This window comes from Simkaniaceae bacterium (assembly GCA_021734805.1).
Classification (GTDB): domain Bacteria; phylum Chlamydiota; class Chlamydiia; order Chlamydiales; family JACRBE01; genus Amphritriteisimkania.
The window spans coordinates 1-45,011 of the sequence record JAIPIG010000017.1; the positions used below are offsets into that span (position 1 = coordinate 1).

Here is a 45,011-nt window from a genome sequence, read left to right on the forward strand (position 1 = left end):
TCCATCACTTTTAGTTCCTGCAATGAGGGCCTCAATTTTTCGAATTTTATCAGCAATATCCATAGATAAACCTAGATTTAAAGAGGACAAGTCTACGTAATTGCAAAATTAAATTCACGCACTCTCACCGCAAGGACACGATGATGTTTATATTGCAACTTTTGGAAGCAATTCTGAGCAAGAATCAAAAACAACGACAGATGCAATTTTCACGCTGATGATTCAGCATTCTGCTTATTATATATGCGGTTTTCACCTAGGTAGTAAAGAACTTCTAAACTATCTTTTTTTAATTAGATACAAGCCTAAGGCTTGCCAGTATGAAAACGAGATATGGATTGAGGAAATGGATAAATTGGTTGCTGAATATGGCTATTAAGAATACGTCAACCGTCAAAAAAATACCTTCTATAATTATGGAGAGTTTTTTTAAAAGATTACATTAACTTTACATAAAGACAAGCCAAGTATTAGACTGTCGCATAGCTATAATGATATATCGGTGATCTATGACTCAGACCTTATTCAATGAAGAACAAAGTCGCATTTTGGCGCTCTCTTTTATGCAAAAGCTTGCTGAAGAATACTCTAGTGCTTTTACTGAGGAAGGCCTTAGCAATCTTCTGAAGGGCATCGATTGTTGTTTGAGTGATCCTCTTTATCCGGAGGCTTGGAGAGAAACCTATGAGGTAGCCTTTGGTCAAAGCTTTACCCCGGAAACGCGCCTTACACAAGAAGAAATCTATACGAACCTCATTGAGTTTTGTGTACGTTTTATCTACGACTGGGGGATCGATTTAAGTGAAACCGTCAGGCAGCTTTTTACAATTAGATTCGAATTTCATCGAGAAAATGGATATATAGAGCTACGTCACTATAAAAAATTTCTGGAAAATATCCCTGCTCAGCAAGAAAGAGTACCATCTCATTCGATATCCGTTTTTAAAATGCGCGATTTAGAGCCCGGCTTTAGCATGCATCAAAATAACAAAAATACTTTTCTGGGGTATGCGAAATTAGTAATTCCCGAATATTTGGGTAGACTACGACAGGATGTGAGGGCATATTTTTCAAAGGATGGATTTGAAGAGTTTAGCATTTATATGGGGATTATCGATGGAGATGCGGCCTTTGAGGATGAACTATTAGATAATGTTCACATTGCAATTTTTGGAAAAAGTTGCGATGCAGAACCCGACACATCGACAGATATCATTTTCACGCTGATGATCCAGCATTGTGCTTATTATGTGTTTGGTTTTCAATTTCAGGTTAGAGAACTTCTAAACTACCTTTTTTTAATTAGATATAAACCACAGGCTTGTCAGTATGAAAATGCAATCTGGATTGAGGAAGTAGATAAATTGGTCGCTAAATATGGCTATTAAAAATACATCTAGGGAAGAAGCACACGCAAGAGTCAGTGATTCATTAGTCTTACGTCGTCGTCAGTCGATTCAAAGACAGTTAATTCCCATTACCGATATGAGTCGAGACTCAAAAGGCCATTCTATTCAGATATGGAAATATTTGAATGTATTTTTAGGCGCCATTTGGCACGAGGATGGGCGATTAGAAATTGTTCCTGAAAAAAGAATCCTGAATGGCATTAATCCAAGTGATTCCAGCTCAATGTTTTTGGATCGCATAGGCAGAGCATCCTCCTCGTAGGTGGAATTTAATTACTTCTCATGCGAATACCATTATTGTTTTGCCTCACATGAGAGCAGCCGGTAGGCCGGGTCCGGATTGGAAACCGTTAGAAATTACGAAAAATCCTTCAAAGCGCGGCCACATATTTGATCCCGAAAAAGTGGAGAAAGGCCATCTTGCTCATGATACTCTTGCTAATATTGAGCTTATCGAAAGAGCTGGGGCTCATAGGGAGAATTGGCAAGGAACTGATGTTAATGGAAATGATATTTATCTTTTTAACAATCCTGATGGAACCCAAGCTTGGGCAGAAGCTAGAGTAGTTGAAGGAGAAGGATATAGAATAGTAGCAGGTGGTATTAGTCTTCCCGGCAAGCATGCGAGATTCAATCATCATTTAGGAAGAAATGAAACCCTTTTTCAAGGACGGGTTGCTCGACTAGCCAATAATGCAGCTTCTAGAGTTTTTGGGCCATGGAGGGATGGTGGCGGTGCAAGCAGATCCAATAATCCGCCTTCTAAAGGAAATCAGCCTAAAGGCTGGGATGTTCATTCATTTAAGGGCCACCTAGCGCTTAGTTCTTTTAGGCAGCTTTTACAACAAACGAATCTTGTCGGTTCTTATAATTCCTCTCATCCTCATAACATGATGCCGCATAAAGGTGTTGTTTCAGGTGAAATAGGCGGTGTTGCTTGCAGCTCAACTTATATCACGGGACTATTTGACGGGGTAGAATCATTGGTTGAGGATCATTTTTTTGCCGTTCCTATGCTTTCAGATGGAGGAATGCCTTTTAGCAATAGCGAGCTGAAACAAATAATGCGCGAGCTGGCAATCGGTATTTATGTTCACAGTGCAGTTCCCTTTTTCAGTTTGCATTTTAGGGAAGAGGGCTCCGATCTTTTCCCCGTAATTCATCCGGCCTATCAAAACACTTTGGTGGGGCGCATTATCGGCATGCTCGATTATTTCATGAAAGGCTACTTAAATGGCGGCGTCTATACGGAAGAATTTATCGATCGTTGGCACGAGCATGCAGATTGGAGTGGGGGCGAAGCCTCTGTTTTACCGAGCTTGATTGACTTTACTTCCTATTGCAAAACGCATATGGAAGGCAGTGATAAACAATATATTTCATTGGCAACGTTACATGGCCTTGTAGATGATGACCCCACTATTCAGGAGGATTTGAAATCTTTCCGAGGGTTTAAAAACTCTTTTAGGATTATTGCAAAGCAAAATAGTGTTCAGAAAGGGGGGAATCTTTTTGTGCTCGATGGCGATTTTGATGTTCTATATGATATCGTCCCGTCTCCTAAATATAAGCTCGCTTTAGAGGCGTATACCCGCAAGTTTGGCCATCCTCCTAAGTCCTATGCCAAATTACAAGAACTATATGGAGTGATCGCAAGAAGGATTCACGATCATATGGCAAAGATGCCATTATGTCGGCAATATTTTGCCCTTCTCAATGTGATTAGTTTTTTCTCGGGCTATTTTTCCACATTAAAGAAGCATCGCAAAGTGCCATCGTTAACGAGAATGGAAGTGCCGCCGGCGCCCGGTTGTCCTCCTCTTTTTCCCCATTTACCCGTTTCAGTAAAAAAAACTGAAAGTTTGAAAATCAATACATATAAAGTCTTGAATGGGGCGCTGCTTTCTCATCGCGATGAATTTGTCGATTATTTTAAAAGCTTTTATTTGCACTTAGTTGGTAACAATAGCGACGAATTTATTTCTCCGGGTAGAGAACGGTTGATTCAAATTCTAAAGAATCAGTTTTTTGAAAATATGTTCGCTTCCAGTTCGCCTCCGGTTAGGCGCTATTTTCAGATTAATATGGATCAATTGTCAATTGGAGCATTAGCCAATGGACTACATCAAGCATTATGTCATTCTTTTAAACAGCGTTACAGACAATCTATAGAGAATCCGCTTCTTAATATATTTCTATTTCAGCCGATATCGCAAGGGTTTGCATCTGAATTTCTTAATGAAATAAGATCCAGGTCACCGGATGTAGATCGAGACTTTTTTATAGTTTCGGTGCCTTTCACCTATTTACCCAAAGAAATCGATGCATCCACGCGATCAAAGGTTGAGAAAGTTGTAGGTGGGTGCGGATTAAGCTTAGAAAAGCATCGAGTTGTTCCCTCCTTAACCGCAGAGGGGATATTACACAGACACTCTGAAAAGCTTTTTTCAACTCCTTCAGAAACAATCCAAGTTGTGTCTGATGCGGGTGGAAATGAACATGCCGTCTTTCGTCTTTTTATGGAGGATTTACCTCCCCATATTATCGAAGATTTTTCATGGATGGAAGATAGCCTACTTGTCAGACCTCATGAGTCTTATGAAATGCTTGAGTCAAGGCTTGACATTCAAGAAGCCATGTTATCCGATGAAAAAGAGTCTTTTGTAAGACTAATGGATTCAACTCCATATGTAAGAGAATTAGTCGATAGGGACGGAAGAAATCTTTTGCATATGGCAGCGCTCCTTTCAGATCCTTTTTTTATAGAAGCTTTCCTTTCAAGGGGCTGTTCTCCTGAAGACAAAGATTTAGGAGGATACACCCCGCTCCATTATGCCGTGATGACAGGCAGCATAGTCGTAGCTGAGCGCCTTTTAACTATGGCAAATATCAATGCAGCTGCAAAAAATGGAGCAACACCTCTGATTGTTGCCATTCAACACAAGCAGGAAAAGGCCGTAGAGCTGCTTTTGAGTCGTGGAGCGCGATTTACATTAATGGCGGAAGGGTATTCTACACTCCACTGCGCTCTTCATGAAGGACATCTTGGTATTATTTTTGCCGTCCTTAGCTCACCGTTTGCTAGGGACTTTATCAATACGATTTGCATTGAGGGTGGAGGGCCGCTGGTTCTTGCTGCAGAATTGGATAATAGGGAGGTTGTCGCACATTTATTGGACCTTGGAGCAGATCCTAGATATGCAAGAGCAGACGGGGTTACTCCAATGGAAATTGCGATACGCAGAAATTGTATGCCTGTTGTCGATATCCTTCTTACAAAAACCGTTTTGTCACCTCTTGCAATCCACGCTGCTGCAGAGACCGGTGATGAGCATATGATTGAAAAGCTTTTGCCACATTTATATTCATATAAAAATTCCTCTAAAGACAACGCGCTTCATATCATGCTGCGAAGCGGGAATACTTTCTCTGCTATTAAAATGATTGAAAAGTGCACGGATTTAAGCGTGTTAACAGCGAGAAATATTGAAGGGGAATCACCTGCAGACACTGCGATTATCTTAAACCTTTGGGGTGTCATTGCAGCCTTAATCGAAAAATCCATTCCTATCGATCCAAGACAGCTTTTAGTCATGGAGTATAATCCGCTTTTAAAAGAGTTATTTGAAAAAGCCGCTCTACCTTTAGCTGAATTGGAAAGAGCGGCATTAGTTGCTGCTCAGGTGGGTAACTACCAAGCGTTAACCTATATTTTTGATCGGTCGGGTGTCAATCTTCTAGAAATAAGGGGGCCAAAGGGATGGGGTATTCTCCATTATTTAGCAAAGAGTGATGGGGTGTTCTTATTTAGAAGATATCTGGCTAGGACCGATGACTTAAGACAAGCTCTTCCTGAAGATGGTCACCGTACTTTAGCTGCAATTGCTGCAGAATTTGGAAGTAGACGCGTTTTGACGGCTTTGCTTTCAGCTATGAAATCAAAGGGCGTCCCTCTTGATGGTGCATTTGGGCCCAAACATCTAATGCTCATTGCAATAGAAAACAATGTTGATGACATTCTTTTTGAAGAATTTGAGCCTGAGGCTCTGGTTTCAACTTTACTTGATGAAAACGGGTCGATGGCAGCGCATGTTGCAGCAAAATGGGGTAACTCTAAAGCTCTCATTAGAATTTCACTTGCCGGTGGGAACTTAGAGGCAGTCGATGCTCATGGCCTAACACCACTCACTTATGCTTCGCGTCTTGGTGATAGCGAGTCGATTGCATTTCTTCTTAGCAAGCATGTTCCCGTCACGCCCAAAGCGCTTTATTTTGCAGCAAGCCATCCCCAAGATGATCATTTAAAACTCATGATTATGAATAATCGTAGCGCTGAAGTGCTTGATGAATCCCTGATGGAAGCGATTAGAAACTATGATTTTGAGGCTGTCTTCCGATTACGGGCTTTTAACGCTTCTCTGAGACATATATCAGCGGATGGAAAGACACCGACTTTTCTTGCGAGCTTAACGGGGCAAGAAGACATTTTACAATTCATCTTGCGTTATGAGCCAAAAGATCAGAGATTAGTGGGCGATAAAAGCCCGCTTATCGCAGCTGTAGAAAGCAAGAGTGCAGCTTGCATTGCTCTGCTGTTATCTTCCGGTCATAGGGATGTTCCTAATAGAGGGGGATTGACGGCAGCTGCTATCGGGGGCACTGATATGGCCTCTGCATTTACTAGCGGACCGGATCCCATCAGCCTGCAGTTTGTGGAGGCTTTGTCCCGAGACGATGTTGAGGGAATGGAAGCTGTGATCGGCTCTAATCCGATCAATGGAGTCATATCCATTGACATGGGAAATGGGAAAAAAAGGGGAACACCTTTACAACTACTGGTGGGAGAGACTCAAGATCATGAAGTTAGAAAGGTTATTTCTAAATTTTTAGGGCATCCGAATCTGGATGCAAATAGGCAAGATAATAAAGGGAATACATTAGCCCATGTACTTCTCGAGAAAAATATTTCTCCGGTTCATTTAAGGGGTGTTGATTTTTCAATCATGAATCATCAAGGGGTGGCACCTGTGCATATTGCCGCACATATGGCAACAGATGAGGTCTTCAGTGAGGTTGTTGTCTTTTTGCGTGAGATGGGCCGTTTAGATTTACTTGAGCTTCCCGATCACAAAGGGAGGACTCCAATTTTTTATGCTATTGGAGGACTGAAGCATCATAATATCGAATGTTTAATTGAACTGGGTGTGGATCTTAATCATTCGGATCATAGCCTCATGTCACCGCTTGCCAAAGCTTGTATGATGCATGAGCTTTTCATTGTGAAAAAACTCCTTGTTTCCGGGGCAAATCCAAATCAACGCATCACTGCAAAACGTATAACTGCTTTGAATCTTTGCCTAGCTACTAAAAATCATATGATGATTTGGCACTTATTGGCTAGCGGAGCCAATCCTAAAATTGCCGATCAGGATGGGGATTATCCTATTCATCAGGCTGCAGAAGCCGGTTTGGATTCGATTATAAGTCTTTTTAATAGTTCGGGTATGCCTCTGACAATAAAAAATCATATGGGGATTGAGCCTAAGTATGCAGCTGCATTGGGGGGTAAAACATCAACTTTATCGAGGATACTTGATTTAACATTTGGTGGGATAAATGATACGGTTGGGAAGTTTTCAACAGTAAAAGATAAGGAAGAAAATCTTCCGAGAGAAGCAACATTGCTTCATTTAGCATGTCTGGCCGGCCATCCTGAGACGGCGCGTTGGCTTCTTGCAAAGGGGGCAAACCCTGAAGCTCAATCTGAAAAGGCTCCAAGTGTTTTAGATTTTGTAGCTGCAAGCGAAGGCTCGAGCGCTCTTTTGCCTCTTTTTGAAAAGTATAGAATTTTAAAAGAGCCTGAACCGCTGCGTAAAGCGATCATCAGTGCAATAATACACGACAATTTGGATGCTGCGAAGTTTCTTTATAGGAAAGGACTGACAATTAATGAAGAACTCATCGACGGTTATACCGGACTGCATTTTGCTTCCCAAACCGGCGCACTGCAGTGCACGGCTTGGTTGTTATTAAATGGCGCAGATGTGGCTTTTGAGTCTAGATCAAGGCAGACCCCAATTGGGCTTTCTGCAGGGAATGCTTCTTTGAGGCAGTTTGGTTTGATGCTGGAGGATGCTAGAGTTGATCTCCATCAAATAAATATCCAAGGAGAAACGCTCGCACATCTAGCGGCAAAAGCGGGGAATATCGGACATCTTGCATTGCTCATCAGGCGGTGTATACGTCTTGATGAACAAGATAATAATGGTAGGACGGCTCTGCACCTGGCTGCAAGGGCAGGCCATGGAAATGTCATTAAATTTCTATTGATCTGTGGAGCAAGTCCGTGTGTTAGAGATATACGAGATAAGCTTTGGGAAGATTATATTGATCCGAAAGATACGGCTACACTTGAAGTTATGGAGCTTTGTAAAAGACTTCTAGCGGCACCTGTTGAGGGGCAGACGAGTTTACATTTGGCAGTAAAAAGCAATTTTCCTGACGCGGTAAAATTGTTAGCTCAGACACCGGATTTAGACCTTATCAATGCAAAAGATGCAAATGGGGATACGGCACTGCATCTCGCCGTTAAACAAGGACAACAAATAGATATAATGAATCTGTTACAAGCGGGGGCCTCTGTTCATATTGTAGATAACGAAGGAAAGGATCCTTTGCAGTCTGCATATTTGCCACATCCAAGAGTAGATATTATAAGGATGCTAGTTGGTGCCGGGGCTTCTTTAGAGCCTAGAACAGCATTTGTTGCTGAACGGGGGCCAAGCGGCTCTTTCCCTGATGACGCGGGGAGCTCCGGGTGCTCAACGATGTGATCGCTAAAAAATCTCCTCTATTTATGGAGGGGATTTTTTAAATTAGGAGTAAAGAGATAACACACAAAGAAGAATTATTAAGGATTATAAAGCAAGTTTTATGGCTGCAAGTAGCTTATGCCAAGAATTGATATCACATTGTTTTGAAAACCCTGAGCTAGAACATTATCCACTTAAATTGAGTCCGGCTCAATTGAGGGCAATGCCTAATAAACATGAAATCGTTGCACTGTTTCAAAAACGATATCGGGCTCCTTCTGAAAAAGCCGGATTATCGGGATCGCTATGCGGGGTTATCGTTCATGTAGATGCTGTCTTTCATGATAGTGTAAAACAATACCAAAACTCAATAGATCAAGCAATGAGGGGCGATATTAGAACGATTACAACTCTAGAAGCAAACCCAAGAGTTGAGGTTTGGAGTACTTTAGATCATTACCTACTTAATCCCGTTGTTGGGACAGCATGCGAGGTTTGGAAACGGTTGACGGGGTATTCAGCTATTGTAAGACGTGAAGGGAGTGCATTTCGTTTGGCTTGCTTAATTGAAATAGGGGTATTAGAAGGAAAAAGGCTTTCAGACATGAAGACGGTTATTATCGAAGGAGCAAAACCTATGATTACTGATCTTAAGTCTCTCAGGGATAGAGGCGAAAGTGATATGGAGTTGTTAAAAAATCTTAGACAGCTTGAAAAAGTTTACCGATCGGAATTCGATGAGGATTTAGTTGTATCACGATGTCATGTTCCGGATTTTTTAGCGGAGATAAAAAGAAGCTATCCTACTTTAGTATTTGAATAATATGACGACTATAGTTAGCGCTCTTTCTATTCATGAACATTTTTTGACAGCACGAGAAAAAACACTGCGAGCAACTCTTGATGGTCGCTTGCAAACACTTGTGAATGATCGGCTTCTTGCAAGTGGGCATACACCAAATATTGATTTAGCTCGACTTATTTTACATGTTATCAGTGAAAATAGAGCCCAAGAAGAAATGATCACGAGTTTTTTTCTTAGAGTATTATCCGGAACGGATAAAGAGCTCTGTTTGGATTGTCTTCATGCGCTCAAGCAAGAAGGAGTGCTTTTAGATTTTTTTCATTATGCGAGTTTAAAATCTTGGAATAGCACCCAAGAGGCCTATGAAGCTTACAGAGCGTTTGTTGAGACAGAAAAAAAAGACATGGGTGCAGATCCGATTTTAAGCTCAACGCTTGGTTCTCATAAATCTAGTGAGGAAGAGAGGGCTGCAATCATTCAATTCAGCGGCCTTAGTTCACGACTTGTGGCTTTGGTGATGCGTTATTTATCAGAGCTTCCTAAAGATCGACGACTATCGCTAGATATTTATCAAAAAGTATTGACTCAACTCCAATCTGAAGCGTCTTTATCGGAATTAGAAAAAATAAACGTTATCAAAATGCTTGTAGTCGTTACTTCAGACACGAATGTACAGGGTTATTTCGAAGTGAGTGTTGAAGAACTTTTTGAGAACATGTTGCTTGTAAATAAATCATTTGGGGATGAGTTCTTTATTGCCTTTTGCACTGTTAATTATACCGGGAGTGATTCAAGAGTTGAAATTTTTAGAAGCCGGCGCGACGATGGTCGATCAGGCCGAAGGCCTTTTGACCCGAGCCGCTGCGCTATTGACAATAGGCAGAGGCGAGGTCAAATCGACCAAGCGGGGATGCCGGCGACAAAAAAAACAACTCTTGAATCACGAGCGGTATATCGTCATAGAATTTCATTAGACGAAGTTATTCGCATATTAAATTTAATAAAACGCATTGGAAATGCAAGTGAATTGCTTTGCTTAGTTGAAGGTTTTATCACAAAGGTTTTAAGTGAAGAATATGTTCTAGCTAGAAATGACTTGATACTAGGATTAGAAGAAAAAGTTCCAAACATCTTATCAGAAGAAATTGCCTCCCAAGGGGAGATAACATTGCTGATATCCCGTTTTGCTACCGCTGCCTTCCCGCTTTCACCCGGTGAATTGGATAAAATTACGGCTCAATATGGGATGATTCAGGAGTATTGCGAGAAAAATAGTTCTTTGAGAATGAGTGAGCTCGTTACACAATCATTGGTTATTGGGAAAAAAAAAGAGATCAAAGAAGAAGATATTTTAGAGCTCATTGCAATCGCTCGTTTATCTTTATGGATCAAATTTAATATTTATTTACACAACACTCAAATTCTCACAGTATTAGGACAGCTTATCTATCCAAAAGGATGTATTGCAGAGGTAAAAACAGGGGAAGGAAAATCCATGATTGTGTGCGTCATGGCTTTTATCATGGCCATGCAAAAGAAGAGTGTGCATGTGATTTCATCATCATCAAGCTTAGCTTCGCGCGATCAGAAAAAATACGAGAACTTTTTTAAAACATTTGGCTTTGTCACTTCAGCCATTTCCGATTCCCCTTTAGCAGACAAATTTCATGCTGATATTTTATATGGTACGGCATCTGATTTTGAGTTTGGTGTGATGCGGGAAATGCTTTATCATACGCCACTTTATTTACAAACAGATCCGATAGATTCTGAAAAAAGATTTGATTGCGTTATTGTCGATGAGGTCGATAATTTGACCATTGATACCGGTTTGAATAGTGCTCGTCTGGGATATCCGGCTGAAAAGACATATGACTGGATCTATGCTCCTATTTTTAAATTTATAAAAACAGGAGGAAGCATAGGCAGCGCTGCAGAGCTGAAGATATTTTTATCAAATGAGATGGGAGGCAGATTTAGGGATTGGGTTGTCGACTTAAAAGATGAAGATTTGCTCGTGTGGCTCTCTTCCGCTCATCATGCCTTATTTGAGCTTGATGAGAATGTCCACTACGTCATCCGAGATGGCAGAGTTGAAATCGTAGATGCTTCAAATACGGGAAGAATTATGACTAGTTCTAGATGGTCAAAAGGCGTTCATGAGTTTGTTGAAATAAAGCACGATCTTCAAATGCAGCAAGAATCAATCACACCTATTTCTCTTTCCCATTCCGTTTATTATTCCATGTATCAATCAGTTTATGGACTAACCGGAACGCTCGGTTCGGTTTTTGAAAGGGAAGAGATGTTGGAAATTTATAATGTGAATTCATTTGATGTTCCAACGTATCATGCTCCTAAAAAAGAAGATCGATTTCCCCGGGTTTTTAAGACAGATCGCGAGCATATGGATGCCATTTTAGATGAGGTTAGATGTTGTATTTCTGACGGTCGCCCCATTTTGGTACTGTGCGAGACAATTAAAGAATCAGAGGCAATCCGAGGAGAATTGAATTCCTTATCAATTCCCCATGAAATTTTAAATGAAGTTCAAGAAAAATCTGAAGATGCCATTTTAGATAAAGCGGGATTTCCTTGTGCGGTCACTGTGGCGACTAATACGGCAGGAAGGGGAACGGATATCCTTTTGAGAGGGGATAGTCGTAAAAATGGCGGCCTTCATGTCCTTTTGACAAATTTCCCGGCTTCTCAAAGAGTGGAAGAGCAAGCTCGAGGCAGGACAGGGCGTCAAGGTGATCCGGGATCTTCGGCTATGTTGGTATTGGCTCCGGATATTGAAGGCGATGAGAAAAAGATTTTAGAGATACTTGAGCAAAAAAGAAAGGCTTCCTTGCAATTAATGAAGGATATTCATATCCATCATGCAAGAATAGAGAGGTTTAAGTTCGAGTTGATCAAATCGTTCTTTAAAAGATTAGCGGAATTCCATGAGCGTCTACCGCAACTAACGGCTCAACTCGCAAGAGATCAAGCATCGCGAAGATTATTAGTTCAGACTCAGCCGAGTTTTGAGAGTTTACCCAAGCAAGATGCGTTAATTGCCCTAGAAATTCATTCCCTTCTTTGCAGTACCGAATTGCCCTCAGCGATTGAAACGAGTTGGAAATCTTGTATTCAAAAAGTAGTCAAGAGAATTCAAAGTCGCATTTTGAATGATTGGTCTGTTAACTTTCATGCAAAGGCCGAAGAATTAGTAGAGCGTTCTGAAATAGCAAAATACTCAAAACTCCAAGAATTATTCAAAGAAGTAAGCCCGGTACTCGCAGAAGCTCACGAGGGTGCGTTCTCTGAATCTGTAAGGGCGATACTATCGAGAGTGGATAGAGAGTTCAAATCAAAGCTGGAAGCTTGGGGCCCTTATCTAGTTCCAACGGGCAGCGGTATTTTGGAGTATATGGAAGTAATTAGAAAAGGCACGTGGGTCCCAATTGGCGATTTCTAAAACACACTGTTCTTGAATCTCCCCGGATCCAAGCGGGGAGCCCGCACAACCAACTATTAATACCCAACAGTCCTTAACCGTGAAAAAAATCTACCCTATTTATGGAGGGAATTTTTTAATCACCCCCGGTATAAAGCCAAATTTTACTGGTCCAGTCGTTCAGCTTACGTGATTTGGAATCAAAGTTGGCACCGATAAAAGTGATCGGTCGTTTATCGAGTTTGAATTGAGTGTGATAGGCACGCGAGAGGATTTGGTCGAGGGCTTCCTGCGCTGTTTTATCAATTTTAAATTCAAAGACAAAAATGTCAGTTTTAGTCTTTAGGAGTAAATCCATGCGACCGTGGCCGGTGGGTATTTCTGCACCCACTTTAAATCCAAGGGTTTTCAGAAATAGGTAGAGAAGGGAGTGATAATATGCTTCAACGTTTTTGTGGATGTTGTAGGGAATAGAGTCGAGGAAAATATTGAAGACATCGAAAAACTTTTGGAAGTTGTGATGTTCTAGGTGACCGGCTAATTGATAATATAAATCCTGAATTTCAGAGGTCGATTTTTTTGAGAAAAGAGGGAGGATGTAGTTAAGGAATGATCTTCGGACTTCTTCATTAGGGAAGTTGAGTAAGTAGATTTGTGTTTTGTCATCGAACTTACGAATTGTCAGATAACCTGTTTGATACAGCAGAGTGTGTACATCCATAGAACAAATGTCGTGGGTTAACTCTAACTCTTCTCCTGCTTTTATATCGTCTTCTAAGTTGAGAAGGGAAAAGTTGTGTGTTTCAGCGGCTTTAATGACCATTGAAGGGGTAGCAGTCTGAAACCAGTAATTTTTGAACTCACCTGTTTTAAGAAAATTCAGAAGGGATATGGGATTATACACTTTGGGTGGGGTTGAAAACTTAGTAAACGAATATCCGTTATACCATGCTTTAAGTGAGGCAAAAAGCTCTTCTTCCGTTTCGTTTCTTTTGTGTGCCCAATGTTTAACGTTAGGAGTAAAGTAGTGGCGAATTTCTCGTTCTGTAAGTCCAAGTAAATCTGCATAATCTTCTCGAAATGAGAGTTGATTTAAATTGTTCAGTCCGGAAAAGAGAGATACCTTTGCAAATTGGCTTACTCCTGTTACGAATATAAAGCGCAAATATCGTTCTTGTGCTTTTATGTTAGCGTAAAATCGATTTAAAAAATCGCGATTTGCTTCTGCTTTTGTAGGTTCATTGATATAGCGAACAATGGGTTCATCATATTCATCAACGAGAATAACAATTGGTCCTAGACGTTTGTATAATTCTTCCACAAAGGCATTGAAAGTCTCTTTCAACCGATCTTTTTCTATTCCGTCTATATCGTAACTTGCTGCAGATGCTATTAGCGATTCTTTTAATGATTTTTCAAGCGATGCCGGATCATCAGAAGTTATGAGTGTAAAATCCAATCGAATGATTGGATGGGGATGCCAGTCATAATCAGAGGAATCTATCCAAAGTCCTTTGAAAAGTTCTCTTTCCCCTTTAAATAAAGACTCAAGGGCGGAGACGAGCAGCGATTTACCAAATCTGCGTGGACGAGCCAAAAAACAGCCGGGCTTTTCTTTAATTAGGTCATACAAATAGCGAGTCTTATCTATATAAGTATAACCACCTTGGATAAGGTTTGGGAAATGCTGAATGCCTGCCGGCGGATTGGGTAGAGTCATGTAGTGAAGTTTAGCATGTTTCGTGATTTGCTAAAAGCTTGACTTTGTAGCTTATTGTGGACTTGATAGCCTCGAGATATTTGTTCTCTAGTTCGACCGTAGGTCGAGCGTATGATGTGCAAAGATCGAGGCTAAGCAGGCTCAAAAAGGTAAGTAATTTTTTTTAAAATGGCGGCCCTGCGAGGTTCAAATTCAGGCTGATGACTCCTTGGTCAATGCGAATATGAGTGTGACTTTTATAGGGGAGGAGATAGTAGAAATCATTATTTAGTCCTGCCTCTTTGAAAGCGAATTCAAGTGGAACTGAATTTGGTCCATAATCATAGCCAAGATGTACCAAAATTTTCTTGCCATCCGGTTCTGCAATGATTCGCTTGAGGATATTCTCTAGGGCGTCGGCAAAAAGTAGTGTTTGTGTAAATGTCGGGATGGGATCGAAAGAATGTCGTTTTTGAATCCACATTCCTTGCTGTTGTAGGATGTCATACATATTTTCGCTGTGCATTTCATCCGAGAAGAATGCACTATAGAGTCGACAGATTTCTGTGATAAGAAATATGCGATTTTGTGGCGTATCCGGATACTGAGCGGTGTATTTTGGCTCTCTATCTCCTGAAAGAATGGCAGAAAAGGTGTTTCTCAAGGTTTGCTGAACAGTTTTATGGATAGGCGTAGCTGAGATTTTTTGACCGTAAAAATTTGGAAGGCAGAACATCATAATAATGCCAAAAATGCTTATTTTCATGAGCTCCTAGTTCGACCATCGGAGAGCAACTGGACGAGGCCCAAGCGGGTCTAAAAAGTTGTAAAGTCGAGAGTATAGCATAGTATATATTTTTTTATGTAAGGTGAGTTACGAGATTGATTTAAGAGACCATTGATCTTCGAAAATACGCAATTTCCCCAAACTTATCGAATAATTTGATTCGATTGGACAAAACATCTATTTTCCGACAGTCTCTCCAATTTTTTTGAAAGTTTGCTTGATTCATTTAGGGATCAGAGTTACAAATGGTATATAAAAAAAGATTTGGGGAAAAAACATGGATGAAGACGAGAAAAAAATATTCTCAAAAGTTGCCGCTACAATTCGAGCTCTTTCTATAGAAGGGGTCCAGAAAGCTAATTCAGGTCATCCGGGGCTTCCTTTAGGGTGTGCTGATATGGGAGCTTATCTTTATGGAAAGCATCTCAATCATAACCCCAAAAACTCGGGCTGGTTTAATCGCGATCGTTTTGTTCTGTCCGCAGGGCATGGTTCCATGTTTCTCTATTCATGTCTTCATCTTGCCGGATTTAATGTTTCTATAGAGGATTTGAAACATTTTCGACAGCTCCACTCAAAAACTCCGGGCCATCCCGAATACCATGAAACCGATGGCGTTGAATCGACAACGGGGCCTTTGGGTCAGGGAATCGCCAACGCTGTAGGCCAAGCGCTTGGTTATAAGCTTCTCGCTGCGCAATTGAATACAAGCCGTCATGAAATTGTGAGCAATAAGGTGTATTGCTTGGCGGGCGACGGCTGTTTAATGGAGGGGATTTCTCATGAGGCTTGTGGTTTTGCAGGGCATGTGGGCCTCGACAACTTCATTCTTATTTTTGACTCTAATAAAGTGACTTTGGACGGGCCTCTTTCCGATTCGGGATCTGAAGATACGGCAATGCGCTTTAAGGCGTATGGTTTTGATGTTTATGAGTGCGATGGCAATGACATGGAAGATTTCGCAAAAACCATCACAAAGGCGAGCACAGACCAGAAAAAGCCCGTACTGGTGATCGCGCATACCATTATTGGCAAGGGATCACCGAATAAACAAGGGACGCACAACGTACACGGCTCTCCACTCGGTAAGGAAGAGCTTGAATTAACAAAGAAAAATCTCGGCCTTCCGGAAGAAGATTTTTATGTGCCCGGCTCAGTAAAAACCTTTTTCGAAGCAAAACTCAAAAAAGATGCTCTGAAAGAAGAAAAATGGAACCGGCTGTTTAGTGAGTGGGCTAAGGAAAATCCCGATTTGGCAAAGCGCTTTGAGCAGATGAAGAGCAAAGAGCTTCCGGCGCATCTCGAAAACATTTTGAAAGATCTCGAAATCAAAGGACCCATTGCAGGGCGCTCGGCATCGCAAGACGTGATCAATAGCATTGCAGAGCATCTCCCTCAACTCTATGGGGGGTCTGCCGATTTGTCCGGGTCGGATTGCACAATGATGAAAGCCTTTCCGATTGTCGAAAAGGGCAGTTTCAAAGGGCGCAATATGAAGTATGGCATTCGCGAGTTTGGAATGGCGGGCATAGCTGCGGGTCTTTACCAGACCGGAATGATTTTACCCTATGTCGGTACCTTTTTAACTTTTTCCGACTACATGCGCAATGCGATTCGCCTCGCCTCTTTGTCCCATTATCATGTCATTTATCAGTTCACGCATGACTCGGTTTTCTTGGGGGAAGATGGTCCGACACACCAACCGATCGAACACTATATGTCGCTTAGGACCATCCCGAATTTGCATGTGATCCGACCTGCAGATGCGTGGGAGGTGAAAGGCGCGTGGCTTGCGGCTCTCAAGTATGCCGGCCCTACCGCGATTATTTTAACGCGTCAAAAGCTGCCGAATCTTGCGGAAACGGAAGATGATTTTGCAGGAAAAGTGGCTAAGGGCGCCTACATCTTAAAAAAAGAAAAGGGGCAATGCGATTGTTGTTTGATGGCTACGGGATCCGAAGTCTCGCTTGCTCTTGATGTCGCAAAAGAGCTCGAAACACGCGGCAAACACGTGCGCGTCGTTTCAATGCCTTGTTGGGAGCTCTTTTGTAAACAAGATCGCTCTTATATCGAATCGGTCGTTGGAGGGAATCTTGGCAGACGCGTGAGTATCGAAGCGGGGATTACCCACGGATGGCAAGAATGGATTGGTCCGGACGGGATCGCCATTGGAATCGATCACTTTGGTTATTCAGCGCCGATGGGCGACATTGCTCAAGAAGTCGGCTTTACAGTGGAAGCCATTTTAGCTCGATTACTTTCACCATAATTGGTTTTGATGTCACTTTTTATCGATGCGCTTCAAGGGCGCCCTACGTCTCGTTTTCCCGTTTGGCTTATGCGCCAAGCGGGGCGTTATATGCCGAGTTATCAAAATATTCGCAAGAAAGCCTCTTTATATGAGCTTTTTCATGATGCTGATCTAGCAGCTGAAATTACGCTGCTCCCTATCGAAGAGCTTCATGTCGATGCTTCAATTATTTTTTCGGATATTTTAGTGATTCTCAAATCGATCGGAATCCAAGTGCACTATCCCGAAATAGGAGGCCCTTTTACCGATCCACAGATTATCGGCAGTGATCAAATTGATTTCCTTTTGCCCCTGCCTGTCGAAGAGGTTCTATCCTTTGTATTCGATGCGATTCGACAGGTAGTCCGAGTCAGCAGGGTGCCGCTCATTGGATTTGCCGGGGGACCTTTTACGGTTGCGAGCTATGCTCTAGAGGCAAGAGGGAAGCACCATGAGCTCATGGCCACGCGTAAAATGATGTATCGCGAACCTAAAAGTTTTAAAAAACTCCTCGATCTACTGACGCGGCAAACGATTGAATATCTCAAATTACAAATTGCTGCCGGGGCAAGAGCCGTGCAGCTTTTTGATTCGTGGGCAGGGGTGCTCTCTCAAGCGGAGTATCAGATCTATAGCCTCGACTATGCAAAGCAGATCATGGATGCCATTGCTCCAACGCCCCTTATTTATTTTTCGCGGGGGACCTGTTTATATCGGCATGAGATTGCTCAAATCTCTCCCACAGCGATTAGTTTTGATTGGCATGCTTCTTTAGCGGATTTGCGTATGCAAATTCCCGATCATATCGCAGTGCAGGGCAATTTTGATCCGATGCTGCTCTTTATGGAGACTGCGGCTATCGCTGATAAGGTTCAAACAGAGCTCAAAAATGTCCCTAAGAAAGGAACGATTATTAATTTAGGCCATGGAGTTTTACCCCACACGCCTTATGAGCATGTGAGGCACTTTATCGACTCCGTTCACTCTACCACTTAGCAAGGGGTGGCATTGAAACTAAAATGGCTTCGGGATTAGCCCCCGAGTTGAATCCAAATTTTGTGCCGCGGTCATACACCAAATTAAATTCGGCATAGTGAGCGCGGTATTTGAGTTGCATTTCTTTATCTTCAGGCGTAAAGGGACAATCTTTTTTCTTTTGATAAATGGGCATAATGGCGTCCAAAAAGCTATCGCCTACAATGCGGATCAATTCAAAATCTTTTTCGGGATGATCTGAGTGGAAGTGATCAAAAAAGATGCCTCCCACACCGCGCTCGCGCTTGCGATGAGGGATATAGAAATACTCTTTGGCATTTTGATAAAAGAGGGGATATAAAGAGACGTCTATTGAGTCTAAAGCTTCTTTTGCAACATGGTGAAATGCCACTTTATCTTCATCATCATCCATTCCCATCGGCGTGAGATCGTACCCACCGCCGACCCAAGTTTCATTCGGCGTAGAAATCATCCGTACGTTCATATGAACGGTTGGCATTTTGGGACTTAACATATGTGTGACTAGACTGACTCCCGTTGCAAAAAAAGGCCCTTCCGCATCTTGTGCAGGAAATTGAGCTCCTTCAACAGCTGAAAAGTTGACGCCGGCTTTTTCAAACACGTCGCCTCTCAAAAGACCTATTTCTCCGCTTCCGCCACTCGTGTGATTCCAAGGTTTTCTCTCGAAGCGCGCTGTCGGTTCCAGCGATTCAAAAGCACTCAAAATATTTTCTCTAAGTTCTTTAAAATAGCTGACATATTTATTTCGTATTGTATCCATATTTTAAACCTTCGATTGGCATTTATTCGGTATACTACAATATACCCCGGGAGCTATTCTAAAAAAGAATTATTATCTTTGTGGTCAGGATGAAAAAATCAGTTGCAGTCATTGGTGGGGGGATTTCGGGTCTCTCTCTTGCCTATCTGTTGCAAAATCATCAGAGCGTGACGCTATTTGAAAAATCGGATCGGCTTGGTGGAGTGATGCAAACAAAGGAGAATAAAGATTTTCTTTTTGAAGCAGGCCCGCGCACTTTCCCTTTTTCCCGTTCTCAATCACTACTTCAGCTTTTGAAAGAGCTTCAGCTTGAGGGCGAAGTGATTCGTTCAGATCCCTCTTCGGAGATCCGTTATTTATGCTGTGACGGGTCTTTAGAAAAAGTGCCTCAACTGTTCAAAGAAATCATCCGATCGCCTCTAACTAAGGGATTCACTCGAGCGATTCTTTTAGATTTATTTGCTAAGCGCGGACCAAAAGATGAAACAATTGCTTCATTTTGCCATCGCCATTTTGGAGTGCAGATAACGCAGCAATGGATTGATCCCATCGTTAAAGGGGTCTATGCAGGTGATATCGAAGAGCTATCTATTGTATCGGCATTTCCTTTTTTAAAAGAGATGGAAAAAGAGCACCGCTCCATTCTTCTTGCCAATTTATTTAAAAAAAAGAAACGCGATAGCACTGAAAGAGGACTTTTTTCATTGAAGGGGGGAGTTAAAAGGTTGATCGAAGCGTTGGAGAGCCGCCTTTTGGATATTCGGAAAGAAAGTTTCGTGTCAGAGATTCGTTTTGAAGAAGGTAGAGCACACCTCTGTGTGAACCATGAGTGGCATGCCTTTGATCATGTTTATTTGACAGTTGAGCCGCAAGTAGCAAAAAAGATTTTGCCTAAGGCTTTTGAAACCTATTTTTCGCATGTTAAAACAGTGTCACTTTGCTCGGTTAATTTAGGGTATTATCGGCAAAAGAATCCTTTTAAGGGTTTTGGATGCTTGGCACCGACAAAGGAGAAAGAATTTTTTCTCGGGATCGTCTTTGATTCATCGATTTTTCCTCAGCAAAATAAATCTGAAGATGAACTGCGTTTAACGGTAATGATTGGAGGGCCTTATCATGCTTCCGTTCGTTTAAGTGATGAAAAGCTGGAAACAATCAGCCGCTACGCAGTGCAAAAGTATCTCCATATTGACACCTCACCGGATCTGATTCAAATCAATCGATATGATCAAGCGATTGTTTCTTGTTTGCCCGGCCATGTTGAAAAAATGCAAGAGCTAAAAAGAGCTTTAGCATCCTATCCTATTTCCCTTCATGGGACATATCTGTCCGGTGCTTCCGTTAACGCCTGTATTCAGGCCTCATATGCCGAAATGAGTTGAAGCTTGTAGTAAAAAATCAGGTTGTAAAATTATCAGTTGAAAATTAAAGTTCTCTTTTTATAATCCTAATTCTTTTTTTAAAAAAGGGGCTTCAAATGAGCATGGCAATTTCTTTTTATTCACAGATTCAAACATCGATCACAGCGTTCTTTTCAACAATGATCAACTCGTTAAGTGATAGAGTGACCGCACTTTGGTATCAATCTTCTGTAGAAGAGGCTTGTGTCTTCAGAGAAAATAAAGGCTTTTGGGGCAATAGAGTCTCTTCTCCTCAGGAAGTGATTGCTTTAGAAGTGATTTTTTCACGTTGCATGCCTAAGGCGGGAGAGGAAGAAAAAAGCATTTCGATCAGACAAACCGGAGAGGATAGTCCATTGATCCGCTTCAGTCTTTCTTGTGATGAAGATAACGATGCGGTCAAAAAAGGCTTTCGAGATCAATGGCCGGAAGAGCTCTCGCTTCCAATTGGAAAGACGTGTTCGGTTGATATCGCAACATGTCAAAAAGATAAGATTGTATCAGAGGCTTTTAAAATTGAAATTGCTAATATCATGGGAATCTGGAAAGAAGTTCAAGTCGGAAGAATGGATAAAAAAGGCGAAGAGGCCGTCACTATCGATGCTTTAAAAAAACATGGTTTGTTTCGAATCATTCGAGAAGCTACTGCCAACGATGTTTCGAGAAAACCTTCTCTCAGCAGAGAATTGATGAAAGCAGTCCTTAAGGATTATTGGGGAAAACGAGGGGGTTTAAGTGAGGAATGGATTGAAGACGTGGTTAATTATGCTTTGAAAAAACGTGGTTATGGCAAAGAATCGATTGAATCCGGAAAAAATAAAAGTGAGTTTCCTCTCCCGAATGGATGGACCGGTGTTTTTCTTCATATGTCGTGCGGTCTTATCTGTATTTTTCCCGCTCTGATGGGGGCTATCCAATTGTGGGGACATTCTGAAGAAAATTCCGAGCCGTTTTTTTTAAACCGCGAAATAACTTATGTTAACGGAAGTTGCTTACAACCAACTATTTAAGCGCTTATTCCTGTGTAGGTTGACATGAATGGTAAATGAATATTTGATTCATTGTTAATTACCTGAATTTGTGTTAAAATAATTGCCTAATGTCTTTATTTTATGGGAGTTTTCTATGTTAGGTTTTGTTGGTTTGTATGGCCTGCTTGAAACAGGGGTTAAAGAGAGATTTTCTGAGGCATGTGATGCCGTTCAAGATCGCTGTACGGCGCTTTGGCATCAATGTTCGCTTGACGATGCTCATTTTTATAATCAAAACTATGCCAATTGGGAAGGGAAAGTTGTCTCTCCGTTGACAATGAAAGCTCTTGAAGCCTTCTGCAACGATGCGACCGATTCTAAGACATTAGGGGTAAGACAGCGCCATGTCGTGATTGATTTGACTCGATTAGATGAGACAAAAGAGACACTGGAAATCACTGTGGATGCCGGAAAAACGGCAGCTTATGTAAGAAATTTACTCAAAGCGACAATGGAAGACAAAAAGGCACTGGGTTGTCTTAAAACATTAAACGCAACAATTTCAGTGAGAGACGTCGTTACTGTGGAAAAAACGGCAACGTTTATGACAGGTCATTGGAGTTATTGGCTTAATGCGCTTCAGCTTGAATCGAAGGTAACTCCTCAATTTTCTCTCGATGCATTTGGAGCAGCGTTTATGGATGCAGTGAATAGGGCCGCTAAGAAAAGAGAAAGTGCCCCTTCGACTCCAACATCTGAGGCTTCTCATGTTTCAGAGGCTCGTAGATCCGGCATGGCTTGGTTAGATGCTGCCGGCGTTGATACTCCAAGAGATTCAGATGTTCTTAGTGATCGATCTGATGATGCTTCACCCATATCTCTAGGGGGTGTTTCCGAGGCACCGGAATCAGATGAAACAGGACTAGCTGAGCGCGCTATCACCCGCCAAGTTGGCTTAGTTGCCTTTTTAACAGCTGCAGTTGCGATTGCCGTCACTAGGGCGTAAACAACTCTTGAATCACGAGCGATATAGATAGCCTCTAAAGATTTAATCGCATATAATAATGCCTAAATTTTCATTTGGTGATTCAGATGGCAACAATTTCAAACTTTTTTTATAGTGCTTCTCATTATAGCTATATGCAGGTGCATCATACTATGCGCAATCTCTATACTCTTTTTCAGGGTTGGGTATTCGGTAGCTCGGATAGTCTAGCGCGTCTTGAAGAGCGGGAGTATCAAGGGTTAAAAAGGGAGGTAGAGAGAGTCTATACCGATCTAACGCGCGATGCTAAGTATTCTGAAACTCAGCATCGATTGGATGGGAAAAAGATTGATTTTGATGACGCAGCACTGCTCTCTGAGTATCGCGATTTATGCAATCAGGGAACATGGACATGGGCCGTCACTCATAATACAATTGAATCACAAGTCATTCATGAATTTTTCGACGTATTCACATGTGTTAGGCAAGAGGTCGTGATCGAGTCATATCCGACTCTTTTGGGGGGCAGATCATTTCGCATTATTTCTTCAAGATCAGAGAGTGAACGGATTGATACGATTGAAAAGCTTAATGCGTTAGCCGGCGCTCATTTTACCCGTCTGCCTGAACTGAAAGAGATCCGTCAGCAGCTTCCGCTTGATGTAGAATTCAATGTGATTAAGGAAGGGAAAGTAGAGCGGGGTGAGGGAAGAGCACATGCGCTTCAGATGGAGATTGAGACGCAATTTGCTCAACTTAAAGAGTTAATTCAAAAAGAAGCCTCTATGGATTCTGATCTTAGATATCATTTATTTGTTGTGGCCGGGACGCATTCCGAGAAAAAGATTCGGATCGATGATCGAGGTTGCATCGCGAAAGAAGAGGCAGAGTCATCGGAAGGAAGCGCAGGCACATGCGATACGACACTAGATGCATGGTTAATTGATGCGATATTAGAGCCATCCTATGAAGTTTATATTCGAGTAGAAGCTGAAAAACCGGTAGACTCAGATCACGACAACAAATACAGAATCGGTAAAAGAATTCAAAGGTGCATTGGAAGAAGCAATGCCGGAGTGATCACCATGGGTGGGAATGATATTTATGTGCAGAAGCCGCAAAAAAAGACATTGCCCGGCCAACTGTATGCGCTTTTTTCAAGAGTATTTAGCGTCTGATCAATTTATTTTAAAGAGGGAAAAATAATGGAATTATTACTTTTTTTTATGGTTCAAAAAATTATTGTTGCATATCATTTAATGCCTGTATGTCACTCCTCGATCTAAAATGGGGTATTTTATGGTATTTCGAAAAAAATCGATTGTCATCACAGCTCTTATATGGATAGGACTCAGTTTTGCTTCCGATGATGATCTTCACGTCCGCTCGCAGCATGAGATGGATTTGAAAAAAGCACCGACTTCGGTTGAAAATCAAAAAAAGAAGGAGGGGCTAATGGATCACATTGGGTTTGACTATGAAGAGCAGTCGATGGAGGTTATTGAAGGGTTTGCCGGCCGCGCCTATTACTCTTATGCCATCGAGGTCAATAGGGATAAGACATTGCTCAATATTGGTGGAGGATATCAGTCCGCCGAAGCTAAAGTCATTGATTTCAAAAGCGAAGAAAAAGAGCGGGCCATGGCTGAAATCAGTTTGCTCTTTGAAAGAGCGATGAAATCAAATCTGTCTCGCGTTTGGGGTATTGGGCTTTCTCAACCGGTCTATGATACGAAAGGGGAGTTCAATCCCACGATCACAATGAATTACGGAATCAAGTTTTAGATTTTTTTTTTACTCCTGAAAGATCCCTTTATGGTATGTAAAATCATATAGTGATTGAAAGGATAAGATATTGGTTGCGATAACGAGAAGTCGGGGCCTCATTACGGGAATTCCCCCGCTGATTTCCATTTTTGTCTATCAGGTGATAGCTGTTTATTTCTATCTCACGCTGCATCATTCTCTGCATATCTTTGTTATTTGGGTCATTATGCAGGCATTTGGAAATATTGGGATTGGATATTTATCCGATCACCATTGTCGGAGACGCCTTCTTATTCTAACGCAATTTGCAGGATTAGTGGCCATGTTTTTGCATATTACGGTTGCGCCTCATTCCTATTGGCCCCTTGCATTGCTGGGATTGTTTTACAATCCACCGGCTGTCGCTCGTGCGGGTTTAGTTGATAATTTACCCCGCTTTTCTAAGGTTAAGCTCATTGCAGCAACATTTGTGCTTGAAATGGCCCCTTGGGCCTTATATATGACGTTTAGCAAAATGGACATACTCAGGCTGGCTTGGCTTGGATTTGTGATTTTACTCATCAATCTCTTGTTTACGATCTTATTCTTTGAAGATCGAAGAGATGCGGCGTTGCAGGATAAACATTTACCGCGGTTTAATCAAATTGTGCACCATCATCAAAGTAAGCGATTGCTTTTGACGCTTTTCGCCGTTCTACCCATTCAAATCGGATTTTTTTTAACGGATACAATAGTAGAAAAGTATCCCGATAATGCCCGCTTATATTCGGTGTTGGGATTTGGTTCAATGCTCGCCTCTCTTTTGACCTATTTATATCGTAAAACCCCTCATATCTCATTGTTAACGGTGGCTTATGGTATTGGGTTTGTTCTTTCTGTTGTGCCCCTTCTTTGCCAAGCCGCTTTTATACGCGACAGCTATGATCCGGCTTATCAAATCATCTTTTTTAGTTGCATGAGCGGGTTTTATCTCCCTTTTGTTTACGATGTGATTTTGAACGCCTGCAGCGTGAATTATCGAGGCATGGTGTGTGGTTTAATTGAGTTTATGTTTATTTTTGCTTCTTTAATTGCGATTGTATTAATAGATATGTTCTATTTGGGGTTTTTATTCGTTATTCTCATTATTCCCCTACTCACTTTATTATCTAGTATTTTACAGAAGCGGGCTGAGTCATGACACTATCTAAAGTCAAAGCGACGGCACTGACATTCAAAGAGAATAATATTTATTCGATTTCATCCGCAATCATCGCTCTTTGTGCCTATTCTTATATTTCTTGTCAGATCAATGCCTTGAATCAAAACTCCTTAACCATGTCAAGTGCGATCAATATTTTTCAAGCGGTGGGGCTTTTAATTATTGGGTTTTTATCAGACATTTTTTGTCGACGCAAGGTGTTGCTCTATTCGCAAGCAATTGCTTTAGGGCTTTTATTTATTTTATTTTATAATCCGACAAGTGTTCCGATTTTGGTCTTATTCGCTCTTGTTTTCAGCCCATTTTCCCTTTTGAAGGCGGGGCTTATTGATAATTTGCCCCATGTCCCCAAAATTCAAATCATTGCCATTTCCTTTATGATTTTGAATTTACCTGCAGGGCTATACTATAAATTTGTTCAACTCTCTTCGATGTTTAATATAGCATCATCGATTTGGGCATTAGTGATTAGTTTGATTTTCTCATGGTTTTTCTTTTTTGATCGAAGAGATCGCGCCTCTCATCGCAAAATTAGCTTTCCCATTCAGCGTTTTGTTCATAAAGAGTGGAAAACAAAATATACCTATACCTTTTTAGCATTCATTTCGGCGCAAGTTGTCTTTTACTTTATCAATAACTTATCTGTAAGATATACGGGAAATCCCCTCTTTTTCTCGATAGTCTCAGTCGCCTGTGCCTTTGGTGCTCTTTTTGGGATTTTTTATAAAAAAACACCTCATGCTTCTCTTTTAACCATTAATTATGGGTTATGCACGCTGATTGCTTCGATTCCGTTGATTTGTATATATATTTATGGCTTTACTTCGATCGATGTGCCTACCCATTTGGTGATTTTTTCAACGGTCGTTTTTTTTGCCCTTCCTTTTGCCTATGATATTATTTTAAGTTCTGTTGATGCAAATTTTAGAGGATTAACATGCGGTATCCTCGATTTTTTCTATGCAGGGGTGACCATTCTCAATATTAAAGTCGGGTATTATTTGACGGATGTTGGAATTGGAGTATCGCTGTTGATTATTCTTCTTTGCTTTTTATTTTCTACATTGATGCAGCGGTATGCCGAATAGAGGTCTATTGAAACGCCTTTTCATAAGATAAAGGGCGTTTCCAGTGTTTGAGGCGCTCTGAGAAGGCTTTGATTTGCTCTTTAGTATGGAGTGCGTTGATTGTGAGGCGTATGGTGGGATGTGTCGTTAATCCATTTGATTTTAAGTTTTGAGCGAGAATTTGTTCTTCGACAAAATAGTGGGAAAGGCTGAAGAGTTCATTATCATTTCTGAGATGAACGGGAATAATGTGTGTTGTTGTTGATCCGATTGCAATTCCCTCGTCATGAAGAGCTTCGCGCATTTCTTTGCTGAGGTAGGCGATGCGCATCCTCTCTTCGTGCATATCGGGGATGAGGTCAAGAGAGGCTTCGATGGCTCCGAGGGCTGCCGGAGGCAATAACGTATCGGCTGCGAGTTCGGGTGAAAAAGAAAGGAGGAATTCTTTCATCATTTCACTGCTAACGACAAAAGAGCCGAAACTTCCACAAGATCGACCAAAGGAAGAAACCACGATATCAATGCCTTTTTTTGTAGCGGCAAGGCCAAATCCACTGTGTCCCATTGCAGCAAAACTCAAAGAGTCGTCAATATATAGAAGGGCTTGGTGTTTTTTAGAGAGATCGACCAGTTCTTTAATCGGAGCTAGATCGCCAAATGCTTGAAAGATCGATTCAGATAAAATCACTTTCGGGAGATCGGGGTCAGGATACTCTTCAAGAAGTTGTTTCAAATGCAAGTGATCATTGTGGTGAAAAAAAAGTATTTTAGCAGACGTACGGTGTGCCGCTTTTTTTATTTGAGAGAAAATTCCCTCATCGATAAAGAGGACGGCCTCTTTTACGGCAATAGGGGACAAAATGAGTTCATGGATATTTTGTAGAGGATTAAGGAAAAATGTCGATTCTCGATTGAGGATGCAGGCAAGGCGTTTTTCTAGTTGATATTGTGTTTCTAAATGACTCGTGATCAGTCGGGAAGCAGAAGAGCCTGCGCCCCATTTGAGCACATATTTAATCGTGTTTTTTTTGACGAAAGGGTGCTGCGCAAGTCCTAAAAAATCGGAAGAATTGAAATTGAGTAGTGGCTTTTCATTTTGGTTTGCATGCGTATCGTCAAGAGGCAAAATACATTTGAGCTGCTTGTAGCGACTCTGCTTGAGCTTTTTATCGAGAAGGTGTTTGTAATAAGCTTCTTTTGTATTCATCTTTGGATAGCAACAAAGTTAATGAGTCAAGTCTGAACCTCAATGGTTTTTTTTTCAATCTTTAACTGTTCTTTATTATGCAAAGACTAATGGAGAGAGTGAATTGGGAACCTTATCTCCAAAGGCAAGGCCTTTGCGTTTGAGCTCATGTTGAAAAGGGTCATTCGGTTCCTCCCGATAAATGAGATCATTGCTTCCGTATCCTATGAGCAAATAGAGTCCTTGCCGTGCGCGGATGAGTGGCTCAAATGAGATGAGTTTTTCCACAGGAAAAAAATAAAGAGAGTGGGGGGATTGCGTGAAGGGGAGTTCTGCCTCAATCTCAATGGGTTCAAGGCAAAGAATAGCCCCACAGCGCAAAGATTGAAAACAAAACTGAGATCCGAAGGGGTGTGGTGATTTAAATAAAGAGGGGAGGGGCGCTACATCGGGCGCGGGAAAGAGGAGTTGGTCAAAAGCAATGCGAAATGATTTTTGATGGTTTAGAGCGGTAAAGACAGATAGAAGAGAGCGCTTAAGAAAAATTTTTTGTACTTGGGGATAGCGGAGAAAAAGATTGCGAGAGGATTTCCATTGCGCCTCTTTTTTTCCAATATCCAATAAAGTGGTGATTTCTTGATCGGAAAAGGGGTGGTCGAATTCAATTCCATGCCCTTCTTTAAATTGCCGAATTTCTTTTTCAGTGACATTAATGCGCATAAACTTCTCTGTAGGTAGTTGTAAGACGTTGGATAGCTTGGGTTGCTTTTTCGATTGTCGTAAGGCCTGATAATCTCATATATCCTTCTGAGTCCTTGCCAAAACCGCTTCCCGGAACGGCGACAATATGAAGTTGGTTGAGCAGAAACTCAAAAAAGGAGATGGATGTCTGATCTGTCGGGATTTTCCACCAAATATAGGGGCAATCGATGCCTCCATATGAGGTGAAGCCGAGTTGATTGAGCCCTTCTTTTAAAACTGCTGTCGCTTCATGGTATTTGGCAATATCGCGTCCGATATGTTTTTTTCCCTCAAAAGATAGGGCCATTTCCGCTGCTTTTTGTACCGGATAGGCGACCCCGTTCGATGTCACTATGCGTGCATAAGTCACGAGTTTCAGAAGAGACGTCAGATGGCCATTGGCTCTAACATGGATTTTTTGGGGGCAAATAAAATAACCGCAGCGCAATCCGGTAAAGCCGGCTGATTTGGAAAAACTGCAAAATTCAAGGGCCACTTCATCCGCTCCCTCGATTTCATAAATTGAAGAGGGGACCTCATCGCGTGTAATAAAGGCTTGATAAGCTCCGTCATACAAAATGAGGGCATCATTTTGTTTTGCATATTCAACCCATTGCTTCAATTCTTGACGCGTTAGCGCAATCCCTGTTGGGTTGTGGGGAGAGCAGAGATAAATGACATCGACTTTGGATGTCGGAAGGGGAAAAGAAAGCGTCTCTTTATATTGCGCGGGAAGCAGTTCAATATGAGAGGGGGCCGTTCCTTGCAGTTTCATGATTTCTAAATAAGCGGGATAAGAGGGGGATTGAATGGCGAAGCGAGTGGAGGGGTGCATCAAGAGGGGAAATAAGGTGATGGGTGTTGCAATGCCATCAGTAATAATGACTTCATCAGGGGTGAATGAGTGATAGGCACTGCATTGACTCAAAATGGCTTCTTTTAAAAAGAGATACCCACATTCAGGGCCATATCCATAGAGTTTTGAGGAGCCGGCCATCTCTTGAGTTGCTTTTTGGAGGGCATTCGAGATGAAATCATTTAAAGGATAGGCAATATCACCAATTCCAAGATCGATCAATTGCTTGGGATCAAAAAGGCGTTTTTGTTCACTGACAAAACTAAAAATATAATTCGTTTCAATTGTTTGGAGATGATCTTTTATGTGGGCCATAACTTGTTTCTGTAAATCACGTGACAAAAATAATAACTTATCCCAATATAAATCGGTAGCCCTATTGGGAATTTTCCGGATATTGTTGATGTTTGACTTGGAATTATTTGAAAATAATTTAGCTCTTATTGAAGAGAAACTGAATTACCGCTTCAAGGATATTGCCCTTTTGCGCATGGCTTGTATCCATTCTTCTTTTATGAATGAATATCGCGATATCGATTTTGAGCATAATGAAAGGATCGAATTTTTAGGAGATGCCGTTTTGGGACTCATTGTTTGCGACGAACTCTATCGCCTTTTATCCACCCAAGATGAGGGAAAGCTCTCCCATCTCAAATCACAGTTGATTGAGGCGCCGGCCTGTGTGAAATATATAGATAAGTTGGGCATTGCGGAATTCATTATGACGGGAAGAGGAGAGAGCCGCAACCAAGGAAAAGGGCGTCAAACGATTTTGGCTGATTTTTTTGAGGCGGTGATCGGCGCGATTTATCTCGATAGCGGGTTTGACCGGGCTAAGGCCTTTTTTCTTGAGCATTTTTGTGAGGATATCCAAGAGGCCATTGACCATCCGGAAGAGAATGCAAAAGTATTGCTCCAAGATCATATGCAAAAGCTCTATAAGCAACATCCCGAGTATCACTTGATTAGCGAAGAGGGGCCGGGACATGATAAGGTATTTATCATCGGCGTCTATTTTCAGGCCGAAGAACTTGCTCGGGGAGAAGGGGCCTCAAAGAAGGAGGCTCAACTTGCAGCAGCTAAAGAAGCCCTTAAAAAAATTAAAAATCTTTCCCCATGAGTAAGGGGGGATGACGCTTAAGGTTAGAATCAAATGGCAACAAAAGTTAAAGCAATTTGGGCCTGTCATGAATGCGGCCATCAGCAATATAAATGGTCGGGAAGTTGTCCCATGTGTCAGAATTGGGATACTCTCGTTGAAGAGAAGGTCATCGATCCCAAATCAAAAGGACGCTTTGATATCAAAGACACTCCGGTCGCTGTCCCTGTTCGGATTGATCAGGTGACATTTGAAGATGCTGAGCGCACCTCATCGGGGATGAAAGAAGTGGATCGCCTGCTTGGCGGCGGCATTGTGATGGGATCTTTATCTCTTATCGGGGGGGCGCCCGGCATAGGCAAATCAACGATGATGCTGATCTTATCTCAGAAATTGGCAGAGCAGGGGAAAAAAGTTTTATATATTTGCGGAGAGGAGTCTGTTTATCAAACATCGCTTCGAGCAAAGCGCATCGGCGTGAACCACCCTAATATTTATCTCTATAATGAAACGGTCTTTTCTCATATTAAAGATCAAATCGAACTGATTCGCCCTGACATTTTAATTGTCGATTCAATTCAAATCGTCTACAAAAGTGATATCCCTTCTCTCCCCGGATCTCTCACGCAGGTGAAAGAGATCGCAATGGAATGCATGCATATTGCTAAAAAAAGAGGGATTACCACTTTTTTGATTGGTCATGTGACAAAAACGGGTGAAATCGCCGGTCCTCGCGTTTTAGAGCATCTTGTCGATACCGTGCTTGACTTTGAAGGGGATCGGCAGCATGGTTTCCGCATTTTACGCGCCATTAAAAATCGTTTTGGTCCTACGGATGAAGTCGCTATTTTTGAAATGCGCTCTATCGGCCTCTCTGAGGTAAGCAATCCTTCAGAGGTGTTTTTAAGTGAGAGAATCCGAGAATCTCCCGGTTCTGCAATTGTTCCGACGCTTGAGGGATCTCGAGCTATTCTCGTTGAAATCCAAGCGCTTGTCGCCTCGGCTAATTTTGCCACCTCAACACGCCGCTCCAATGGAATTGATCAAAACAGATTGGGATTATTGCTTGCCGTTTTAGAAAAGAAAATGGGGTATCATTTCCATTCGCTCGATGTCTATGTATCGATTGCCGGTGGGATGAAAATTATTGAGCCTGCCATTGATTTGGGTATTTTAATGTCGATTGCCTCATCATTTTGCACCAAGTCGATCTCATCACATACCATTGTGATTGGTGAGGTGGGGCTGGGGGGAGAGGTTCGCTCCATTCCCCGCATTGAGAGTCGCATTAAAGAGGCGATCCATCTCGGATTCAAACAATGTATTTTACCGAAAAAAAATTGTCATTCGATTTCAAAATCTTTGCAAAACTCGATTGATTTGAAAGGTGTTGAAATGGTCGAAGAGGCTGTTGACTTACTGCTCGGATAGGAGGGCCCCAATGGAGATTGCTTGTATAGCCCGCGCCTCAAAATTGTCACAGGTCCAAGTTCGAGAAGTACTGGCCCTCCTTCAAAAGATCGATGCTAATATCTGCTTTGCTATTCAGTGCATTCAATCTCACGGCGATATCGATTTAAAGACCTCTTTACGCGATCTGGGACAAACTGATTTTTTTACAAAAGAAATGGACGAGGCTCTTTTAAACAATGAGGCGCGCATTGCTATCCATTCGGCAAAAGATCTTCCAAGTCCTCTTTGCAAAGGACTCAGTATTGCTGCGATTACGCATGGAGTGGATCCGTCCGATTGTCTCGTTATGAAACCGGGATCCGCCTTTGATACCATTCCTTTGGGGGGAGTGATAGCCACATCATCTCAGCGAAGAGATGAGGTGATCCGCCATTTGCGGCCTGATTTGGTTTGCTGCGATATTCGCGGGACGATTGAATCGAGGTTGAAAGCCCTAGATGATACCTCAATCGATGGCGTGGTGATTGCCAAAGCAGCTTTGATTCGCCTCGATCTTCTCCATTTGAATTGGATGAGTCTTCCGGGAGAAACAGCCGCTAATCAGGGGAAGCTCGCTATTGTTTGTCGAGAAGAAGATCTTGAGATGAGAGACTTATTTGAGGCAATAGATGCGCGTATTATATCTCGGACTTGATCCGTCTCATTTAAAAGAGGGGCATGATGTCGATCACCTCCCTTTAATTGAGATTTGGCCTTTGCCCTTTTCTCTGAGGTTTCCATTGGCTCATTATACCCATTTCGTGATCACTTCAAAGCAGGCCGTAAAGATTTTTTTTCAAAAGGAAAACCCACAAGAAGTTGTGGCTCAAGTGTTTGCCATCGGCCCCTCAACTGCTTATGCCTTAAGCACTTGTGGAATTTCAGCAAAAATCCCGCAACAATATACACAGGAGGGACTCATTGATTTATTGAGGGAAGAGCGTCTTGAAAAAGCGCATATTCTCTATCCGCGCTCACAGCTCGCACGTCCTAACCTCTTCGAAGAATGTCTTAAGAGAGGTGCTTCTATAGAGGTCATCGATTTATATACAACACAAGCGAAACCGGGTGTAGAAATCCCTTCTCTTGATCTCTATGATCAGGTCTATTTTACGAGTCCTTCAATTGTTAATATTTTTTTTAATATATATAGGGGGCCTTTCTTAGGAAAAAAATTTGTTCCTATTGGTCCTGTCACTCAGAAAGCACTTGAAAACAAGAGGTTATACCATTCATTAAAATTTTAACTACGCGTGCTGCTATTGAGTAGAATTGATTTTTGTGCTATACTCTCTCCTCAAATGACATTAAAAGGAGAGTCTAGTGGGACTCATGCGGCTTTTTTCAAGACAAAAACCTAAAATCAAAATCGAATCGGCAAAAAGTGACGGATTTAGCGGGTGGATTAAATGCAGCGGATGTGAGGAAACAATTCACAAAAGTGAATTGAAAAACAACATCAATTGCTGTCCCAAATGCAACTTTCATTACCGCATTACACTTCAACAACGCATTCAATTGCTTGCAGATGAGAAGACATTTGTCGAAATGTTTGATCATTTAGAAGCGAAAGACCCACTCTCTTTTGAAGATTCCGAAAAATATATCGAGCGCATTGCAAGGGCAAAAGATAAGACAAAGCGGAAAGAAGCGGTGATTGTCGGAGTGTGTGAGATGGAAGGGCACAAGACGGCACTTGCTATTATGGATTTTAGCTATATGGGCGGATCAATGGGATCTGTCGTAGGCGAGATGCTAACGCTGATCATTGAACATGCAACCTCTCATCGACTTCCAATGATTATTGTTTCCGCATCGGGAGGTGCTCGAATGCAAGAATCCACATTATCGTTGATGCAAATGGCGAAAACATCGGCAGCACTTGCAAAACATAGCGAAGCGGGGTTACCTTATATTTCAGTATTGACGAATCCGACAACCGGAGGGGTGACCGCTTCTTTTGCCTTTTTAGGTGATATTATTATCGCTGAGCCTAAAGCTTTAATTGGCTTTGCAGGCCCTCGCGTTGTTGAGCAGACGATTGGTCACAAATTGCCGCCGGGAGCGCAACGATCGGAATTCCTTTTAGAAAAGGGAATGATTGATTGTATTGCTCCTCGCAAAGAATTAAAACGGAAAATCGTTTTAATGATAGAATTTTTATCGGCACATTGCCGCAAATGAGAGTGAGATATGCATAGAGAAGAGATCGAAGTGATGACAAAGCTAAAACAAGGGGCAGTATTACCTTGTTATATGTCGGATGGAGCTGCAGGTTCGGATGTATGCGCGGCAAATGAGGTGCCAATTATAATCGAACCGGGACATGTAAAGTTAATCCCCACGGGGCTTTTTTTTGAAATTCCCGGAGGATATGAGATTCAAGTGAGACCTCGCAGTGGGCTTGCCTTGAAGCATCAAATTACCATTCTCAACTCTCCCGGAACGATCGATAGCGATTATCGCGGCGAACTCCAGTTGATGGTGATTAACCATTCTACCATTCCCTTTGAAGTGACTCAGGGTCTTCGCATGGCGCAAATTGTGCTCGCTAAAGTCGAGAGAGCTAACTTTATTATGGTAGAGAGAGAGCTCGCTTTTTCTGATCGAGGGATTAAGGGGTTTGGTTCGACAGGATTATAGGAAATATAGTTATGGATGATGAAATAAGCCTAATCAATGAGACTCCGGTTAGCCTGGAAGAGGGGATTGTATTTGATCCTGAACTCATCACATTTATTGATGAGCCAAAGGATCAAGATCATGTTTTGCGCATTTTAACTGATTTACTCTACGAAAATGGCAAAATTCACGATCCGGAGCTTTTCTTTGATGCGATTTTACAACGAGAAAAGATTGTTTCAACCGGAATTGGTCTTGGCGTTGCGATTCCCCATGCCAAACTTGATATCTATAGTGATTTTTTTATTGCCGTTGGAATACTCACGAAAAAGGGCGTTGATTGGAACTCTATTGATCATGCGCCGGTGCGTGTCGTTTTTCTGATTGGGGGACCTGCCGATCGTCAAAATGAATATCTTCATATCCTCTCCTCAATTACAAAAAAAATGCGAAGCGGGGATATCCGAAATCACCTCATTATGACCAAATCAAGAGAAGCGGCCTTTCAGCAACTTTCTTAAACTCACATACGCAAATCTGATGGCGAACATCTTTTTGCGTATGTGAGTTAAAAAATATTTGGTGGTCTACCGGTTTTTGTGCTATAAATCTCATTCGTGCCGAATGGGTAAAAAAAGGAAACATTATGGATCTCAAGATTAAAGATGTTGCAGAGCTTTTGCATGTTTCGGAAACGACAATTCGCCGTTGGCTTGGTGAGGGGAAAATCCCCGCATATAAATTGCATCACCAATACCGGTTTAGTCGCACTGAAATTGAGAATTGGATGCTCAGTCATCGCTTGAGACCCTCTCATACGCCTCAAGAAAAAGAGATCTATTCTAATGAGCAATCGATAGATCCCGCTCTCTCAAGCAAAAAAGGGTGGCAACAATTTAGCCTATTTAGAGCGATCCATAAAGGGGGAGTGATCCATAAACATGTCTCCTCAGATAAAGCGACATTGATTCGAGATGTGATGCAAGAAATCTCTTTGCTGCTTGGTGTTGATGCAGAAGGTGTAGGTGAAATGCTTCTAGATCGAGAAAGCCTAATGCCTACGGCTCTAGGACATGGCATTGCGATTCCTCATACGCGAGATTTTCTCATAAAAAGCTCTTTTGATCTTGTCTGCCCCGTTTTTTTAGAAACGCCCATTGATTGGGGGGCTCTTGATGGGGAAAAAGTACATACCTGTTTCTTTCTTTTTGCTTCAGATGACAAACATCATCTCAATCTCCTAGCAAAAATTGCCTATCTAACAAGTGATCCGAAAATGCGCGCGCTGTTTCAATCTCGACCTGAAAAAAATATTCTGCTCGATACTATCAAGCAGTGGGAATCAAAGGATTATCCTCGTTCCAACTGAATCGCATCCAAAAACCTCCTCTATTCATCGAAGGGGTGTTTTAAAAATCACGTTTCATTTATTATTTTAGCTCGTTTGCCCCCTATTCAATAGATAAATGAGGTGTTTTTATGTCAGTTCCTCTCTCACCTAGTCGTCGTTCTGTTTCAGATGCGCCTTCACATATAACCCAAATGCGAGAAATGGCTCAATTGGTACCTGTCGATATTTCTCGTATTCCGGAAGGACGTCAAGTACCACGATATAAAATACCTGCCCATTTAGTCGAAAGAGAGGAATATTTAGATGCGCTTAGTCAATGTGCTAAGTTTATTGAAGACATTCCGAAAATGATTTCCGGAATGATTCTTGAAGAAGGGCTAGACTCAATGGTTATGGGATATATCTTTCGATCTGAAAGGAGCTCACTAGATGAGTCACATAATCCATTTTCACCGAAAAATGCAGTGGAAGATGACAAGCTCAAAAGCGAAATAGAGAATCAATTTAGAAAAATAGCAGCCCCAATCATCAATCAAGAGCATTTAACTGAATTTGATACGCCATGGCCTCCGATTGATGCCGATTTTCGAGGTCTTTTGGGGGATGACTTACTTTCTGCAATTGATTACAAACCTGTTACAAATTCACATCAGAGTGAGCCTGCCGGTTCAGGGGGAAAATGGGCTGACGATGAAAGTAGCAAGACATGTGTTCGATCGGGAGCCGGTGATGATGAACCGGATTATACCGATAGTGGTTCAATTGACTCGGATGATAGTAGTTCTTTGGAAACTGAGGATGGCGATGTTGTAGATAGGGCATCTGATTTTCTGGGAATGTCTTTTGAAGCTGATGAGCAGCTGCCTTTTGCGGATGCATTATTTGAGGAGGAAAAAGCAGATCCGTTGCATTCTTTATTGGGGATCTCATTTCCGGGAGGATCTTTATTTCCAAATCAGAGAGGCGCTGCCGAGAGGCAAGATGCAAGTGAGGAGGCGTCCACTATTTTGGAGGAAACCGAAGGCGTTCACAACAATTGAACTTTAGTAGATGCGGATACCGGGATTCCCTCTATAGGAGTGAATTGTCCAACTAGAGTACACGTAACAGAGGTTGTGGCATCCCAAATCTTTTCTAGTTGTTGTTTGATTTGAATTGAAAGTGTTGTGATAATCTCCCAGGAAATTCTCGTTTCATACCGATACAAATAGGGTTCAAATTGCCCCGTATTATTAACTTTTCGATACGCCGTAGGAATTTTTTCGACATGGGTTTGTTTTACAGGGGTGATCCGGAAGTCGCCGTTTTTTAAATTTGTTATGAGATTTTGAAAAAGATTTCCAATATCATTAGCTCTAGATTGAAGCAGCTCAAGAGAATCAGAAATATTTACTCGCTGTATTAGTGTGAAGCGAGGAGCAAAATCCCATTGGCCAAACCCCGGAACAAAAAAACTTCTTTTGGTGGGATCAGTGATCGTGGCGATAAGCCATTGAGTACGCGATGCAAAAGAAATGCTTAAAGCCAGTGCTCCAATTTGCAAACACTCGTGTGAAAGAGATGACACGCCAAACAAAACAACGGATGTTGCCAATTGGATGATGCGCATGAGTTGAAAAGTCTGAGCAGCTTGGGAAAAATAAGAAGGTTGAACTTCTATGGATGTATTTTCTGATGAAAATCCGGGAATTGGCCCTATCATTCCCATAGAGTGATTAAGTGCAAAGATGGCTAGCTTAGAGATCAAGTAATTGAGGATCAATGGAGTGATATAAAAGGCAATTTTTGTAGCAATTTCTCGTGCACTCGGCTTTAAAGGGGGGGCGCTATTTTCCGAATCATCTTCAGAGAAAAGAGAAGAGGAGTCAACAGGTAATGGGAATTTAGAAGGAAGGGGGATAAAGAATTGTTCAATTGATTTTGATACATCCCACTTCTCATCAATTTTGCTTATCAGATCATTATAGTAGAATAGCGTACTCACTGCAGCCAATCCGAAAATTGAAAAATCAATGTTGGGCGAATAGGTTATACCGGAATTCGATAGGGAATACTGTAATATTGTTTCTAGACAGCTCGATGCCGTTGTGAAATTTAAAGTAGGTGATGTCATCTGATTACACGATTAAAAAAAAACCGTATATTAACAAAATCTTAATGAAAATGTCTATAGATTTTTTCTTCTGTAAGTTAAAAATCAGAAATGTAATAACGAGCAGTATATTTATTGAACATATTTGTTTTTATAAGGAGTTTACAATGAATAGATTTTTGATCGTTATATTCACCTCACTTTGCTTTTCACAGATTAATACCTGCGCCGCTTTCCCCAGTGGAGATGGCTTAGCGGATGCAGAAGCATATGGGGATTATTTGAAGGAAAAGCGCGACACCGAAATAAAAGCAAAAGCTAATGAGAAAAAAAAAGACGATAAATCTAAAAAAGATAAAGAATCCTGCGATAAAGAAGATGAAGAATAACTCTTCAGCGTTCAACAGAAAGAATTTCTTGTTGTTTTAGGAGGGCACCTTGGCGCCTATGGTTGAAATACATTGAGAGGCTTCCACTAACACAAAGTATCATGCCAAGAGTAAATACAACGTTATAGCTTTGAGTGCAGGTAAAGATTACTGTTCCAAGTACAGGGAAAATAAGGCCTCGGATCCCCACTGTCAGAATATTTAAAGAGCTATAAGGAATACTACTAGCTTTTTTGGAAAAAATGGGTCCGGACAGTTTCCAGCTTAATTCGCTTCCTCCTTGCATGATTCCATACAATAAGTAGCTAATAAAAATTAAACTCGGAAATGATGGGGCTATCATAAGAAGAAAAGGGAAAATAGCGGCGAAAAATGTAACTGCAATACAAGTAACAAGTATACCGAGCTTATTGATGCATTTAACCCAAAGTGGTGAGGATAGGGCAAAACCTACCCCTTTAAGGGCAGCGATTGCAAACAATAGCTCTCTATAAGAGAGGTGCAAAGAATCAACAAAATAAGTCGGAAGAGAAGTTTGCAGAACCATGAGTCCCGCACCTCCTAAAAAAAAGCCCCACTGAAACCAAGCAAAGTCTTTTCTCTCAACGACTAGGCACCATGCATCTTTCCAAGGTGAGATCAATGTTTCCTTCATGTTTTTTGTGGTAGCTACCGGTTGTTCATCAACTTCCTTTGATTTAAGAAGTAATTTAGCGACTAAAGAGCCTAGCATTCCAATCAGAGCCGTTATTGGGAACAACCATCTCCAGACACCCGGTATCTTGTCTAATAACCCTCCAAAGATAAATGGAAGGGATATCATCCCCATGTAATCAATCGACGAGGCTAAAGCAAATACTTTCCCTCTTTGCTTATCCGAAAAACTAATTTTGAGTATTTCCATCCAAGTGGGCGTAACTCCTCTACAAAACACCATATGTAGACCAAATGCCAAAATATAAAACCACGGACTAGAAGCAAATGGACAGAGTAAAAAAGGAAGAAACCTAAAAATATTACCCCAAACTATATTAGAGATAAGCCTGCCATGCATTAAACGCACTCTTTGGCTCCAGTATGGGGATAAAAGTGCGGATACGGGCTTAATAATACTCAATAAAGTTATCTGCATTACACTAGCATTTAGGTCTTTATACAATATAACGGGAATAAGATAAAACAATCCCCAAAAGGGGAAAGATAGACTGTTATAAAGGATGTATGCTATTGCGGCTCTATTTTTCAATGTGATTGATAATTCCTAATGAGGTACACAAATCATGCCGATTATCTCGACTTTGTAACTTTTTGGACCTGAAGGCCTCGAGATATTTGTTTTCGGGAGATTATTAAAACCTAGAAGGGGTTTTTTACCCCTTCTAGGTTTTAATAATCTCCTAGTTCGACCGTAGGTCGAGCGTCCGAAAGCAAATAGATGAGGCAAGCAGGCCCAAAAAGTTGCAAAGTCGAGATTATACTCAAATGGACAAATTTCATCTATGTAATCATGAACCGCCGTATACGGGGTTCCGTACATACGGTGGTGTGAGAGGACGGGGGCGAGAAGCCCCCCTTCTACTCGATTTTTTGACGGGCTTTGGCTGCAGATTGGGCGTTCCCTTTAGGGCGCTACTCTTCAGCTGAAGATGCGCTGGCTGTTGCCAGTTTCTTCTTTTTCTTCTCTTTTTCTTTCTCTCTCTTTTTCTCTACAAAGTTGAGCTCTTCCTTACCCTCTTCATGCGAAATGTCATATTCGCGGGGAGTTTCGGGGTCTAGGAGAAGTTTTTCAGAAAGAGGATCTTCAAGATGTTGCTGAATGGTGCGGCGAATAGGTCTTGCCCCCATTTCAGGCTGATATCCGCGATCGGCGAGGAAGAGTTTTGCTTTTTCATCGAGCTGAATCGAAATATTTTTTGATTCAAGGCGTTTCGAAAGTTTAGCGACTTCGAGATCAATCACTTTGCATAGATCGGTTTTATCAAGCGCTTTAAAGATAACCGTAGAGTCTAAACGGTTGATAAACTCAGGTTTAAAGTGTTTTTTGACAGCCTGATCGATCTTTTTCTCCATCGTACTAAAATCGGGGATCCCTTCTTGGACATTGAAACCAACTTCCGTTGTTCTTTGAATCAATTCAGAGCCGAGGTTAGAAGTGAGGATAATGATTGTATTTCTAAAATCGACTTTTCGGCCAAATGAATCGGTGAGGCGCCCTTCTTCAAGGATTTGAAGGAGGAGATTCATGACATCGGGATGGGCTTTTTCCACTTCATCAAAGAGGACAACGGAATAGGGGCGGCGGCGCACTTGTTCCGTGAGCTGTCCACCTTCTTCATAGCCGACGTATCCCGGAGGGGAGCCGGTCATTTTGCTGACGGCGAATTTCTCCATGTATTCGGACATATCCACTTGAATGAGAGCATCTTCACCACCAAACATCTCAGTTGCAAGGCTGCGTGCAAGCAGTGTTTTACCCACGCCGGTTGGGCCGAGGAAAAGGAAGGCTCCAATGGGGCGGTTTGGGTCTTTAATATCAGCGCGACTCCGGCGAATGGCTTTACAGACTTTATCAAGGGCATTGCTTTGGCCGATGACTTTATCTTTTAATACTTCTTGCATTTTCAAGACTTTTTGCGTTTCGGCTTCGGTGAGGCGTGTTGTTGGAATACCGGTTAACTTACTAATCACCATTGCGATATCATCTTCATCGACAATGACTTGGTGTTCCTCTTTGCGTTTTTCCCACTGAATTTTTAAATCTTCGAGTTGCTCGCGCAGCTGTTTTTCTTGGTCGCGCAGTTTTGCAGCCTTTTCATATTCTTGAGAATTGATGGCTGTGTCTTTAGCATTTTTTGTCGTTTCAATTTCTTGGTCAAGCGCAGTGACTTCGTGGGGTTGATACATCATCGAAATACGCGCTTTTGCCCCTGCCTCATCAATCAAATCGATGGCCTTATCGGGAAGAAAACGGCCGACTAAGTAACGATCGGAAAGGAAAACGGCAGAACTAATCGCCGCATCGGTGTACATACACTTATGATGTTCTTCATATTTTGTTTTGAGTCCTCTCAAAATCTCTTCCGATTCATCAATCGATGGTGGGGCGACTTGAATTTTTTGGAAGCGGCGCTCAAGAGCGGCATCTTTTTCAATATGTTTGCGGTATTCATCGAGTGTGGTTGCTCCAATACATTGGATTTCTCCTCGAGAAAGAGCCGGCTTCAGGATATTCGAAGCATCGATTGCCCCTTCTGCAGCACCGGCACCGACGATGGTGTGAATCTCATCAATAAAAAGGAGAATATTACCATTTTTTTTGACTTCATCCATAACGGCTTTAATCCGCTCTTCAAATTGTCCACGGTATTTAGTTCCTGCAATCATCAATGTGAGATCAAGAGAGATGAGCCGCTTTTTAGCCAAATTATCAGGGACATTGCCTTCGACAATCGCATGGGCAAGGCCTTCGACAATCGCTGTTTTACCAACGCCTGCTTCTCCGACAAGAACGGGGTTGTTTTTGCGACGTCGGCAGAGGATTAAGATGAGGCGTTCGACTTCGCTTTTACGTCCAATCACCGGATCGAGTTCCCCGAGGCGGCATTTTTCAGTCAGGTCGTGACCATAAGCTTTAAGGGCGGGCATTTTATCTGACGTAGGGGCTTTATCTGTTTTAGCGGAAGAAGAACTTTGAGAAGTGGGGCTAACGCCCATAGGGGGGAGTTGAAGATTAAAGGTTTCTAACTCTTTAAGGACTTCTTTGCGCACTTCTTTGAGATTGACATTGAGGTTTTCTAAAATTTGTGCGGCGATTCCATCGGGCTGGCGAATGAGCGCGAGAAGAAGGTGCTCCGTTCCAACATAGTTGTGGTTGAGCGAGGAGGCTTCATCATTGGCGAATTCAAAGACTTTTTTGACTTTTCCCGTCAGAGTGGGATCGCCATAAATTTGGATTTCCGGACCGAAGCCGACAACGGTTTCGACTTCGGATAGAATGGTTTCATAGTCGACGCCCAAATTTTTGAGGACATTGACTGCTATTCCCTGACCAAGTTTGAGAAGTCCAAGCAATATATGCTCTGTACCTAAGTAGTTGTGGTTGAGTTTTTGAGCTTCTTTTTTTGCTAGTTTGATGACTTGCTTTGCTCGATTGGTAAACTTGTCAAACATGGATATCCGCCTTACTAATTATTTTTAATAATATCAAAAAATATGACTATTTTATGATCCCTATGAAAATGTCCTTATATCAATCAAGGTAAATATGGGCAATAATCCTTCCCACTTTTTGTTTAACCATTTATAATTCAAAGACAAAAAAATGTTTGATCGATATGTAAGGATATTTTTTATCCGCAATTGGTCTCACAATAGTATACCGCAAGTGGGGTAATTGGGTAAATGGTTCAAATTATAGAAAATCAAATGCGCTTAGCGCAGGAAAATATGGATTTGGATCAGAGGCTTCTTAAGGAAATTCGACCTGATTCAGACCCCATTTTGCACCTATATGAGTGGAAAAAGCCCTCGATGACCTATGGCTACTTTATTGATCCTGAAAATTATTTATATATAGATAAGGCCAAAGAGCTCGGGATTGATTTGGGTCGACGGCCCACGGGGGGCGGCATGATTTTTCACATCTGGGATTTGGCTTTTGCCCTCATTATTCCCCAAGGTCATTTGGGATATTCCACACGGGTTTTGGATAATTATCGCTTTGTCAATCAAATAGTGACGGCTGCGGTTGAAAGCTTTTTAAAAAAAAGCCGGTTGTCGTTATTGCCTACGGATCCGAGCGATCCCCATTTACACGTTCAAAAATTTTGTATGGCTAAGCCGACGATCTATGATGTGATGCTCGATGGGAAAAAGGTGGCCGGAGCGGCTCAAAGGCGCAAGAGCCATGCATTTCTCCATCAAGGCAGTATTTCAATTGGCTATCCTCACATAGAACTTCTCCATCAAATCATTAAAAGCCCTGAAGTGATTGAGGCCATGAAGCAAAATAGTTTTAGCCTTTTACCTGAAGGGTGGAGCGCTCGTGATTTGGCCGAGGCCAGATCTCTTTTAAAACAAGAATTGTCTACTAAAATAGTTGAATGTTGTTAGCAATCTTGGCATAGTATATCTACACTTCTCTCCAAAAATAAAGGTTAAGACAATGGCTCCTAAGACGGCAGTGACTCCAACGCGTAGCGAAAATTTTCCGGGATGGTACCAAGAAGCAATCAAACTTGCGGAGCTCGCCGAACACTCCCCGGTGCGCGGTTGTATGGTGATTAAGCCGTGGGGATATGCCATGTGGGAGCATATCCAAAGAGGGCTTGATGCTCGCTTTAAAGCGCTTGGGGTTCAAAATGCCTATTTCCCTCTCTTTATTCCCCTTAGCTATTTTGAAAAAGAAGCCGAGCATGTCGAAGGTTTTGCAAAAGAATGCGCTGTTGTGACGCATCACCGCCTTGAGCAAAATGGAGAAGGGAAGTTGATTCCCGCTTCGCCTTTGGAAGAGCCTCTGATCGTGCGCCCCACTTCTGAAATGATTATCGGTGAGATGTTTGCCAAATGGATTGAGTCTTATCGCGATCTGCCCCTTAAAATTAATCAATGGGCCAATGTTGTCCGTTGGGAGATGCGCCCCCGTATTTTCTTGCGCACTGCCGAATTTTTGTGGCAGGAAGGGCATACGGCCTATGCAACTAAAGATGAGGCAATGGAAGATGCGCGTAAAATGCTCGATCAATACGCGGAATTTTGTGAAGAGTCTTTAGCCCTGCCCGGGATTCGTGGGGAGAAGTCGGAAAATGAGCGCTTTCCCGGCGCTGACCATACCTATACTTTTGAGATGATGATGCAAGATCAAAAAGCTCTCCAAGCTTGTACTTCGCATTTTCTCGGTCAAAATTTTTCAAAAGCAGCAGGGATCAAATACTTATCGCAAGAAGGAAAAGAGGAACTGGCCTGGACCACTTCATGGGGATTTACAACGCGCATTATTGGTGCAATGATTATGGTGCATGGTGATGATGACGGTATTATTTTACCTCCCGCTATTGCCCCTTCCCATGTTGTGATTATTCCAATTATCCATAAGGAAGAGACTAAAGAGACTATTTTAAACTATTGTGAAGAGCTGTCAAGGGACCTAAAAAAGATTGCATATAAAGATCGGGCGATTGACTCATATATTGACCAAAGGGATCTGCGCGGTGGTGAAAAAATTTGGCACTGGATTAAAAAAGGTGTTCCGATCCGAATTGAAGTGGGAATGCGTGAAATTGAAGAGGGAAAACTCTGTGTGGCGCTCCGCACATTAGGACATAAAGACAAAAAATTTCTCTCTCGTGAAGAGGTGCTCTCTTCAGCCCATGATTTACTCGATGAGGTTCATCGCTCTCTTTATCATCGCGCCAAAGAACGGATAGAGACTCATATTACGCAGATTGAAGAGCGCGAGACTTTTTATCAGTTTTTTGCAGGTCAAGATGAGGAGGCTTCGGGTGGATTTGCTCGCGTTTTTTGGGCAGGCGATACTCTTTTGGAAGAAAAGATCAAACAAGATCTGAACGTGACGATCCGTTGTATTCCTTTTGATGGACAAGATAAAGAGGGTATTTGCCCCTTTACCGGGAAAACAAGCCATCTCCAAGTCATTTTTGCTAAGTCTTACTAAACCCGCATTTCTCACGCTTTCTCGGTGAATCTGTGCAGTCTGTCACGTCATCTTCGTCCTTCCCGGGGCTCGTCTTGTCTATTTGACAATGTTCTCGCCCCGGGAAGACCAAATCTGACGCACCATCCTGCTCACCTT

Annotated in this window: 35 protein-coding genes; 26 read left to right on the forward strand and 9 right to left on the reverse strand. The window is 42.0% G+C overall.

What is annotated here, in order from left to right; translation table 11 throughout:
* The first annotated feature begins 509 nt into the window (after positions 1-509).
* From K9M07_04395 to K9M07_04415, 5 genes are all read left to right on the forward strand, one after another.
* The gene (locus K9M07_04395) at positions 510-1,388 is read left to right on the forward strand and encodes a hypothetical protein (protein MCF7852464.1); all 879 of its coding nucleotides are present in this window, start codon (positions 510-512) and stop codon (positions 1,386-1,388) included.
* A complete protein-coding gene (locus K9M07_04400; GenBank protein MCF7852465.1) occupies positions 1,378-1,671 on the forward strand; it encodes a hypothetical protein in 294 nt (97 codons plus the stop codon). The genes K9M07_04395 and K9M07_04400 overlap by 11 nt, the downstream gene beginning before the upstream one ends.
* 49 nt (positions 1,672-1,720) lie before the next feature.
* Positions 1,721-8,242, forward strand: coding sequence for an ankyrin repeat domain-containing protein (locus K9M07_04405; GenBank protein MCF7852466.1), 6,522 nt, complete (start codon positions 1,721-1,723; stop codon positions 8,240-8,242).
* Between the two features lie 100 nt (positions 8,243-8,342).
* Positions 8,343-9,044 (forward strand): hypothetical protein, encoded by a 702-nt coding sequence (locus K9M07_04410; GenBank protein MCF7852467.1) that lies wholly within the window; start codon positions 8,343-8,345, stop codon positions 9,042-9,044.
* Position 9,045: 1 nt separating this feature from the next.
* Positions 9,046-12,489, forward strand: a complete 3,444-nt coding sequence (locus K9M07_04415; protein MCF7852468.1) for a hypothetical protein — start codon at positions 9,046-9,048, stop codon at positions 12,487-12,489.
* Positions 12,490-12,604: 115 nt separating this feature from the next.
* Here the strand turns inward: K9M07_04415 and K9M07_04420 are convergent, their stop codons facing one another.
* Both K9M07_04420 and K9M07_04425 read right to left on the reverse strand, forming a co-directional pair.
* Entirely contained in the window at positions 12,605-14,188 is a 1,584-nt protein-coding gene (locus tag K9M07_04420) for an ATP-binding protein (protein ID MCF7852469.1), read from the reverse strand.
* A 163-nt stretch (positions 14,189-14,351) separates the two neighbouring features.
* Positions 14,352-14,933: a hypothetical protein gene (locus K9M07_04425; protein MCF7852470.1), complete on the reverse strand. Its 582-nt coding sequence runs from the start codon at positions 14,931-14,933 to the stop codon at positions 14,352-14,354.
* Between the two features lie 298 nt (positions 14,934-15,231).
* Here K9M07_04425 and tkt point away from each other — a divergent pair, with 298 nt between their 5' ends.
* Together tkt and hemE are read left to right on the forward strand one after the other, a co-directional pair.
* The gene (gene tkt / locus K9M07_04430) at positions 15,232-17,223 is read left to right on the forward strand and encodes a transketolase (protein ID MCF7852471.1); all 1,992 of its coding nucleotides are present in this window, start codon (positions 15,232-15,234) and stop codon (positions 17,221-17,223) included.
* Positions 17,224-17,232: 9 nt separating this feature from the next.
* On the forward strand, positions 17,233-18,240 hold the full coding sequence (gene hemE, locus K9M07_04435; protein ID MCF7852472.1) for a uroporphyrinogen decarboxylase: 1,008 nt from the start codon (positions 17,233-17,235) through the stop codon (positions 18,238-18,240).
* On the opposite strand, the gene hemF is transcribed toward hemE, so the two are convergent.
* On the reverse strand, positions 18,230-19,021 hold the full coding sequence (gene hemF, locus K9M07_04440; GenBank protein ID MCF7852473.1) for an oxygen-dependent coproporphyrinogen oxidase: 792 nt from the start codon (positions 19,019-19,021) through the stop codon (positions 18,230-18,232). The two genes, hemE and hemF, sit on opposite strands and share 11 nt — an antisense overlap.
* An 89-nt stretch (positions 19,022-19,110) precedes the next feature.
* On the opposite strand from hemF, the gene hemG reads away from it, so the two are divergent.
* From hemG to K9M07_04475, 7 genes are all read left to right on the forward strand, one after another.
* Entirely contained in the window at positions 19,111-20,403 is a 1,293-nt protein-coding gene (hemG, locus tag K9M07_04445; GenBank protein ID MCF7852474.1) for a protoporphyrinogen oxidase, read from the forward strand.
* Between the two features lie 101 nt (positions 20,404-20,504).
* Entirely contained in the window at positions 20,505-21,431 is a 927-nt protein-coding gene (locus K9M07_04450; GenBank protein MCF7852475.1) for a hypothetical protein, read from the forward strand.
* A gap of 115 nt (positions 21,432-21,546) precedes the next feature.
* The gene (locus K9M07_04455) at positions 21,547-22,398 is read left to right on the forward strand and encodes a hypothetical protein (GenBank protein MCF7852476.1); all 852 of its coding nucleotides are present in this window, start codon (positions 21,547-21,549) and stop codon (positions 22,396-22,398) included.
* An 86-nt stretch (positions 22,399-22,484) separates the two neighbouring features.
* The gene (locus K9M07_04460) at positions 22,485-23,555 is read left to right on the forward strand and encodes a hypothetical protein (GenBank protein MCF7852477.1); all 1,071 of its coding nucleotides are present in this window, start codon (positions 22,485-22,487) and stop codon (positions 23,553-23,555) included.
* Between the two features lie 121 nt (positions 23,556-23,676).
* Positions 23,677-24,162, forward strand: a complete 486-nt coding sequence (locus K9M07_04465; GenBank protein ID MCF7852478.1) for a hypothetical protein — start codon at positions 23,677-23,679, stop codon at positions 24,160-24,162.
* Between the two features lie 70 nt (positions 24,163-24,232).
* The gene (locus K9M07_04470) at positions 24,233-25,324 is read left to right on the forward strand and encodes a hypothetical protein (GenBank protein MCF7852479.1); all 1,092 of its coding nucleotides are present in this window, start codon (positions 24,233-24,235) and stop codon (positions 25,322-25,324) included.
* On the forward strand, positions 25,321-26,433 hold the full coding sequence (locus K9M07_04475; GenBank protein MCF7852480.1) for a hypothetical protein: 1,113 nt from the start codon (positions 25,321-25,323) through the stop codon (positions 26,431-26,433). The genes K9M07_04470 and K9M07_04475 overlap by 4 nt, the downstream gene beginning before the upstream one ends.
* Positions 26,434-26,437: 4 nt before the next feature.
* Here K9M07_04475 and K9M07_04480 read toward each other — a convergent pair whose 3' ends face one another.
* The 3 genes from K9M07_04480 to K9M07_04490 all read right to left on the reverse strand — a co-directional run bounded on the left by K9M07_04480 (position 26,438) and on the right by K9M07_04490 (position 29,510).
* Complete coding sequence (locus K9M07_04480) at positions 26,438-27,619, reverse strand: aminotransferase class I/II-fold pyridoxal phosphate-dependent enzyme (protein ID MCF7852481.1); 1,182 nt, start codon at positions 27,617-27,619, stop codon at positions 26,438-26,440.
* 75 nt (positions 27,620-27,694) lie between these two features.
* On the reverse strand, positions 27,695-28,318 hold the full coding sequence (locus K9M07_04485; GenBank protein MCF7852482.1) for a hypothetical protein: 624 nt from the start codon (positions 28,316-28,318) through the stop codon (positions 27,695-27,697).
* Complete coding sequence (locus tag K9M07_04490; protein MCF7852483.1) at positions 28,308-29,510, reverse strand: LL-diaminopimelate aminotransferase; 1,203 nt, start codon at positions 29,508-29,510, stop codon at positions 28,308-28,310. Before K9M07_04490 ends, K9M07_04485 begins: the two co-directional genes overlap by 11 nt.
* Before the next feature lie 88 nt (positions 29,511-29,598).
* On the opposite strand from K9M07_04490, the gene rnc reads away from it, so the two are divergent.
* The 9 genes from rnc (at position 29,599) to K9M07_04535 (ending at position 36,759) form a co-directional block, all read left to right on the forward strand.
* On the forward strand, positions 29,599-30,315 hold the full coding sequence (gene rnc, locus K9M07_04495) for a ribonuclease III (GenBank protein MCF7852484.1): 717 nt from the start codon (positions 29,599-29,601) through the stop codon (positions 30,313-30,315).
* A 33-nt stretch (positions 30,316-30,348) separates the two neighbouring features.
* Positions 30,349-31,725, forward strand: coding sequence for a DNA repair protein RadA (radA, locus tag K9M07_04500; protein ID MCF7852485.1), 1,377 nt, complete (start codon positions 30,349-30,351; stop codon positions 31,723-31,725).
* A gap of 10 nt (positions 31,726-31,735) precedes the next feature.
* Positions 31,736-32,401, forward strand: coding sequence for a hydroxymethylbilane synthase (hemC, locus tag K9M07_04505; protein ID MCF7852486.1), 666 nt, complete (start codon positions 31,736-31,738; stop codon positions 32,399-32,401).
* Complete coding sequence (locus K9M07_04510) at positions 32,376-32,993, forward strand: uroporphyrinogen-III synthase (protein MCF7852487.1); 618 nt, start codon at positions 32,376-32,378, stop codon at positions 32,991-32,993. The genes hemC and K9M07_04510 overlap by 26 nt, the downstream gene beginning before the upstream one ends.
* Positions 32,994-33,078: 85 nt before the next feature.
* Entirely contained in the window at positions 33,079-33,930 is an 852-nt protein-coding gene (accD, locus tag K9M07_04515; GenBank protein MCF7852488.1) for an acetyl-CoA carboxylase, carboxyltransferase subunit beta, read from the forward strand.
* 9 nt (positions 33,931-33,939) lie between these two features.
* Entirely contained in the window at positions 33,940-34,389 is a 450-nt protein-coding gene (gene dut / locus K9M07_04520; protein ID MCF7852489.1) for a dUTP diphosphatase, read from the forward strand.
* Positions 34,390-34,400: 11 nt separating this feature from the next.
* A complete protein-coding gene (locus K9M07_04525) occupies positions 34,401-34,889 on the forward strand; it encodes a PTS sugar transporter subunit IIA (protein ID MCF7852490.1) in 489 nt (162 codons plus the stop codon).
* A 125-nt stretch (positions 34,890-35,014) separates the two neighbouring features.
* Entirely contained in the window at positions 35,015-35,737 is a 723-nt protein-coding gene (locus K9M07_04530; protein ID MCF7852491.1) for a PTS sugar transporter subunit IIA, read from the forward strand.
* 110 nt (positions 35,738-35,847) lie between these two features.
* On the forward strand, positions 35,848-36,759 hold the full coding sequence (locus K9M07_04535; GenBank protein ID MCF7852492.1) for a hypothetical protein: 912 nt from the start codon (positions 35,848-35,850) through the stop codon (positions 36,757-36,759).
* On the opposite strand, the gene K9M07_04540 is transcribed toward K9M07_04535, so the two are convergent.
* Entirely contained in the window at positions 36,747-37,832 is a 1,086-nt protein-coding gene (locus K9M07_04540) for a hypothetical protein (GenBank protein MCF7852493.1), read from the reverse strand. The two genes, K9M07_04535 and K9M07_04540, sit on opposite strands and share 13 nt — an antisense overlap.
* Before the next feature lie 146 nt (positions 37,833-37,978).
* Between K9M07_04540 and K9M07_04545 the strand changes: the two genes are divergently transcribed.
* Entirely contained in the window at positions 37,979-38,200 is a 222-nt protein-coding gene (locus K9M07_04545; protein MCF7852494.1) for a hypothetical protein, read from the forward strand.
* 4 nt (positions 38,201-38,204) lie between these two features.
* Here the strand turns inward: K9M07_04545 and K9M07_04550 are convergent, their stop codons facing one another.
* Entirely contained in the window at positions 38,205-39,446 is a 1,242-nt protein-coding gene (locus tag K9M07_04550; protein ID MCF7852495.1) for an MFS transporter, read from the reverse strand.
* A gap of 383 nt (positions 39,447-39,829) precedes the next feature.
* Positions 39,830-42,370 carry an ATP-dependent Clp protease ATP-binding subunit gene (locus tag K9M07_04555; protein MCF7852496.1) on the reverse strand — a complete coding sequence of 847 codons (2,541 nt, stop codon included), beginning with the start codon at positions 42,368-42,370 and terminating at the stop codon, positions 39,830-39,832.
* Between the two features lie 231 nt (positions 42,371-42,601).
* Here K9M07_04555 and K9M07_04560 point away from each other — a divergent pair, with 231 nt between their 5' ends.
* On the forward strand, positions 42,602-43,312 hold the full coding sequence (locus tag K9M07_04560) for a hypothetical protein (protein MCF7852497.1): 711 nt from the start codon (positions 42,602-42,604) through the stop codon (positions 43,310-43,312).
* 52 nt (positions 43,313-43,364) lie between these two features.
* The gene (gene proS / locus K9M07_04565; protein ID MCF7852498.1) at positions 43,365-44,873 is read left to right on the forward strand and encodes a proline--tRNA ligase; all 1,509 of its coding nucleotides are present in this window, start codon (positions 43,365-43,367) and stop codon (positions 44,871-44,873) included.
* Positions 44,874-45,011 lie beyond the last annotated feature (138 nt).

Coding starts and splice junctions, on each gene's coding strand:
- K9M07_04400 (MCF7852465.1), top strand. CDS start 1,378: ATGGCTATTAAAAATACATCTAGGGAAGAAGCACACGCAAGAGTCAGT.
- dut (MCF7852489.1), top strand. CDS start 33,940: ATGCATAGAGAAGAGATCGAAGTGATGACAAAGCTAAAACAAGGGGCA.
- K9M07_04535 (MCF7852492.1), top strand. CDS start 35,848: ATGTCAGTTCCTCTCTCACCTAGTCGTCGTTCTGTTTCAGATGCGCCT.
- radA (MCF7852485.1), top strand. CDS start 30,349: ATGGCAACAAAAGTTAAAGCAATTTGGGCCTGTCATGAATGCGGCCAT.
- K9M07_04425 (MCF7852470.1), bottom strand. CDS start 14,933: ATGAAAATAAGCATTTTTGGCATTATTATGATGTTCTGCCTTCCAAAT.
- K9M07_04530 (MCF7852491.1), top strand. CDS start 35,015: ATGGATCTCAAGATTAAAGATGTTGCAGAGCTTTTGCATGTTTCGGAA.
- K9M07_04460 (MCF7852477.1), top strand. CDS start 22,485: ATGGCAACAATTTCAAACTTTTTTTATAGTGCTTCTCATTATAGCTAT.
- K9M07_04485 (MCF7852482.1), bottom strand. CDS start 28,318: ATGCGCATTAATGTCACTGAAAAAGAAATTCGGCAATTTAAAGAAGGG.
- K9M07_04480 (MCF7852481.1), bottom strand. CDS start 27,619: ATGAATACAAAAGAAGCTTATTACAAACACCTTCTCGATAAAAAGCTC.
- K9M07_04410 (MCF7852467.1), top strand. CDS start 8,343: ATGGCTGCAAGTAGCTTATGCCAAGAATTGATATCACATTGTTTTGAA.
- rnc (MCF7852484.1), top strand. CDS start 29,599: ATGTTTGACTTGGAATTATTTGAAAATAATTTAGCTCTTATTGAAGAG.
- K9M07_04525 (MCF7852490.1), top strand. CDS start 34,401: ATGGATGATGAAATAAGCCTAATCAATGAGACTCCGGTTAGCCTGGAA.
- K9M07_04450 (MCF7852475.1), top strand. CDS start 20,505: ATGGCAATTTCTTTTTATTCACAGATTCAAACATCGATCACAGCGTTC.
- accD (MCF7852488.1), top strand. CDS start 33,079: ATGCGGCTTTTTTCAAGACAAAAACCTAAAATCAAAATCGAATCGGCA.
- K9M07_04405 (MCF7852466.1), top strand. CDS start 1,721: ATGAGAGCAGCCGGTAGGCCGGGTCCGGATTGGAAACCGTTAGAAATT.
- hemC (MCF7852486.1), top strand. CDS start 31,736: ATGGAGATTGCTTGTATAGCCCGCGCCTCAAAATTGTCACAGGTCCAA.
- K9M07_04415 (MCF7852468.1), top strand. CDS start 9,046: ATGACGACTATAGTTAGCGCTCTTTCTATTCATGAACATTTTTTGACA.
- K9M07_04545 (MCF7852494.1), top strand. CDS start 37,979: ATGAATAGATTTTTGATCGTTATATTCACCTCACTTTGCTTTTCACAG.
- K9M07_04475 (MCF7852480.1), top strand. CDS start 25,321: ATGACACTATCTAAAGTCAAAGCGACGGCACTGACATTCAAAGAGAAT.
- proS (MCF7852498.1), top strand. CDS start 43,365: ATGGCTCCTAAGACGGCAGTGACTCCAACGCGTAGCGAAAATTTTCCG.
- K9M07_04510 (MCF7852487.1), top strand. CDS start 32,376: ATGCGCGTATTATATCTCGGACTTGATCCGTCTCATTTAAAAGAGGGG.
- K9M07_04540 (MCF7852493.1), bottom strand. CDS start 37,832: ATGACATCACCTACTTTAAATTTCACAACGGCATCGAGCTGTCTAGAA.
- K9M07_04420 (MCF7852469.1), bottom strand. CDS start 14,188: ATGACTCTACCCAATCCGCCGGCAGGCATTCAGCATTTCCCAAACCTT.
- hemF (MCF7852473.1), bottom strand. CDS start 19,021: ATGGATACAATACGAAATAAATATGTCAGCTATTTTAAAGAACTTAGA.
- K9M07_04395 (MCF7852464.1), top strand. CDS start 510: ATGACTCAGACCTTATTCAATGAAGAACAAAGTCGCATTTTGGCGCTC.
- K9M07_04560 (MCF7852497.1), top strand. CDS start 42,602: ATGGTTCAAATTATAGAAAATCAAATGCGCTTAGCGCAGGAAAATATG.
- tkt (MCF7852471.1), top strand. CDS start 15,232: ATGGATGAAGACGAGAAAAAAATATTCTCAAAAGTTGCCGCTACAATT.
- hemE (MCF7852472.1), top strand. CDS start 17,233: ATGTCACTTTTTATCGATGCGCTTCAAGGGCGCCCTACGTCTCGTTTT.
- K9M07_04490 (MCF7852483.1), bottom strand. CDS start 29,510: ATGGCCCACATAAAAGATCATCTCCAAACAATTGAAACGAATTATATT.
- K9M07_04455 (MCF7852476.1), top strand. CDS start 21,547: ATGTTAGGTTTTGTTGGTTTGTATGGCCTGCTTGAAACAGGGGTTAAA.
- K9M07_04555 (MCF7852496.1), bottom strand. CDS start 42,370: ATGTTTGACAAGTTTACCAATCGAGCAAAGCAAGTCATCAAACTAGCA.
- K9M07_04465 (MCF7852478.1), top strand. CDS start 23,677: ATGGTATTTCGAAAAAAATCGATTGTCATCACAGCTCTTATATGGATA.
- hemG (MCF7852474.1), top strand. CDS start 19,111: ATGAAAAAATCAGTTGCAGTCATTGGTGGGGGGATTTCGGGTCTCTCT.